Annotated in this window: 59 protein-coding genes and 1 pseudogene; 28 read left to right on the top strand and 32 right to left on the bottom strand. The window is 64.8% G+C overall.

What is annotated here, in order from left to right; genetic code table 11:
• Positions 1 to 103: 103 nt before the first annotated feature.
• Positions 104 to 406 (bottom strand): hypothetical protein, encoded by a 303-nt coding sequence (locus tag FJ434_RS27430; protein WP_140508526.1) that lies wholly within the window; start codon positions 404 to 406, stop codon positions 104 to 106.
• Positions 407 to 584: 178 nt separating this feature from the next.
• Here FJ434_RS27430 and FJ434_RS27435 point away from each other — a divergent pair, with 178 nt between their 5' ends.
• Positions 585 to 947: a hypothetical protein gene (locus tag FJ434_RS27435; RefSeq protein WP_140750589.1), complete on the top strand. Its 363-nt coding sequence runs from the start codon at positions 585 to 587 to the stop codon at positions 945 to 947.
• A gap of 105 nt (positions 948 to 1,052) precedes the next feature.
• Here FJ434_RS27435 and FJ434_RS27440 read toward each other — a convergent pair whose 3' ends face one another.
• The 3 genes from FJ434_RS27440 to FJ434_RS27450 all read right to left on the bottom strand — a co-directional run bounded on the left by FJ434_RS27440 (position 1,053) and on the right by FJ434_RS27450 (position 4,731).
• Positions 1,053 to 2,069 carry an ABC transporter permease gene (locus FJ434_RS27440; RefSeq protein ID WP_140718462.1) on the bottom strand — a complete coding sequence of 339 codons (1,017 nt, stop codon included), beginning with the start codon at positions 2,067 to 2,069 and terminating at the stop codon, positions 1,053 to 1,055.
• Positions 2,066 to 3,667, bottom strand: a complete 1,602-nt coding sequence (locus FJ434_RS27445; RefSeq protein ID WP_140750591.1) for a sugar ABC transporter ATP-binding protein — start codon at positions 3,665 to 3,667, stop codon at positions 2,066 to 2,068. The genes FJ434_RS27440 and FJ434_RS27445 overlap by 4 nt, the downstream gene beginning before the upstream one ends.
• Positions 3,668 to 3,783: 116 nt before the next feature.
• Positions 3,784 to 4,731, bottom strand: a complete 948-nt coding sequence (locus FJ434_RS27450) for a substrate-binding domain-containing protein (protein WP_140508520.1) — start codon at positions 4,729 to 4,731, stop codon at positions 3,784 to 3,786.
• Between the two features lie 509 nt (positions 4,732 to 5,240).
• Here FJ434_RS27450 and FJ434_RS30650 point away from each other — a divergent pair.
• Positions 5,241 to 5,693, top strand: coding sequence for a hypothetical protein (locus FJ434_RS30650; RefSeq protein ID WP_348640988.1), 453 nt, complete (start codon positions 5,241 to 5,243; stop codon positions 5,691 to 5,693).
• Complete coding sequence (locus FJ434_RS27460) at positions 5,690 to 6,388, top strand: RibD family protein (RefSeq protein WP_140750594.1); 699 nt, start codon at positions 5,690 to 5,692, stop codon at positions 6,386 to 6,388. Before FJ434_RS30650 ends, FJ434_RS27460 begins: the two co-directional genes overlap by 4 nt.
• 18 nt (positions 6,389 to 6,406) lie before the next feature.
• Here FJ434_RS27460 and FJ434_RS27465 read toward each other — a convergent pair whose 3' ends face one another.
• On the bottom strand, positions 6,407 to 7,291 hold the full coding sequence (locus FJ434_RS27465) for an SDR family oxidoreductase (protein WP_140750603.1): 885 nt from the start codon (positions 7,289 to 7,291) through the stop codon (positions 6,407 to 6,409).
• Between the two features lie 90 nt (positions 7,292 to 7,381).
• On the opposite strand from FJ434_RS27465, the gene FJ434_RS27470 reads away from it, so the two are divergent.
• Positions 7,382 to 8,227 carry a helix-turn-helix transcriptional regulator gene (locus tag FJ434_RS27470; protein ID WP_181166023.1) on the top strand — a complete coding sequence of 282 codons (846 nt, stop codon included), beginning with the start codon at positions 7,382 to 7,384 and terminating at the stop codon, positions 8,225 to 8,227.
• 113 nt (positions 8,228 to 8,340) lie between these two features.
• Here the strand turns inward: FJ434_RS27470 and FJ434_RS27475 are convergent, their stop codons facing one another.
• The gene (locus tag FJ434_RS27475; protein WP_140508514.1) at positions 8,341 to 8,637 is read right to left on the bottom strand and encodes a DUF1236 domain-containing protein; all 297 of its coding nucleotides are present in this window, start codon (positions 8,635 to 8,637) and stop codon (positions 8,341 to 8,343) included.
• A gap of 895 nt (positions 8,638 to 9,532) precedes the next feature.
• On the opposite strand from FJ434_RS27475, the gene FJ434_RS27480 reads away from it, so the two are divergent.
• Complete coding sequence (locus tag FJ434_RS27480; RefSeq protein ID WP_140508513.1) at positions 9,533 to 9,760, top strand: polymerase; 228 nt, start codon at positions 9,533 to 9,535, stop codon at positions 9,758 to 9,760.
• A gap of 113 nt (positions 9,761 to 9,873) precedes the next feature.
• Positions 9,874 to 10,095: a hypothetical protein gene (locus tag FJ434_RS27485; protein WP_027146292.1), complete on the top strand. Its 222-nt coding sequence runs from the start codon at positions 9,874 to 9,876 to the stop codon at positions 10,093 to 10,095.
• A 91-nt stretch (positions 10,096 to 10,186) separates the two neighbouring features.
• On the opposite strand, the gene FJ434_RS30550 is transcribed toward FJ434_RS27485, so the two are convergent.
• The 3 genes and pseudogenes from FJ434_RS30550 to FJ434_RS27495 form a co-directional block, all read right to left on the bottom strand.
• Complete coding sequence (locus FJ434_RS30550) at positions 10,187 to 10,558, bottom strand: diguanylate cyclase (RefSeq protein WP_281406458.1); 372 nt, start codon at positions 10,556 to 10,558, stop codon at positions 10,187 to 10,189.
• A 105-nt stretch (positions 10,559 to 10,663) separates the two neighbouring features.
• Positions 10,664 to 11,004: pseudogene (locus FJ434_RS30655) on the bottom strand (PAS-domain containing protein); the annotation flags it as partial.
• 15 nt (positions 11,005 to 11,019) lie between these two features.
• Positions 11,020 to 11,925 (bottom strand): LysR family transcriptional regulator, encoded by a 906-nt coding sequence (locus tag FJ434_RS27495; protein WP_140508511.1) that lies wholly within the window; start codon positions 11,923 to 11,925, stop codon positions 11,020 to 11,022.
• A gap of 93 nt (positions 11,926 to 12,018) precedes the next feature.
• Between FJ434_RS27495 and FJ434_RS27500 the strand changes: the two genes are divergently transcribed.
• The 5 genes from FJ434_RS27500 to FJ434_RS27520 all read left to right on the top strand — a co-directional run bounded on the left by FJ434_RS27500 (position 12,019) and on the right by FJ434_RS27520 (position 16,386).
• Positions 12,019 to 12,900, top strand: a complete 882-nt coding sequence (locus tag FJ434_RS27500; RefSeq protein WP_140508510.1) for an aldo/keto reductase family oxidoreductase — start codon at positions 12,019 to 12,021, stop codon at positions 12,898 to 12,900.
• Between the two features lie 262 nt (positions 12,901 to 13,162).
• On the top strand, positions 13,163 to 13,915 hold the full coding sequence (locus FJ434_RS27505) for a pseudouridine synthase (protein WP_140750788.1): 753 nt from the start codon (positions 13,163 to 13,165) through the stop codon (positions 13,913 to 13,915).
• Positions 13,916 to 14,062: 147 nt separating this feature from the next.
• Complete coding sequence (locus FJ434_RS27510) at positions 14,063 to 14,809, top strand: SDR family oxidoreductase (RefSeq protein ID WP_140750607.1); 747 nt, start codon at positions 14,063 to 14,065, stop codon at positions 14,807 to 14,809.
• 40 nt (positions 14,810 to 14,849) lie between these two features.
• Positions 14,850 to 15,908: an RNA polymerase subunit sigma-70 gene (locus tag FJ434_RS27515; RefSeq protein ID WP_140750609.1), complete on the top strand. Its 1,059-nt coding sequence runs from the start codon at positions 14,850 to 14,852 to the stop codon at positions 15,906 to 15,908.
• Between the two features lie 76 nt (positions 15,909 to 15,984).
• Complete coding sequence (locus FJ434_RS27520; RefSeq protein WP_140508505.1) at positions 15,985 to 16,386, top strand: VOC family protein; 402 nt, start codon at positions 15,985 to 15,987, stop codon at positions 16,384 to 16,386.
• A gap of 285 nt (positions 16,387 to 16,671) precedes the next feature.
• Here FJ434_RS27520 and FJ434_RS27525 read toward each other — a convergent pair whose 3' ends face one another.
• Positions 16,672 to 17,253: a histidine phosphatase family protein gene (locus FJ434_RS27525; RefSeq protein WP_140750611.1), complete on the bottom strand. Its 582-nt coding sequence runs from the start codon at positions 17,251 to 17,253 to the stop codon at positions 16,672 to 16,674.
• Between the two features lie 260 nt (positions 17,254 to 17,513).
• Here FJ434_RS27525 and FJ434_RS27530 point away from each other — a divergent pair, with 260 nt between their 5' ends.
• Positions 17,514 to 17,963, top strand: coding sequence for a universal stress protein (locus FJ434_RS27530; RefSeq protein ID WP_027146284.1), 450 nt, complete (start codon positions 17,514 to 17,516; stop codon positions 17,961 to 17,963).
• 37 nt (positions 17,964 to 18,000) lie between these two features.
• Here the strand turns inward: FJ434_RS27530 and FJ434_RS27535 are convergent, their stop codons facing one another.
• Positions 18,001 to 18,900, bottom strand: a complete 900-nt coding sequence (locus tag FJ434_RS27535; RefSeq protein ID WP_140750613.1) for an AraC family transcriptional regulator — start codon at positions 18,898 to 18,900, stop codon at positions 18,001 to 18,003.
• On the opposite strand from FJ434_RS27535, the gene FJ434_RS29945 reads away from it, so the two are divergent.
• Both FJ434_RS29945 and FJ434_RS27540 read left to right on the top strand, forming a co-directional pair.
• Positions 18,899 to 19,039: a hypothetical protein gene (locus FJ434_RS29945; protein ID WP_181166024.1), complete on the top strand. Its 141-nt coding sequence runs from the start codon at positions 18,899 to 18,901 to the stop codon at positions 19,037 to 19,039. The genes FJ434_RS27535 and FJ434_RS29945 overlap by 2 nt on opposite strands.
• A gap of 76 nt (positions 19,040 to 19,115) precedes the next feature.
• Positions 19,116 to 19,685: a DUF308 domain-containing protein gene (locus FJ434_RS27540; protein ID WP_140750615.1), complete on the top strand. Its 570-nt coding sequence runs from the start codon at positions 19,116 to 19,118 to the stop codon at positions 19,683 to 19,685.
• A 55-nt stretch (positions 19,686 to 19,740) separates the two neighbouring features.
• On the opposite strand, the gene FJ434_RS27545 is transcribed toward FJ434_RS27540, so the two are convergent.
• Positions 19,741 to 20,493: a sulfite exporter TauE/SafE family protein gene (locus FJ434_RS27545; protein ID WP_140750617.1), complete on the bottom strand. Its 753-nt coding sequence runs from the start codon at positions 20,491 to 20,493 to the stop codon at positions 19,741 to 19,743.
• A 28-nt stretch (positions 20,494 to 20,521) separates the two neighbouring features.
• Entirely contained in the window at positions 20,522 to 20,725 is a 204-nt protein-coding gene (locus FJ434_RS27550; RefSeq protein ID WP_140750619.1) for a hypothetical protein, read from the bottom strand.
• A gap of 124 nt (positions 20,726 to 20,849) precedes the next feature.
• On the opposite strand from FJ434_RS27550, the gene FJ434_RS27555 reads away from it, so the two are divergent.
• Positions 20,850 to 21,722 carry a LysR substrate-binding domain-containing protein gene (locus tag FJ434_RS27555; protein ID WP_140750621.1) on the top strand — a complete coding sequence of 291 codons (873 nt, stop codon included), beginning with the start codon at positions 20,850 to 20,852 and terminating at the stop codon, positions 21,720 to 21,722.
• 21 nt (positions 21,723 to 21,743) lie between these two features.
• On the opposite strand, the gene FJ434_RS27560 is transcribed toward FJ434_RS27555, so the two are convergent.
• The 5 genes from FJ434_RS27560 to FJ434_RS27580 all read right to left on the bottom strand — a co-directional run bounded on the left by FJ434_RS27560 (position 21,744) and on the right by FJ434_RS27580 (position 25,415).
• Entirely contained in the window at positions 21,744 to 22,442 is a 699-nt protein-coding gene (locus FJ434_RS27560; protein ID WP_140750623.1) for an RES family NAD+ phosphorylase, read from the bottom strand.
• Positions 22,436 to 22,846: an MbcA/ParS/Xre antitoxin family protein gene (locus FJ434_RS27565; protein ID WP_140750625.1), complete on the bottom strand. Its 411-nt coding sequence runs from the start codon at positions 22,844 to 22,846 to the stop codon at positions 22,436 to 22,438. Before FJ434_RS27565 ends, FJ434_RS27560 begins: the two co-directional genes overlap by 7 nt.
• A gap of 117 nt (positions 22,847 to 22,963) precedes the next feature.
• Entirely contained in the window at positions 22,964 to 24,397 is a 1,434-nt protein-coding gene (locus tag FJ434_RS27570) for an aldehyde dehydrogenase family protein (protein ID WP_140750627.1), read from the bottom strand.
• Positions 24,398 to 24,543: 146 nt separating this feature from the next.
• Positions 24,544 to 24,927, bottom strand: coding sequence for an ACT domain-containing protein (locus tag FJ434_RS27575; RefSeq protein ID WP_140750629.1), 384 nt, complete (start codon positions 24,925 to 24,927; stop codon positions 24,544 to 24,546).
• A gap of 2 nt (positions 24,928 to 24,929) precedes the next feature.
• Positions 24,930 to 25,415: a GNAT family N-acetyltransferase gene (locus FJ434_RS27580; protein ID WP_140718445.1), complete on the bottom strand. Its 486-nt coding sequence runs from the start codon at positions 25,413 to 25,415 to the stop codon at positions 24,930 to 24,932.
• 345 nt (positions 25,416 to 25,760) lie between these two features.
• Between FJ434_RS27580 and FJ434_RS27585 the strand changes: the two genes are divergently transcribed.
• Positions 25,761 to 26,138 carry an ester cyclase gene (locus FJ434_RS27585; RefSeq protein WP_181166025.1) on the top strand — a complete coding sequence of 126 codons (378 nt, stop codon included), beginning with the start codon at positions 25,761 to 25,763 and terminating at the stop codon, positions 26,136 to 26,138.
• A gap of 151 nt (positions 26,139 to 26,289) precedes the next feature.
• Positions 26,290 to 27,351, top strand: coding sequence for a YeiH family protein (locus tag FJ434_RS27590; RefSeq protein ID WP_140750633.1), 1,062 nt, complete (start codon positions 26,290 to 26,292; stop codon positions 27,349 to 27,351).
• A gap of 94 nt (positions 27,352 to 27,445) precedes the next feature.
• Here FJ434_RS27590 and FJ434_RS27595 read toward each other — a convergent pair whose 3' ends face one another.
• The 3 genes from FJ434_RS27595 to FJ434_RS27605 all read right to left on the bottom strand — a co-directional run bounded on the left by FJ434_RS27595 (position 27,446) and on the right by FJ434_RS27605 (position 30,159).
• Complete coding sequence (locus tag FJ434_RS27595) at positions 27,446 to 27,943, bottom strand: GAF domain-containing protein (protein WP_140750635.1); 498 nt, start codon at positions 27,941 to 27,943, stop codon at positions 27,446 to 27,448.
• A gap of 226 nt (positions 27,944 to 28,169) precedes the next feature.
• A complete protein-coding gene (gene groL, locus FJ434_RS27600) occupies positions 28,170 to 29,786 on the bottom strand; it encodes a chaperonin GroEL (RefSeq protein ID WP_140750637.1) in 1,617 nt (538 codons plus the stop codon).
• A 58-nt stretch (positions 29,787 to 29,844) separates the two neighbouring features.
• Positions 29,845 to 30,159: a co-chaperone GroES gene (locus FJ434_RS27605; protein WP_140750639.1), complete on the bottom strand. Its 315-nt coding sequence runs from the start codon at positions 30,157 to 30,159 to the stop codon at positions 29,845 to 29,847.
• 246 nt (positions 30,160 to 30,405) lie between these two features.
• Here FJ434_RS27605 and FJ434_RS27610 point away from each other — a divergent pair, with 246 nt between their 5' ends.
• Both FJ434_RS27610 and FJ434_RS27615 read left to right on the top strand, forming a co-directional pair.
• Complete coding sequence (locus tag FJ434_RS27610) at positions 30,406 to 30,660, top strand: hypothetical protein (RefSeq protein ID WP_140718438.1); 255 nt, start codon at positions 30,406 to 30,408, stop codon at positions 30,658 to 30,660.
• The gene (locus FJ434_RS27615) at positions 30,657 to 30,923 is read left to right on the top strand and encodes a DUF1488 domain-containing protein (RefSeq protein WP_140750641.1); all 267 of its coding nucleotides are present in this window, start codon (positions 30,657 to 30,659) and stop codon (positions 30,921 to 30,923) included. The genes FJ434_RS27610 and FJ434_RS27615 overlap by 4 nt, the downstream gene beginning before the upstream one ends.
• Here the strand turns inward: FJ434_RS27615 and FJ434_RS27620 are convergent, their stop codons facing one another.
• The 3 genes from FJ434_RS27620 to FJ434_RS30410 form a co-directional block, all read right to left on the bottom strand.
• The gene (locus FJ434_RS27620; RefSeq protein ID WP_140750643.1) at positions 30,924 to 31,142 is read right to left on the bottom strand and encodes a DUF6500 family protein; all 219 of its coding nucleotides are present in this window, start codon (positions 31,140 to 31,142) and stop codon (positions 30,924 to 30,926) included.
• Between the two features lie 73 nt (positions 31,143 to 31,215).
• Positions 31,216 to 31,407 carry a hypothetical protein gene (locus FJ434_RS27625; protein ID WP_140718435.1) on the bottom strand — a complete coding sequence of 64 codons (192 nt, stop codon included), beginning with the start codon at positions 31,405 to 31,407 and terminating at the stop codon, positions 31,216 to 31,218.
• Between the two features lie 4 nt (positions 31,408 to 31,411).
• Positions 31,412 to 31,912, bottom strand: a complete 501-nt coding sequence (locus FJ434_RS30410) for a hypothetical protein (protein ID WP_246676096.1) — start codon at positions 31,910 to 31,912, stop codon at positions 31,412 to 31,414.
• A 62-nt stretch (positions 31,913 to 31,974) separates the two neighbouring features.
• Between FJ434_RS30410 and FJ434_RS27635 the strand changes: the two genes are divergently transcribed.
• The 5 genes from FJ434_RS27635 to FJ434_RS27655 all read left to right on the top strand — a co-directional run bounded on the left by FJ434_RS27635 (position 31,975) and on the right by FJ434_RS27655 (position 38,504).
• On the top strand, positions 31,975 to 33,030 hold the full coding sequence (locus FJ434_RS27635) for a LacI family DNA-binding transcriptional regulator (protein WP_140750645.1): 1,056 nt from the start codon (positions 31,975 to 31,977) through the stop codon (positions 33,028 to 33,030).
• A gap of 62 nt (positions 33,031 to 33,092) precedes the next feature.
• Positions 33,093 to 34,340 (top strand): sugar ABC transporter substrate-binding protein, encoded by a 1,248-nt coding sequence (locus FJ434_RS27640; RefSeq protein WP_140718433.1) that lies wholly within the window; start codon positions 33,093 to 33,095, stop codon positions 34,338 to 34,340.
• Positions 34,341 to 34,715: 375 nt separating this feature from the next.
• Complete coding sequence (locus FJ434_RS27645) at positions 34,716 to 35,642, top strand: sugar ABC transporter permease (protein WP_140718432.1); 927 nt, start codon at positions 34,716 to 34,718, stop codon at positions 35,640 to 35,642.
• Entirely contained in the window at positions 35,642 to 36,499 is an 858-nt protein-coding gene (locus FJ434_RS27650; protein ID WP_140508458.1) for a carbohydrate ABC transporter permease, read from the top strand. The genes FJ434_RS27645 and FJ434_RS27650 overlap by 1 nt, the downstream gene beginning before the upstream one ends.
• Positions 36,500 to 36,521: 22 nt before the next feature.
• On the top strand, positions 36,522 to 38,504 hold the full coding sequence (locus FJ434_RS27655; RefSeq protein ID WP_140750647.1) for a glycoside hydrolase family 127 protein: 1,983 nt from the start codon (positions 36,522 to 36,524) through the stop codon (positions 38,502 to 38,504).
• Positions 38,505 to 38,679: 175 nt separating this feature from the next.
• Here FJ434_RS27655 and FJ434_RS27660 read toward each other — a convergent pair whose 3' ends face one another.
• The 7 genes from FJ434_RS27660 to FJ434_RS27690 form a co-directional block, all read right to left on the bottom strand.
• Positions 38,680 to 39,072: a DUF1801 domain-containing protein gene (locus FJ434_RS27660; protein ID WP_140750649.1), complete on the bottom strand. Its 393-nt coding sequence runs from the start codon at positions 39,070 to 39,072 to the stop codon at positions 38,680 to 38,682.
• A 32-nt stretch (positions 39,073 to 39,104) separates the two neighbouring features.
• Entirely contained in the window at positions 39,105 to 39,548 is a 444-nt protein-coding gene (locus FJ434_RS27665; RefSeq protein ID WP_140508452.1) for a DUF1801 domain-containing protein, read from the bottom strand.
• 12 nt (positions 39,549 to 39,560) lie between these two features.
• Complete coding sequence (locus tag FJ434_RS27670; RefSeq protein ID WP_140750651.1) at positions 39,561 to 39,782, bottom strand: hypothetical protein; 222 nt, start codon at positions 39,780 to 39,782, stop codon at positions 39,561 to 39,563.
• Between the two features lie 39 nt (positions 39,783 to 39,821).
• Positions 39,822 to 40,214 (bottom strand): VOC family protein, encoded by a 393-nt coding sequence (locus FJ434_RS27675; protein ID WP_140718426.1) that lies wholly within the window; start codon positions 40,212 to 40,214, stop codon positions 39,822 to 39,824.
• Positions 40,215 to 40,292: 78 nt separating this feature from the next.
• The gene (locus FJ434_RS27680; protein ID WP_140750653.1) at positions 40,293 to 40,724 is read right to left on the bottom strand and encodes an SRPBCC domain-containing protein; all 432 of its coding nucleotides are present in this window, start codon (positions 40,722 to 40,724) and stop codon (positions 40,293 to 40,295) included.
• Positions 40,721 to 41,044, bottom strand: a complete 324-nt coding sequence (locus tag FJ434_RS27685) for a metalloregulator ArsR/SmtB family transcription factor (RefSeq protein WP_140750655.1) — start codon at positions 41,042 to 41,044, stop codon at positions 40,721 to 40,723. Before FJ434_RS27685 ends, FJ434_RS27680 begins: the two co-directional genes overlap by 4 nt.
• A gap of 378 nt (positions 41,045 to 41,422) precedes the next feature.
• On the bottom strand, positions 41,423 to 42,151 hold the full coding sequence (locus FJ434_RS27690) for a gamma-glutamylcyclotransferase (RefSeq protein ID WP_140750657.1): 729 nt from the start codon (positions 42,149 to 42,151) through the stop codon (positions 41,423 to 41,425).
• 150 nt (positions 42,152 to 42,301) lie between these two features.
• Between FJ434_RS27690 and FJ434_RS27695 the strand changes: the two genes are divergently transcribed.
• Positions 42,302 to 42,994: a DUF2270 domain-containing protein gene (locus FJ434_RS27695; protein ID WP_140718565.1), complete on the top strand. Its 693-nt coding sequence runs from the start codon at positions 42,302 to 42,304 to the stop codon at positions 42,992 to 42,994.
• 99 nt (positions 42,995 to 43,093) lie between these two features.
• Complete coding sequence (locus FJ434_RS27700) at positions 43,094 to 45,421, top strand: cation:proton antiporter (protein WP_246678330.1); 2,328 nt, start codon at positions 43,094 to 43,096, stop codon at positions 45,419 to 45,421.
• Positions 45,422 to 45,433: 12 nt separating this feature from the next.
• Here the strand turns inward: FJ434_RS27700 and FJ434_RS29950 are convergent, their stop codons facing one another.
• Positions 45,434 to 45,577, bottom strand: a complete 144-nt coding sequence (locus FJ434_RS29950; RefSeq protein ID WP_181166026.1) for a hypothetical protein — start codon at positions 45,575 to 45,577, stop codon at positions 45,434 to 45,436.
• Positions 45,578 to 45,854: 277 nt separating this feature from the next.
• On the opposite strand from FJ434_RS29950, the gene FJ434_RS27705 reads away from it, so the two are divergent.
• Together FJ434_RS27705 and FJ434_RS27710 are read left to right on the top strand one after the other, a co-directional pair.
• Complete coding sequence (locus tag FJ434_RS27705) at positions 45,855 to 46,235, top strand: DOPA 4,5-dioxygenase family protein (RefSeq protein ID WP_140750794.1); 381 nt, start codon at positions 45,855 to 45,857, stop codon at positions 46,233 to 46,235.
• A 76-nt stretch (positions 46,236 to 46,311) separates the two neighbouring features.
• The coding region (locus tag FJ434_RS27710) for an ornithine cyclodeaminase family protein (protein ID WP_140796822.1) at positions 46,312 to 47,151 on the top strand (840 nt) is incomplete at its 3' end.

The raw sequence follows: 47,151 nt of genomic DNA on the forward strand, positions 1-47,151 counted from the left end.
CGATCGACCATCCGAATCATCCCTCTTCATTCCTTACGCACGGAATCACCAACCCGGTTCCGTGCAAAGGCCTCACAGGGGGAGAAGGAAGAATCAGCGCCTCTCAAGCCCGCCTCGAGCCTGCCAGCGGCGCTTCGCGATCGCTCAGCATCCGCGCTTCCGAGCGCACGCGCTGGCGCTCGTCGATGAACGCGGCCTGGATCGAGACCGCGGCGCCCGGCAGCCCGTCGGCGCGGCAGGCCGAGCAGACGATGCGACCCGACAGCGCGGCCAGCGGCGTGTTCCCGTTCACCCCGAAGCGCTTCAACTGATCGGGTCGCCACCACCTGTTGCGGCCGCAATCGGCGCATTCGACCGACAGCGAGGCGACCTGCGCGATCACTGCTTCCCTGCCCGGCAACGCCATCGTTCCTCCGTCCTTTTGTTCGTGATTTGTTCACATATTCCCGTGTTTTGAAGCAGGAGTCGAGTCGCAGTTTTCAAACTCCTCCAAAAGTCTCTCTTCTATGTCTATTTGAGTTATGCTTATATACCTTGCAAATATGAGTCGGCGCGGATTGCACGCGCCAGATCCGGGAGCAAGAATGGATGCCGCCGATTTCGCCCGCGCCTGCGGTTACACCGGCGACAGTCCCGCTTTGCTCGAAGCCTTCGAGGCGATCCGCCGCAACGGCATCGCGCAGGCCCGCCTGGATCATTTCAGGCGCAAGGCCGTCATCGAGGAATTGAAACAAACGGAGCTTCTGTTCCTGGCCGCGATCGGCCCGGCGCTATCGGCGCACGAAGCCGTCGAGGATGCGATCCGGTTCATCGCTGGCTGGCGAAACATGCCGCGCTGGCGCCAGGAAAGGCGCCTGCCCGATCTCGCCAGGGCAAGGCAGCAGCTTCTCATAGCCCGTTTCTTCCGCCGCTACGGCCATGGTTTGTGGGCAAGGCAGGCGGCGTGAGGCTCGACAGCGCCGTTTGCGGGTTTCAGGCGAGGACGTTTTGCAAGCAACGCGGCAGCCGGTGATCCCTTCTCCCACAACAAGGGGAGAAGGAAAAAACTCCCCTCACCGCCTCACCCGTGATTTCAGCCACCGGTCGAACGCCACCGCCAGGATCAGGATGAGCCCGATGACGATGCTTTGCGTGTAGGAAGAGACGTTGTTGAACTGCAGCCCGTTCTGCAGCACGCCGATCAGCGCCGCGCCCACCACCGTGCCACCGACCGAGCCGATGCCGCCGAACAGCGAGGTGCCGCCGATGACGACGGCGGAGATCACCGTCAGCTCGTAGCCGATGCCGGCGACCGCTTCGGAAGAATTCAGCCTCGCCGACAGCACGAAGGCGGCGAGCCCGGCGAAGAAGCCGACGATGACATAGACAGAGACCAGGATGCGGTCGACGCGCAGGCCCGACAGTCGTGCCGCTTCGGCATTGCCGCCGACGGCGTAGACGGCACGGCCATAGCGGGTGTAGCGCAGCACGATGTGGCACAGGATGGCGGCGACGGCGAAGATCAGCGCCGGCACCGGCACCGGGCCGATCAGGCCGGTGCCGAACCAGCGCATCGAGGCGTCGAAGCCGGAGATCGGACCGCCATTGGAAATGGTCAGCGTCAGCCCGCGGAACACCGTCAGCCCGCCCAGCGTGACGACGAAGGGCGGCACTTTCAGCCTTGTGATGGCGACCCCCTGCACGCCGCCAGCGAGCGCACCGACCACGACGGCGGCCAGCAGCGCCGCGAACCAGCCATAGCCCTGCGTGCCTGACGTCGACAGCGACAGCGTGTTGGCGGTGCCGCCCTTGGCCACGACGGCCGCCACCATGCCGCAGAAGGCGAGCAGCGAGCCGACCGACAGATCGATGCCGGCGGTGAGGATGACGAAGGTCATGCCGAGCGCGATCAACCCGGTGATCGATATCTGCCTGGTGATGTTAAACAGGTTGATCGGGTCCATGAAGCTCGGCTTCAGCACGGTGAAGACGACGACCAGCGCCGCCAGGAACAGCAGCGGCCCGAAGCTCATCAAAAGCCGGGCGATCGTCACGCCGCCACGCTGGTTCTGTTCCTCGGCGATGCTCATCGTGCCTGCCCTTCCGCATCCTGTGCCGGCGCGTCCTGTCGCGGCGTATCCTGCCTGTCGAGCGCCATCAATTCCATCAGCTTTTCCTCGTTTGCCTCGACGCCCGGCATCTGCCCGGTGATGCGCCCCTTGCGCATGGTGACGATGCGGTCCGACACCGCCAGCACTTCGGGCAGTTCGGACGAGATCATCATCACCGCGATGCCGCGCGCCGCCAGTTGCACCAGGATCTGGTGCACTTCCGCCTTGGCGCCGACATCGACGCCGCGCGTCGGCTCGTCGACGATCAGCACTTTCGGGTCGCGCGCCAGCCAGCGCGCCAGGATCACCTTCTGCTGGTTGCCGCCCGACAGGCCTTCGATCGCCTGTTCGGCCGACGCCATGCGAATCGACAGCATCTTCCTGAACCCCGACAGCGCGTCGCGCTCGCGCCGCTCGGCCATGAAGCCGAAGCCGTTGCTGAAACGCCCAAGCGAGGCGACCGAGAAATTCGGCAGGATACCAAGCGCGGCAAAGATCGCCTGGTGCTTGCGGTCCTCCGGCACCAGGCCGATGCCGAGCGCGATGGCGTCGGCCGGCGAAGCAGGCGCGATTTCCCTGCCGTCGAGCGTGATCGTTCCCGCAGCGATCCGGTCGGCGCCGAAAATGGCGCGCGCCAGCTCGGTGCGGCCTGAGCCGACGAGACCGGCGACGCCGAGGATCTCGCCGGCCTTGAGGTCTATGTCGACGCCGTCGAGCACGATGGCATGCGGCGCCTCGGGGTCGCGCACGGTGCGCAAGCCGCGCACGGAAAGCACGACATCGCCAGCCACCGCGCGTTGCGCCGGCCGCGCGTAAAGCTCGGAGGCGGCGCGCCCGACCATCTTCTCGATGATGGCGGGCAGCTTGATCGGCCCGCCCTGACGGTCGAGATGCCCCGCCAGCCTGCCGTCGCGCAGCACGGTCATGCGATCGCAGATGGCGGATGCCTCTTCCAGCCGGTGGGTGACGAACATGATCGCGACATGGTCCTTGCGCAGCCGGTCCATGATCGACAGCAGGCGCTGCACCTCTGTCTCGGTCAGCGCCGAAGTCGGCTCGTCCATGATGATCAGGCGGCTTTTCAAAGACAATGCACGGGCGATCTCGACCAGCTGCTGTTCGGCCACCGACAGCGCCGACACCGGCGTCATCGGGTCGATGGAGAGACCGACGCGGGCAATGATGGCGCGGGAATCCTGCTCCATCTTGCGCCAGCTCACCAGTCCGAGCGGGCCGGTCGGCGCGCGGCCAATGAAAATGTTCTCCGCCACCGTCAGCGTCGGGATCAGGCTGAGCTCCTGGTAGATGGTGACGATGCCGTGCCGCTTGGCATCCTGCGGGCTCGCCGGCTGGTAGTCGGCGCCGTCGAAGGTGATGCAGCCGCCGGAAGGCGGCATGACACCGGACAGGATTTTCAAGAGCGTCGATTTTCCCGCGCCGTTCTCCCCAAGCAGGCCGAGGATTTCGCCACGGCGGACATCGAGCGAGACATCGCTCAGCGCGGTGACGCCGGCGAAATGCTTGGTGACGCCCTCGACGGCAAGCAGGACCGGGGATGCGGCCTCAACTAAAGGCAAAGACTTCTCCTTGTTGCCACCCCTAGATTAGCCAGGTTGCGCTTGAACGCCCCCCTCTGTCCTGCCGGACAGAGGGGGGCGCTGTCCCGCCGGCTTATCAATCGAAGCTGACTGCCCTACTTCGTCTCGTTCAGCCTCTCCGCCTTGTCGAGATTGTCCTTGCCGATGACGATGGGCGTCAGCAGCACCAGCTTCTCCTTCGGCTCGGTCTTGTCCTTGGCGTAGGCGACCGCGATCTGCACGGCGGTGCGCGACTGCTTGCCGGGGAACTGTTCGACCGTGCCGGCGAGCTTGCCGTCGCGGACGGCGACCAGCGCTTCCGGCAGCGCATCGAAGCCGTAGATCTTGACGTCGCTGAAGTTGCGCGCGGCACACGCTTCGAGCGCGCCCAGCGCCATATCGTCATTGGCGCAGATGATGGCGTCCGGCTTGCCGTTGGCGGCAAGGCCGGCTTCCGTCACCGTCAGCGCCTCGGCGCGGGCGAAGTTGGCGGTTTGCTCATAGATGATCTGGTACTTGTCCTTCAGCGGATCGAGCACATTGTGCACGCCCTTGTTGCGGTCGATCGCGGGACCCGCGCCCGGCTGGCCCTGCAGGTGGAACAGCTTGGCGCCATTGGGGAATGCCGCAACCACGGCCTGGGCTTCCGCCTCGCCGCCCTTGACGTTGTCGGCGCCGACATGGGCAAGGATGCCCTGGACACCGTCGACGCGGCGGTCGATCGTCACCACGGGAACCCCGGCCTTGACCGCTTCCTCGATGGCTGGCGCCAGCGCGTTGACGTCGAGCGGCGAGATGACGATCGCGTTGACCTTCTGCACCAGGGCCGCCTCGATGTCGGCGGTCTGCTTGGTGGCCGAGTTCTGGCCGTCGCTCTCGGTCAGGTTGACGCCTTGCGCCTGCGCTTCGGCCTTGATCTCGTTCAGCATGTGCACGAAGAACGGAAAGCCGAGACTGGGCACCGAGCCGAGAATGGTCAGTTTGTCCGCGGCGAAAGCCGAGCGTGCGGCCAGCATCATGGCGCCCGCGGCCACGGACGTCATCAGGAATTCGCGTCTGTTCATGGGTTCCTCCTCCACAGAAGCGCACGTCCCTAAAAACCGGGACCGGTTTCAGGAAGGATCACGCGCCGGTTAAAGTGTTGGAGCATCCTCCTTGCGCCAAGAACGCATGCCGCTCCAGCTGACCGCCTAAATTCCTCCGATCGGCGTCAACAAGAGAATGCTAACCCAGGGTCAACCGTTTGTGCAACATCGATATAACAGAGCCGGACAGCGACTTGTCGGAATTGTCCGAAACTTTGGACTCTTCGGTCCGAAGGCCTTCTACGTCAGGAACGCCAAGGAGCGGCTCCAGAGCTGCGCGGCCGCCGTTGCATCGTAGTCGGGCAGTGCCGGGTCGGAAAAATAATGTCCCGCGTTTGGATAGCGGAAAACCTGCACATCCGCTCGCGCTGCCTCCGCATTTTCCTGCCAGGCGCGAATGTCCGGCTCCGGGAAAGTGGATCGGTGTCCGCGACATGCAGTTGGATCGGCAAGCCGGGTCGTGTGTTGGCAGGCACGGTCGCCAACCCATGCAACAGCAGAACACCCGCTGCCAGCGGCCGCGACGCCCAGAATTCCGCCACCACGCCGGCGCCCATCGAGATGCCCGCCAGCACCGCATCGCCCGGCGTCGAGGCAAGAGCCTCTCGCGCCTTCAGGCATATGGCATCCCAACCGATCCGCGCCTTGATCGCGAACCCTTCGTCGAGATCGTCCGTCGCCGCACCCTGATAAAGGTCTGGCAGTGCGACCGCATGGCCGCAGGCGCGAAGGCGTTCCGCAAGATGACGCTCGATCGGGCGAAGGCCAAGAACCGAGTGAAACAGGATCATGTTCGCCATGCGCCGGCCCATAGTCACGTAGATCCAGTCATTTTACCTGCCGGGGCTTGCAGCCTCAAGGCACACCGCATCGGCTTCCATTTTCCCGGTACGGCACTACCTTTGGGGCGGCCAAGCCGACGAAATGGAGACAGCATATGAAGCCGCGCATCATCTGCCATATGCTTGCCTCGCTCGATGGCAGCCTTCATCCGAGCCGCTACACCGAAAGCCCCGACGGCAGCCGGGCGGAGTGGTCGGGCCTCTATGAGCAGATCCACAACGACCTCGAAGGTGATGCCTGGATCGTCGGCCGCGTCACCATGGCCGAGATGAGCAAGGCCGCCGCGCATCCGCCCGCGCATGTGGGCAAGGTCGAGCGGCCGCATCATTTCGCGCGGCGCGACGCGGGCAGCTTTGCCGTGGCGCTCGATGCCTCGGGCAAGCTGCACTTCGCCAAACCCGACATCGGCGGCGACCATGTCGTGGTGCTGCTCGGGCATGATATCGAGGACAGCCATCTGGCCGAGCTCGCCGGCGACGGCGTGTCATATATCGTGTCGCGAACGCCCGGCATCGATCTCGCCGCCATGCTGGACGTGCTTGCCCGTGAGCTCGGCATTCGCCGCCTGCTGCTCGAAGGCGGCGCCGGCATCAACGGCTCCTTCCTGGCGGCGGGGCTGGTCGATGAGCTCAGCCTACTGATTGCCCCCGCGCTCGACGCGCGGGCGGCAAACCAGGGCTTTGTCGAGTTCGGTGAAAGCGGCCTTGCCGGCAAGATGCGGTTGTCGCTCACGGATTGCAAAGCCCTCGCGCATGGGCTCGTCCATTTGCGCTACGCCGTCACCCCTGGCTAAGGCCGCCTCTTACGCGCGTCAGTATCGCATGGCGTCGAGGTCGGCGATCAGCGTCGGCCCGGTCGGATGCCAGCCGAGCCGCGCCTGGGTCAGCGCGCTGGAGGCCGGCAGGTCCATGGGGGCGAACATCGCTATCCAGCCGAAATGCTCCGCCGCCTTTTCAGGCGCGATCGAAACGGCCGGCAGGTTCAGCCCCCGGCCAAGCGCCTCGGCGATCGCGCGGACCTCGACGCCTTCCTCGCCGACCGCGTGATAACGCGCACCCGGCTGCCGCTTTTCCACTGCAAGACGGTAGAGGCGCGCCGCGTCGACGAGATGGCCCGCCGCAAAGCGATTGCAGCCTTCACCGACATAGGCCGAGACGCCTTTCTGGCGCGCGATTTCGATGAGCGGCGAGATCAGCCCCTGCTTGACCGTGTTATGGACCTGCGGCAGCCGCATCACAGACACGTTGATGCCCGCCTCCAGCAGAGCATTCCCGGCGAGTTCGGAGGCGACGCGCGGATTGGGATGGCTGGGGTTGAAGACGTCCTCGACCGCCAACTGGCCATGGCCGGGGGCGCCCATGCCGGTGCCCGACGTGATCACCAGCGGCCGGTCGGAGCCGGCGAGTGCCTGGCCGAGTGCCGCGATGACGCGCCTATCCTTTTCGCAATTCTCGGCGAACCTCGAAAAATCATGGTCGAAGGCCGTGTGGATCACCGCTTCCGCCTTCGCCGCGCCGTCGCGCAGGCCCTCGGGATCCTCGAGGGTTCCGCGATACACCTCCACGCCCGCGGCGGCCAACGCCTCGGCGCCGGCATCCGAACGAGTGACGCCGATTACCTGATGGCCAGCCTGAAGAAGTTCGGGGACAATCGCCGAACCGATGAAGCCGGTGGCGCCGGTAAGAAAGATACGCATGCAAAATCTCCCGCACAGTTGCCCGCGCAGTATCGCTGGTCTATTATTCCATTAAAGTAGTGACCTTATCATGGTATAATGACTAACAGGATGCCCAACAATTCCGCCGGTTCGCTCGCAGCTTTTCTGAAGGACCGGCGCACCCGGCTGGATCCCTCGTCGTTCGGCTTCTCGGGACGCAGGCGCACGCCGGGACTGCGCCGGGAAGAGGTCGCCCAGCGCGCCAACATCAGCCCGACCTGGTACACATGGCTTGAACAGGGCCGCGGCGGCGCGCCTTCGGCCGACGTGCTGAACCGGATCGCCAAGGGACTGCTGCTGACCGAGGCCGAGCGCGAACATCTTTTCATGCTGGGGCTGGGGCGTCCGCCCGAGGTCCGCTACATCGGCGCCGACGGCGTCAGCCCCAGGCTGCAGCGCCTTATCGACACGCTCGAGGCAAGCCCGGCCTTGATCAAGACGGCGACCTGGGATGTCGTCGCCTGGAACCGCGCCGCGCAAATCGTGATGACCGACTACAGCACCTTGCCCCCGGGTCAGCGCAACATCCTGCGTTTCATGTTCCTGAGCCCCACTATCCGCGCCAAGCAGCACGATTGGGAGAACCTCGCCCGCTTCGTGGTCGGCGCGTTCCGGGCCGACGCGGCACGCGCCGGCGCGGTGTCCGAGGTCGCCCAGCTCGTGGACGAGCTTTGCAGCGCCAGTCCCGAGTTTGCCGCCCTGTGGCGGGAACACGACGTGCTCAGCCATGGCGACGGGACAAAGCGCCTGAAGCATCCCGAGCTCGGCGACATCGAGCTCGAATATTCGGCCTTCGCGGTCGACGGCCGGCCGGATCTGAGCCTGACCGTCTACAACCCGGTGGACGGCAAGGTCGCCGACCGAATTCGCGCGCTGGCCCGGCGCCGCGAACTGCAGGAGGCGGACCCATCGTAATGATGCAGGATTGGCAGGCGCGAGATCGGCAACGACCCGCGCCAATTCTGATTGCTCGGGCAACGCATTTTGCGTAGCCGGCCCGCCACCAGCCGGGCGGCGGGCCGGCGCGGCTACTCGATGATCTTGACGATCTTGCGGGTGCCCGGATCCACGACCACCGTCCGGTTGTCAATCACGGTGTAGCGATATTTGACGTTGGGAACTTCGTGGAGTTCAACGGTATCTGGCAAAGCCGTGCCGACATTGAGTTCCACGCCGGGAACCTTGACCGAAGCCAGCGGCTGCTTCTTCACATATTCCTTGATCACAGTTTCCTGCTCGGGCTGGATGACGACGTCCTCGGCGGCGGCCGCGCCGACACCTGCGAGCAACAGAACCGCGGCTACGGCGGCAAGATTCTTTTTCATCAGTTCCTCCATATGAAATCCACGCAGCTACAACATTGTCACCGCGCTGCCGATCGAACTTCAGGCGGGATTGAATGTTCCAGGATTGGGCTTCGGTCCGGCCTGCCCCAGACTTAGGTCCCATCTCAAAACGCAATGGTCCTGCCGGAGCCGCCGCCGGGAACGACCATCTTTCGCGCTCGTTGTTCGCTGCAAGGTCACCGGCAGGTAGCGGGCGAAAGTTGGACTGCGACCGCGCGTGTTTTTTTCGAATTGGCGCAGCTAACGTCCCTTCCTGCGCCAACAGGGTTCGCCCGCTGCTTCCATGCGGTGGGCGAACCCTGAATTCCCTGGTTCGGGCCGAGATGTGAGGAGATCCTGATGTTCAGCGACAAGGAAACCCGACTTATGGAGGCGGCGCTGTTGATGGCGGTCCCGTTATCGGCCCTGATCGCCGTCCTGCTCGTCAGCTTTACCGTGAGCTGGTAGCGGCCCTTGTCGTTTTTCACTGGCAATCGTGGCGCCGAGCTGAGGCGATGGGACAGCGGATGCGTCCATACAATCCCTGTCTAACGGATCTCGGCGTGCTTCCGTCACCCCGCGGATCGGGCTTAACCGTTGCCGAGGAATCAACGCTCGCCGCTGCCCGCGGAAATCGCGGTCTGTTCATGATGCTTCAGGAGAGGCAGCCCGGCCTGCCTTGGCGGAGGGCTCGGTACGTTGCGAGCAGGCCGGGCCATGCTCCGGCTGCCATCATTGGTGGAGGCTCGGCCGGTGCGCAGGCAGGTTGTGCCTTTATCGTTCGACCCGCAACTCGGACTGAAGTCCGAAGTATCAGGCGCATTGGTCCCACACGTTGAACATAGTCCGCTGGTGCTCGTTGCCCATTGCAGGTGCGTGATTTGGAGGAGAGATAATGCAGCTTGGTGAGATCATCGCCAATACCTTGGCCATCCTCTTGCTGGTTTGTTTTCTCGCCAGCACGTTCTTCCTTTTCGGAAAGCCATTGTGGCCGGAGCAGCATGCCCGCATGGTCATCATCCCGGCGGTCGACAGGATGACGACAGCCTCGACTGCGCCCAATGGCACACCTGTCCTGCCGGACACTTTCGACACCAGCCTTGCCCATCCAAGGCCGTCCTGAAGGCCGTCAAGGGCGCGCGCGGCAGCGAATGCAGCTGCGCGCGAACAGCCGGAACCAAAACGACCGGCAACGGTTTCCCACCTGAAGGGACCGTAACCACGGAAACAGCAGTAATGGAACTTCTGACCTTGGAACTGGCCAGGGCAAGGCAGCGACTTAACCGAGCGGAACTCGCCCTCGAACGTGCAAACGCGATGCTGGACGAGGACTGTGGCGTTGGTATCAATCTGAGGCTTTGTGACAGGATACGATCGGCGCAACAACGCGTCGGCGAGGCGAAGGCTCGTCTTGTGAAGCTCGATCCCGCCAGCGCAGATTCAGTTCACAGCGGTTGAAGGTGCCTGGCCTGATCCTCATTCAGGCAATCGCCAGCTCAGCCTCGATCCAAACTCTACCGGCAACCCGGCCCCCAGGATTTGGGAAGGCTCAAGTCTTGCGCCGCGAACCGGTCGAGCGTTGGCCGCTGAGGTGCGGACGCCAGCCATGCACCCGGTCCCGCCCCGCGGCCTTGGCGCCGTAGAGCGCCTCGTCGGCGCGGCTCAGAAGATCGGCGATCTCGATGGCGGCGGCGGCCTCGAAGGTGCTGACACCGATGCTGACGGTGACGATGCCTTTTTCGCTGCCGGCATGCCCGATAGCGAGGCCGCGCACCTTGCTCCTGAGGTTTTCGGCGATGACGAAGGCCCCATGCGCGTCGGTCTCGGGCAGGATGAGCCCGAACTCCTCGCCGCCATAGGGGGCGGCGGCGTCTGCCGGCCGGCGGGCTGCCGCCTCGATGCAGTGGCTGACGACGCGCACGCACTCGCCTGCCGGATGGCCGTAATGGTCGTTGAACCGCTTGAACAGTCAACGTCGATGATGAGCAGGCTGAGCGGCATTGCGTTGCGGCTGGCGCGGGCGAATTGGCGCGCCAGCGCTTCGTCGAAGGCGCGCCGCGTCAACAGTTCGGTCAGGCCGTCGCGGTGCGCCAGGAGGTTCAGCTTCTCATTGGCGGCCATCAGTTCGGCCTCGACCTGCTTGGCCTCGGCGATGTCGGAAAACATGCTGAGGCTTCCGCCATCGCCGGTCGGCCGGGTGCGCACATCGAGCCAGCGCCCGTCGGCAAGCCGGACCTGACGGTGACTGACAAGTTTCTGCGAGGCCATGATGCCGGCGATCCACTCCTCGAGAGCGTCCGGCGGCGTGACGCCTTCGCCGCGCGCCGCCGAAGCGCGCAAGATGTCGCGGTAGTCGGCACCCGGCACGATATCGGTCCGGGATCACCCCCACCGCATCCCACCGACAAAATCGATGAAAGCCCGCAGCGGCGCTGGCGTCAGGCGGCGGCCGGGATAGTAGAGGAACGGGCCTGAAAATTCCTGCCACCAGGGCTCCAGCACCGGCTCCAGCCGGCCGTCGTCGAAATAGGGGCGCAGCCAGTCCTCGAACAGCGAGACGATGCCGCCGCCGGCGACCGCCACCTCGAGCGCAAGCGCCATTGCCGTACCGGTGCTGACCAGCAGCGGGCCGGTTGGGTCGACGCTCACCACCTCACCGTCGCGTTCGAACTCCCAGGGCGGCGTGAAGCCGCTGGCGAAGCGACCGCGCAGGCAGGCATGATCGAGCAGGTCGCGTGGATGGCCGGGCCGGCCGTGCCGGTCGAGATAGGCCGTAGCGGCGGCGGTGGCGAAGCGCTGCCGGCGCGGGCCGATCGGCACGGCGATCATGTCCTGCTCCAGCCGCTCGCCATAGCGGATGCCGGCGTCGCAACCGCTCGCCAGTATGTCGACGAAACTGTCCTCGGCGGTCACTTCCAGCCGGATGTCGGGATAGGCGGCGAGGAAAGGCGGCAAAAGGCGCGGCAGCACCAGTTTCGCCGCGACGACCGGCACGTTGAGCCGCAGCGTGCCGGTCGGGCGGCCGCGAAAACCGTTGACCACGTCGAGCGCCGCATCGACTTCGCCGAGCGCGGGGCCGAGCCGCTCGAGCAGGCGCGCGCCGGCTTCGGTCGGCGCCACGCTGCGCGTGGTGCGGTTGAGGAGCCGCACGCCGAGCGCGCTCTCCAGCCGCCGCACCGTCTCGCTGAGGCTGGAGGCACTGACGCTGCCAACCCGGGCTGCCTCGCGGAAGCCGCCGGCGCGCGCCACCGCCATGAACGCCTGGAGGTCGCCCAGATCCGCCGCCATTGTTCGCCTTTCCGCACAGGCCGTGCTGATTGCACCATATTATCGTTCAGGTGCGCGTTGTCTATATCTGGCTGACCCAAAGGAGATGACACCATGACCGACATCAGCAAGGCCGGAACTTTCAAACTCGGCGACCGCACCGTGAAGCGCCTCGGCTACGGCGCCATGCAACTGGCCGGACCGGGCGTCTTCGGCCCGCCAAAGGACCGCGACGCCGCACTCGCCGTTCTGCGCGAGGCCATTGCCAGCGGCGTCGACCACATCGACACCAGCGATTTCTACGGCCCGCACGTCACCAACCAGATCATCCGCGAGGCGCTGCACCCCTACCCCGCCAACCTCACCATCGTGACCAAGATCAGTGCCAAGCGCGGGGCGGATGCATCGTGGATCCCCGCAATGTCACCGCAGGAGCTGACGCAGGCCGTACACGACAATCTGCGCAATCTCGGGCTGGATGTGCTCGAGGTCGTCAACCTGCGCTCCATGCATGGGATACACGGACCCGCCGAAGGATCGCTCGAGCCGCAGCTCGACACGCTCGCGGAACTGCAGCGCCAGGGCCTTGTGCGCCATATCGGCCTGAGCAATGTCACGCGCAAACAGATCGCGCAGGGGCGCGGCATGGTCGACATCGTCTGCGTGCAGAACCAATACAACATCGCGCATCGCCAGGATGACGCGCTGATCGACGAGCTTGCCGCCGACGGCATCGCCTATGTGCCGTTCTTCCCGCTCGGCGGTTTCACGCCGCTGCAGTCGAGCACGCTTGCCAACGTCGCGCAAAAACTTGGCGCGACACCCATGCAGGTGGCGCTCGCCTGGCTGTTGCAGCGCTCCCCCAACATCCTGCTCATCCCGGGCACCTCGTCGGTCGGGCATCTCAGGGAGAATCTGGCGGCGGCCGAGCTGAAGCTGCCGGTCGATGTGATCCAGGTCTTGAACGGCATCGCGGCCGAGAAGGCAGCCGCCTGAGGCGGTCGCGGCAGAGAGAGCCGACATTCGAGCTTCCGATCTACCCCCTCGTGGGGGTGAGGAGTGGTCCGCGAAGCGGACGGGAAGCCAATTGCTTGGCTTTCCGAACGACGAACGCCCGGAGCGATAGCGTAGGGTCGGGTCCGGCAGGACAGAGGGGCGCGCCGTGGAGCGCGGCGGTGCCGAAACCCACCTCGCCCGGCTTGCGAAGCCGGCGCCGCCCGTGCCATCAGTCGGCCTGAGCGACACCGGCATTACGGCCATGACACCAAGGCACACACACCACACCGGCAGGCCGGCGAGCGCTGGCGTCAGCCTGAACCGCGCGCTGTCAAAACTCGGCCTGTGTTCGCGCACGCAGGCGCAGGTGCTGATCGCGGCGGGCCGCGTGCGTGTCGGCGGCAAGGTGGTGCGTGACGCGGCGTTGCGCGTCGACATGAGCCGCGACCGCATCGTCGTCGATGGCGAAGCGGTCGTTGCCGAGCGCAAGGTCTATCTGATGCTCAACAAGCCGCGCGGGCTCGTCACCACCCGCGATGATCCGCTCGAGCGCGACACCGTCTATGCCTGTCTCGAAGGGCTCGATTTGCCTTATGTCTCGCCGGTCGGCCGCCTCGACAAGGCGAGCGAAGGCCTGCTGTTGATGACCAACGACACACGCTTCGCCAACCGGCTGATGGACCCGGCCTCGCATCTGCCCAGGACCTATCACGTGCAGGTCGCCACGGTGCCGGATGAAACGACGCTGGACGAGCTGCGCACTGGCGTCACCGTCGACGGCGAGACCCTGACCGCCAACGCGATCAAGCTTTTGCGCAGCGGCGGCCGAACCGCCTGGCTGGAAATCGTGCTCGACGAAGGCAAGAACCGCCACATCCGGCGTCTGCTTGCCGCCCACGGCATCGAGGTCAAGCGCCTCATCCGCATCGCCATCGGCGGCCTGCCGCTCGGCAACCTCGCCAAGGGCACGGCGCGGCATTTGACGGCGGAGGAACTGGCGTTGCTGGCGGAGTGAGCGTTCCTTTGCGTTGCTGGCCTTTTCGGCGGGTGACGGCCGGACAATGCCTCAAAAAATTCTCGTCACCACCGATGATTTCCACCCGCCTCCGCTGTCCTGATCATTAGGCGCCGGAATCCTCCGGGCCGGAAAGCGAGGTGATCCATGGGATCGTTGAAAGGTCAAAATGTCGTCGTGGTCGGAGGCAGCCGGGGCGTCGGCCGCTCCATCGTGGAAGCCGCGCTGAGCGAGGGAGCAACCGTGCTCGCCGTCGCCCGGGGCGCGGACGCTTTGAAGGAACTTTCCTGGGAGGCGTCGGGCGTAAGGACGCTGGCCGCGGACGCCACGCGGGAGGCCGCGCCAGAGGCAGTGTTCGCGGCGCTCGAACCGGACGTGCTGGTGATCTGCGCCGGTGCCTTCGCCCCGTCGGCACCGATTCAGGACCAGAGCTGGGACGAGTTCTCGGCCAATTGGGAAATGGACGTCAAGGCGTCCTTCCTGTTCTGCCGGGCGGCGCTGCGCGGCGGGCTGAAGCCCGGCAGCCGCGTGGTGCTGATCTCCAGCGGCGCTGCATTCAGCGGCGGCCCGCCGAATTCCGGTGGCTACTCCGGCGCCAAGCGCATGCAGTTGTTCCTCGCCGCCCATAGCCAAAAGGAAGCCGACCGGCTTGGCCTTGGCCTGCGCTTCATGGCGCTGGCGCCGATGCGCATCATGGCCGGCACCGGCGTCGGCCAGCGCGGCATATCGAGCGTTTCGGCCTATCTCGGCATCAGCCCGGCGGATTTCCTGGCCAGCATGACCGATATGCAGACGCCCGCCGATGTCGCCAGTGCCGTGGTCGCGCTCGCTGCCGGCAAGATGCAGGGCACCGGCTTCACGGTGAGCGGCAGCGGCCTTGCGGCGGCGGCGTGAGGCGCGCAGGATGGCCCGAAATCATCATGGCGAGCTCGAAATGACAGACGCCCCTGCCGGGCCATCCGGCCGGCCGGTCCTCGACCGGCCCGCCTTCGAGCGCCTGACCATCGCCCACCGCCGCGAACTCAAGCTGCACTGCTACCGCATGATGGGCTCGCTCCACGAGGCCGACGACCTCGTCCAGGACACTTTCCTGAAAGCATGGCGCGGCCGCTCGCAATTCGACGGCCACGGCTCGCCGCGTGGCTGGCTCTACGCCATTGCCACCAACAGCTGCCTCAACGCGATCAAGGCAAGGTCGTCGACGCGCCGCATTCTCGAAGAGCCGGCACGGCCGCCGACCGAAGGCCGCGCCGCTGCTGGCCCAGCCGCCGAACTAACCTGGCTGGAGCCCTATCCCGACGCCGAGCTGCCGGATCTCGCCGACGGCGAACCGGGCCCCGAAGCGCGTTACGAAACCCGCGAGGCCGTCCGGCTTGCCTTCGTCGCGGCGATCCAGCTTCTGCCGCCCAGGCAGCGCGCCGCGCTCCTGCTTTGCGACGTGCTCGGCTGGTCGGCGCTGGAGGCGGCGCAATTGCTGGGCGGCTCTACGGCGTCGATCAACAGCGCCCTGCAGCGGGCGCGCGCCACACTCGGCGAACGCTTTCCCAAGGGGCGGCCACTGCAGCGCGCGCGGCCGAGCGCCGACGAGGACCTGCTGCTCGAACGCTATATCAGGACCTGGGATGCCGCCAATCTCGACGGCTTCATCGAACTCCTGCGCGAGGATGCCACCTACCACATGCCGCCCTGGCACGACTGGTACCAGGGCCGCCAGGCGATCCACGGTTTCTTCGACACCGTGTGGAACAATTTCGCCGGTTACCGCGCGGTGGCGACAAGGGCCAATGGCCAGCCCGCTGTGGCGATCTATGCGCAGCGCCATCAGGATGCCGCGTGGCGCGCGCAATCGCTGCACGTCATCGAGCCGGCCGACGGCCAGATCGCCGCGCTGACGGTCTATGTCCGCCCGCTCGGACCCGATTTGTTCGCAGCCTTCGGCCTGCCGCCGGTCTGGTCCGAGCCGCAAGCGCGGCCATCGCAACCCATCTCCTGACAGAAAGCTGGCAGGAGACCTGGTCTATGGATCGGTCGGGAGCCGGTCGCGGCTTCGAGATCAAGGAGCCAATGCGATGAATTTCGTCTCTGTCCGCATCATCACATCAGATGTCCAGCGCCTCGTGCGCTTCTACGGCGAGATCACCGGCATGCCGGTGACGGTATACACGGAAGACTTCGCCGAACTGGCGACACCGGCCTGCACGCTGGCGATCGGCAGCACGCGCACTTTGATGCTGTTCGGCGGCGACATCGCCCGTCCCGCCGACAACCACACGGCCATCCTCGAATTCCGCGTCGGCGACGTCGATGCCGAATTCGCCCGGCTGTCGGACCTTATCAAGAACACGATCGTGCAGCAGCCCACCACCATGCCCTGGGGCAACCGCTCGCTGCTGTTCCGCGACCCCGACGGCAATCTGGTGAATTTCTTCCAGCCCGTCACCGCCGAGGCGATCAGGAAGTTCGAGAGGTAGAGAGCAGCCCAGCATCCGGAATTAGCCGAGGCTCTCCGCGTTCGTCATACCAGTGCGAAGCAGCCGCGAAGCGGCGTCGCGGAGACCCTGGTATCCATGCCGTGACAGCAATCGGGGGATGCAGCGGAACAGGATCGGCACCGTGGAGACGCCTTGAGTTCGCGGCATGGATCCCTTGGGCTGCGGAGCAGCTCCAGGGGTCTGCGCCGCGTCGCTACGCTCCTTGCTCCGCCCTGGATGACGAAGTGACGGGCGCTTCCGCGCTGAGCAGGCACCGCTGCACCCCTATTTCAGGTTCCACTTGCGCACAACCGGCTCGCCGAGGTCATGCTCGTAGCCGAGCACGCTGATGCTGGCCGTGTCGAGCACGAACAGCGCGCCGCCTTCCGGCGGCAGGCCGAGCCAGCGGGCGGCGAGCACGCGCAGGAAATGCGCGCTGGAAAAGATCAGTATGTCGGCGTTGGCCCTGCGCAGGCGCTCGATGATCCTGTCGGCACGGGCGCCGACATCGGCCGCCATCTCGCCTTGCGGGCAGCCATCGCGAAACACGTTCCAGCCCGGCCGCTCGGCCAGGATTTCTTTCGTCGTGCGCCCTTCATAGGCGCCGTAATCCCACTCCTGCAGGTCGTCCACCTTGACGCTTGTCGCGCCAAAGCCGGCAAGCACGCTGGTGTTGTAGGCGCGTTGCGAAGGGCTTGACCAAACCGCGGAAAACGACAAGCCTTTGAGCCGCTCCGCGACGCCGCGCGCGGCCGCCTCGCCGGCCGGCGTCAGCGGCATGTCGGTGCGCCCGGTATGCTGTCCCGAAAGGCTCCATGCCGTCTCGCCATGCCGGACCAGATGGATCTGCGGAAACGCGTTGCTCATGGGATGCCCTTCGATGTCGGCGGCACCTTAGAGGACGGTTTCGCAAAGGGGAATCCGGCCGGCGAAATTGTGCCATGCCTCTTCTCGACAGATTGGCGCTGAGGGGCGGCGCCGAGGCCGACGGTCGGCCGCTCCGACAACAAGCACCGATATTGGGCCACATCTCTGGCCCTGATCCCCGCCGCATTGGCTCAATGAATGAGCGCGGGGGCATAACTACCTCTGTTGGATAGTCATCAGGCATCACAGGTCGGATCATCATGTACAAACATCTGCTCATCGCCACCGACGGCTCGGAACTGGCCGACAAGGGCGTTGCCCATGGCCTCACGCTGGCCAAGGGCATCGGCGCCGCCGTCACCTTCATCACCGTTTCGGAACAATTCCCGATCTTCGCCTGGGGCGGCGCCATGGCCGGCTACGTCGCCGGCGATGAGCTGGCCGTCTACCAGGAAGAAGCGCGCCGCTACGGCAAGGAAGTGCTCGACAAGTGCAAGGCATCGGCCGACGCCGCCGGCGTGTCCGCCAAGCTGGTCCATGTCGAGGACAACCGACCCGCCGAAGCGATCCTGGACCTGTCCAAGGCGCAAGGTTGCGACCTGATCGTCATGGCCTCGCATGGCCGCCGCGGGCTGGGCAGGCTGCTTCTGGGCAGCCAGACGGCGGAAGTGCTGTCCTACACCGAGATCCCGGTGCTCGTGGTGCGGTAGCGGCCGCAACTCGGTATCTTCAAAATGGCGCCCTCGGTCAGCGCTGCTTGGCGGGTTCATTCGCCAGGGCATATTCAACCCGTGGCGGATGCCCGAAAAGCTGTTTGTAGGCGCGACTGAAGGCGGCCTCGGACTCGTAGCCGATGCGCAAGCCGATCTCGCCCACGCGCGCGTCTCGCCTGGCCAGCAGGTCCCGGGCCAGGCCTAGGCGCCATTCATTCTGATAGCGCAGCGGCGAGCGCCCGACGAGCGCGGCGAAGCGCTCGCAGAAGCTCGAACGCGACATGCCCGCCTTGTCGGCCAGTTCATTGATGCTCCACCGCTGCAGCGGCCTTTCGTGGATGGCTTTCAGTGATCGGGCGATGCGTGCATCCGAAAGCCCGCCGAGCCAGCCCGTGGCATGTCCTTCATGGACCCAACTGCGCAAGGTGCGGATGACCATGAGGTCGATGATGCGGGAAATCATCAAGGCCGCGCCGGGCTGGGCGTCGCTGGTTTCGATCATCAGGAACGGCAGCATTCCGTCTATCCATCCTGCCCCCTGGGCACGTCCGATATGGATGGATTGCGGCAAGGCAAAGATCATCCCCCGAAGACTATCCGGATCGAACCAGAAGCGGCAGGTGACGATCGCCACCTGCGCACGCGACGCCACCAGCCGCGACCCACCGGGACCGCGAGGCAGGAGCACGAGGTCGCCGGCCTCGATGACGACAGGGGCCTGATCCTCGCTCTCCATGTGCAGCGCGCCGGCTGTCACCACGACGATATGGGCTTGCCCTTCGTCGAGATCGAGTTGTTCCGCCTTTGCCAGCGAACGCGAAAAAACCTGGTCCCCGGTAAGCCTGATCTGCGCCAGCACATGCGACAGGAGATCGCCGGTAACGTGGGATGCTCCATCCGGAAGAATGGACAAATTTTCAGGCGATTCCGTCATGGATGCGGTCAGCCGGTTCCCCTACATTCCTAACGACGATAGCGCATTTCGTGCTGATTATGCGCTGTTTTTACCTTGGATTAAAGCCGTTCCCGCAAGCAAAGCCGCGAGCATGAGCTGTTCCAATCATCCAACCTGAGGACATGATCCCAGTCGATCAAGCGGGTCAACTCGCCGCCCTCGGGCCATTCCAACCAGCAAGACAGGACGTTCCAATGAGCACTCAAACACTCCAGGCACCCGACGCCGCATCGCAATGGCTGAAGTCATATTATTTCCTGCGGGCAGGCTTTTCGGTGGCCTGGGTAGCGGCCGCCTTTACCCTTGGCAAAAGCGCGCCGCCGGTCGCGGCGGTACTGCTGGTCGCCTACCCCGCATGGGACGCGATCGCCAATAGTCTGGATGCGCAGCGCAGCGGTGGACTGAAGGCCAATTCCAGCCAGGCGCTCAACGCGGCGGTCAGCACGATCACGGCCATCGCGGTCTTCATCGCTCTTGGACAGGGCCCGCACGCGGTCCTGGCGGTGTTCGGGGCGTGGGCCGTTCTCTCCGGCTTGTTCCAGCTTGCGACCGGTGTGCGCCGTTGGCGAGCCGGCGCGCAATGGGCGATGGTGCTGAGCGGTGCGCAGTCGGCGCTTGCCGGCGGCTTCTTCATCAAACAGGCAATCGGCACCGCGACGCCGGGCATCACCGATATCGCGCCCTATGCCGCGTTCGGCGCCTTCTATTTTCTCGTCTCGGCGATATGGCTGAGCGTCATGCAGGCACGCAAGCCCACCGCTTGATCCCGTGCTGGGCCTGGCCGAAACACTCGCAAGACCGTTTGCGGCCCGGCCCTTTTTAGCCCCGCAGCACAGCCTCCAGCGCGAGATAGGCACCCAGCACCAGCAAGCCGGCGAAGAACACCGTGCGAAAGGTCCCGACGCTCATCCTCTGGCGCAGCGCCTGGCCGATGAACATGCCGGCCAGCGCCGGCGCCAGGGCCAGGACCGACCCCGCCAGTTGCGCCGTCGGCGATACCAGTGCGCCGGTCGTGAATAGTCCGAAGCCAAGGGCCAAGGTCGATACGGTGAAGGACAGGCCGAGCGCCTGGATGAGGTCCTCTTTCTCCAGCCGCAACGATTGCAGATAAGGCACCGCGGGAATGACGAAGACGCCGGTGGCGCCGGTGACCAGTCCGGTCGCCACACCGACCAGCGGCGATATCCAAGCCTCATGGCGCGGCGGCGTGGTGAAGCCGGCCTTGGCCAGGCCGACCAGTGCATAGAGCACCAGCGCGGCGCCAAGCCCGGCCGAGGCCATCATCGTGTGCGCGCCGGTCAGCAGGCCGGCGCCGGTCACGGTGCCGATGACGACGCCGGCCATCATCATCCACAGGCGTTTGCACAAGCCGCCGAAGGACGGACCGGTGAACAACTGCCAGAGATTGGTGACCAGCGACGGGATCAACAGCAGAGCGGCGGCCTGCGCCGGCGGCATGGTCACCGCCAGCAGGCCCATCGCCACGGTCGGCAACCCCATGCCGACAACGCCCTTGACGAAGCCGGCAGCGAGGAAGACGGCGCCGATGAAGGCTATGGCCCCGCTCAGCATGGATGGACTTTGGGCACGCCGGGTTCCTTCAGTCGTGCAGCAACATGTCCGTCGCCTCGGCTTCCGGTTTTGCCGTTACGGCGTCGCGGCTGACGGAAGCCGCCGTCACCGCGCATCCCCGCACGCCAGACTGCATTTGCGCAGTGGCAAGCGAGGCCACCGCGAGCGCCAGCACGATCGCCGCGCTTTCAAGAATCCCGAGGCCTTGCCGGCCTGATGTTTTTTCACGCATCACACATCTCCACCGCAAATGATTTGACTGAGATGCACGCCGCCCACAATGTGGAAGTTGCGCTGCCAGCCTTCGGCCAGCACGAAGGCTGAAACGACGCGATACGATTTGCAGGAGCGAAAAAATGCGCTTCGACCTCACCGATCTCCGGCTGTTCCTGCTGGTGGCCGAACGCGGCAGCATCACGCGTGGCGCCGAACTCGCCGGCCTCGCCCTCGCCTCGGCAAGCGCGCGCATCAAGGGCATGGAGGAAAGCCTGGGCGCGCCGCTTCTGGAGCGGCTGCGCCGCGGCGTGGTGCCGACGGCGGCCGGACAGGCGCTGCTCCACCATGCGCGCGCGGTGCAGAACCAGATCGAGGCCATGGCCGGCGAGCTCTGCGCTTATGCCACTGGCCTGCGCGCCCGCGTGCGGCTGATGGCCAATACGGCGGCGACCAGTGAACTGCTGCGCGACACACTGCCGGCCTTCCTGGCCGCGCACCCCCGGATCGACGTCGACCTCGACGAACGCCCCAGCCATGAGATCGCCGAGGCGGTGGCGAACGGTGCGGCCGATCTCGGCATCGCCGCGACCTGGGCCGGTCTTTCGCATCTCGAGCAGAAGCCGTTTTTCGTCGACCGGCTCGTGGTGATCATCGCGCGGACCCAGCCCAGCCTCGAAAGCCGTACCGCCGCCCTTGCCGACATTCTCGGTGAAGCCTTCGTCGGCTTGAGCGCCGGCCATCCCTTGCAGGAGCACATAGCCCGCCAGGCCGCCAGGCTCGGCGGCCACCTGCACTTCCGCATCCGCGTGCCAGGCCTCGACAATGTCTGCCGGCTGGTCTCGCAAGGCGCCGGCATCGCCATCGTGCCCGAAAGTGCCGCGCGCCGCGCCGCCCGCACGCTGCGCAGCCTGCGGCTCACCGATGACTGGGCCACGCGCCAGCTCAATCTGTGCGCCCGCAGCTTCGAAGCGCTGACGCCGCAGGCGAAGCTGCTGGCGGCGGCGCTGGTGTGAGGTCAAGCCGCACCGGCCTGGTCATACCACTTCCAACACCTTGCCCGTGTCGTGCTGGCGCACGAAATCGACGCGGGCGCCGTCCCAGTGATAACTGTAGTGGCGGCCCTGGACCGGGACACCGACGACGTCGGGCCAGAAGATGCCGATGCACTCTCCTTCCGCCATGCGCACGCTGTTCCACACCAGCCCATCGCTGCCGGCGGCCCGCAACGCCCGCCCTTCCGCCTGCGACGCGGCGTAGTCGTCCGGGTCGAGCACGCCGGGCACGGCGTTGACGTCGTCGAGGTCGCGGTCGACGCTGCCGATCAGCACGCGGAAATCGGCCGTCCAGCCGGGCGCCTCATTGGTGGCGCGCATGAATTTCTGGTGATGGTGGATGGTTTCGGCCAGCGCCACGTCCTCGCTGTCGCCGGCATAATAGATACCGTAGCTGCCGTCCGAGAAGCGGCCGGGCCGTAAGGTCGAGCAATGCACGAAAGGCGCCATGACGAAACTGGCGCCGGGACCCGAAACACGCCTTGCGGCCGGCACCTTGCCGAGATCGCCGAGCTCGAGCCGGATGCGCGGATTGGTCTTCTCCTCGACGGCGGCCAGCGCCTCCCAGTCGCGCGGGTCTGCGATGTCCTCGAACAAGTCGATCGGCGGATGGATGGAGCGGATGATGCGATAGGTCTGGGGCCAGTGGACGCGGCGCCGGACCGCAAGCCCACTCACCATGCACCACGCTCCGCGTCGAGCCATTCGCGCATCGCCGCGAGATCGGCGATGTCGCCGCGCAGCATCAGGTCGAGCGCGGATTGCCCGCCGAAGGCGGCATTGGGCTTGCGGATCCAGGCATAGCCGCGTGCCGGCTCGGTGAAGAGATAGCGCAGCCCCTTATGGATGCCCATCAGATGGGCCATGCGGGTGCGCAGGTCGCGGTCGATCCGGCCGATGCCGCCTTCCTTCCACCGTGCCCAGGTTCGCGCCGAGATGCCGCCAAGCAGGACACAGGCCTCGAAGTCGGTGAGATTCCAGGCCTTGAACAGATTGACCGTGGTCCGCGCCAAGGCGCCCGCCTCTTCATCCGAAATTGCGCTGCCAACCGTGGCCGGTGTGGTGACGATGGACTGAAGCTGCATGTTTAGACCTCGCTAATGGCATATATATAGCACGTATCTGCCAATTGGCAAGGATAAGCCATCAGGACTTCGGTTCCTCGCCCCATGAAATAGGGCGAGGAAATCTGGCGCCCGCGCCTATTCCGCCGCCTCATACCCCGCAATGCCCTTGATCTCGAGGAAATCCTCCAGCCCGTATTCGGCGTATTCGCGGCCATTGCCCGACTGCTTGTAGCCGCCGAAGGGCAGGCCGGCATCCCATTGGGGATAGTTGATGTAGACGTTGCCCGAGCGCATGCGCGCGGCCACGTCACGGGCCTTCTGCAGGTCCTTGGCCTGGATGTAGGAGGCAAGGCCATAGACGGTGTCGTTGGCCTGTTCGACTGCCTGTTCGACCGTGTCGTAGGGCAGGATCGACAGCACCGGCCCAAAAACCTCTTCGCGCGCGATGCGCATGTCGTGGGTGACGTCGGCGAAAACGGTCGGCCTGACATAGTAGCCGCGGTTGAGTTCGGCAGGGCGTCCGGGGCCGCCGGCGACCAGTGTCGCACCCTCGTCGATGCCGCTCTGGATCAGGTCCTGGATCTTGTCGAACTGGACCTGGCTGACGACAGGGCCGAGCTTGGTGTTGGCGCCATCGGCCGGGCCGACGGTGAACTTTTCAGCCGCCACCCTGGCATATCCGGCGGCCTCGTCGTGGCGGTCGCGCGGCACGAACATGCGCGTCGGCGCGTTGCAGGACTGGCCACTGTTGCTGAAGCAGCCGGCGACGCCCTTGCTGACGGCGGTGGCGAGATCGACATCCGGGAACAGGATGTTGGCCGACTTGCCGCCAAGCTCCTGATGCACGCGCTTGACGGTGTCCGCGGCTGCCTTGGCCACCAATATGCCGGCTCGGGTCGAACCGGTGAACGACATCATGTCGATGTCGGGATGGCTGGACAGCGCCTGGCCGACGCCAGGGCCATCGCCGTTGACGAGGTTGAACACGCCCTTCGGCACGCCGGCCTCGTCGATGATCTCGGCGAAGATGATGGCGTTGAGCGGCGCGATTTCCGACGGCTTCAGCACCATGGTGCAGCCGGCGGCGAGTGCCGGACCGACCTTGCAGGTGATCTGGTTCAGCGGCCAGTTCCAGGGCGTGATCAGGCCGACGACGCCGATCGGCTCCTTGACCACCAGATGGTTGCCCTTGACGTGGCGGAACTGGAAATTCTTCAGCGTCTCGGCCATCTTGGTCAGATGCGCCAGGCCGATGCCGACCTGGCTGTCGAGCGCCATCTGGCGCGGCGCGCCCATCTCGCGCGACACGGCCAGCGCCAGGCCCTTGCTGCGCTTCTTGTAGACGTCGATGACGCGGCTGAGGATGTCGAGGCGCTCCTCGACCGAGGTGAAGCCATAAGTGTCGAAGGCGCGCTTGGCAGCGGCCACCGCCTTGTCGACATCGGCCTTGGAGCCGAGCGAGATCTGCGCGAAGACATCCTCATTCGACGGATCGACGACGTCGAGCGTGTTAGGCACGACGGGATCGACCCATGCGCCATCGATATAGAACTGCAGATTGTGTGACATGGGTTTCTCCTGGAGTGTGCCGCATGGCCGGGCGGGCCGTCATATCGGGCGCGAAATAACAATGCGCAAACGGCGCTGTCAAACGCAACCCCCGAAGCGGTTGAGCCTGCGCGCCAATCGTTGATCAACGGCCGGCGATGAGCGGACTATAGCAGCGTATGCCCGGCTTCGCGCAGAAAGCCTTTCGCCGCGGGCTCGTCCGCCGCTTTCACCAGCAGGTGGTCGCCATCGAATGTCGATACCAGGAAGATGCCCAAACCGTTTTCCGACAGCGGCTTTATGACCGACAGCACAATGCCGGTTTCGTCGAACGCAAAGGGGCCCTGCAATTTGAAGGCGACCCAGTCGAGATCATGCTTGACGGCATCCGGCACGCGATCCTGGAGGCAGGTGATCGAGAGCTCGTCATCGGTTCTGGTGATGCTGACGAAGCCCGGTCGGTCCGTCCAGGCGGGAATGCCGTCACCGGCTTGAAGCCGCGAAATCGCATAGAGGCCAGTGAGTTGCTTAAGCTTGATCCTGGCAGTCATCCTCACGCTCCGATTGGCGGGCATCCAACTGGCCGCTTGCTCATATAGACCGTCGTTCCGTTCATAAACGGCTCCTCCCGATCGATCGTATAGCCAAGCTTGCGATAGAGCGACACATTGGCTTCGAAGGCACCGTTGGTTAACAGGCGGAGCTCCGGGCGTCCCGCCTCGCGTGCCTTGGTTTCCGCACGCTCCAGCAGCAGCCGGCCGATGCCCCTGCCCTGCGCCTCCGGCGCGACGCAGACATTCTCGATCCACAGGTGATCGTCGGCCAGCATGGTCTCGACCATGCCGACAATGCGGTCCTCCGCGACGGCGAGCTCGAACTGGTGTTCGGCAATCGCCTTGTCGTAATCGGCACGCATCGGCAGCGGCTCGCGGCCGATCACCGGCACCCATCTGGCATAGGCGGCGCGCACGATGTCGCGGATCGTGGCGGCATCGGCAGGCTCGGCTGGACGAAACCGGATGGAAGAATTGGCAATCATCACAAGGCTCCAGGCATGAAAAAGCCCGCCGGCGTTTTTCGCGGGCGGGCTGTGGGAAACGAAGCGGATCTATAAAGCCGGTCTTCCTCGTCGCGCAATCAGCGTGCCCTTCCGCACGGTGCAGGGGCGGCGTCGCTTGGTGTCGGCGGGAGCGAGAACGAACATGGCGGCAAGCTGGAGCAGCAACCGTGATGCGTCAAGGCACCGTCTGGCCCGGTCGTTGGGCCAGCCGCCGCCAGGCGTCGCCGGCCTTCCCGGGTCGATGCCTTCGCGGGTAAAGCGCTGGATTGTATCCGTGACCGTTCTATCTTCCCGATCGGGCGTTCTAGCAATGGAGCCATCGCCGTGAGCGAAACCGATCTCTATCGAGGCTATATCGACTGTCTCAACAACCAGGATTGGCAAAGGCTGCATCGCTTCGTCCATGACGAGGTGCATTACAATGGCGACCGGGTTGGACTGTCAGGCTACCGCGACATGCTGGAGCGGGATTTTCGCGAAATTCCGGACCTCTTTTTCGACGTCCAGCTGTTGATCTCCGACCCGCCATTCATAGCCAGCCGCCTCCAGTTCAACTGCACGCCCAGGGGAACTTTCCTCGGCCTGCCCATCAACGGCAGGAAAGTCTCCTTCAGCGAGAACGTCTTCTATGAATTCCTGAACGACAGGATCAGGAACGTCTGGTCGGTAGTCGACAAGGTGGCGATCGAAGCGCAACTGTAGTCTCGGCCTCTTCGCTGCTCGATCCGGGTGCGGCAGCCTTTCGACACAAGCAAAATCGTTCGGAAAACTCGATCATTCTAACGAAAATAATTCGTTGGAATGATTGGTCATGAAATGGCATTTCTCCGTTGTACTCGCCTGGAGAATTGCATTGCCTTCCCTGACCCGCGTCGCGAACGATATTCCGAAAAGCACGATCTCCGTCGATCTGGCGCAGGGCCGCAAGCGCCTCGATTCCCTTTGGAACGGCATCATCCCCGGCATCGTGCTGGTGGCGATGATCACCGCCGTCGCCTTCTCGGCCCGCAATGTCTCCGGCTTCGCCTTGTTCAGCCCGATGATCCTGGCCGTCGTCGCCGGCATGGTCTATTCAAACGTGCTCGGCACACCGGCGCACGCCAAGGCCGGCATTGCCTTCTCGCAAAAACGCCTTTTGCGCTTCGCCATCGTGCTGCTCGGTTTCCAGCTGACGCTCGGCCAGGTCGCCTCGATCGGCGCCGGCGGCGTCGGGATCGTGGCGCTGACCCTTGGCGCCACCTTCGTCTTCACCATCACGCTCGGCCGGCTGATCGGCGTCGACGCCAGGCTGGCGCAGCTGATCGCCGCCGGCACCTCGATCTGCGGCGCCTCGGCGATCGTCGCCACCAACATCGTCACCGACGCGCGCGACGAGGACGTCACCTACGCCGTCGCCTCGATCACCTTGTTCGGCACCGTCGCCATGCTCGGCTTTCCCCTGCTGGCGCCGCTGCTCGGTCTCGACCAGCATGCTTTCGGCCTGTGGGCGGGCGCCTCGATCCATGAGGTGGCGCAGGTCATCGGCGCCGGCTTCCAGAACGGCACCCAGTCCGGCGAGATCGCCACCGTGGCCAAGCTGACGCGCGTCGCCATGCTGGCGCCGATGGTCATCGCGCTCGGCCTGATGGCACGCCGCGGGAGCCGCGACCAGTCGGCGGCGCGACCGCCCATGCCATGGTTCGTCGCCGCCTTCGTCGCCGTCGTGGCGCTGAACAGCCTTGTCGCGATAGCAGCCGAAGTGAAGCAGGCAATAGTGCTCGCCACCACCATCATGCTGACCATGGGGCTGGCCGCCATGGGCCTGCAGGCCGACATTTCGCAGTTGCGCTCGCGCGGCCTGCGCCCGCTGGCGCTCGCCTTCTGCGCCTTCCTGTTCATCGGCTGCTTCAGCCTGATGCTGGTGAAATTGGTTTGAGACTCCGGTCCCCACGCGTGAGGGCACACGGACATACGGCATCTATTAAAACAATGACTTAGGGACCTTAGCTGAATCTGTTTGTGAGCCGGATTCAATCCGCAAACGAACTCGCCGCGACATAGATCGCCGCCAGCGCCTCGATGCCGGCCTGGTCGGCACTGTCGAAACGGCCGGGCGTCGGGCTGTCGAGATCGAGCACGCCGAAGACGCCCTCGTCGTCTTCCAGGAGCACCACCAGCTCGGAGCGCGAGGCGGCGTCGCAGGCGATGTGGCCGGGGAAATCATGCACGTCCTTGATCAGCATCGAGGTGCCGAGCTCGACCGCCGTTCCGCATACGCCCTTGCCCACCGCGATGCGCACGCAGGCCGGCTTGCCCTGGAAGGGGCCGAGCACCAGTTCTTCGTCCGATGCCAGGAAGTAGAAGCCGGCCCAGTTGAGGTCGGGCACCATCTGGAAGATCAGCGCCGAGGTGTTGGCGGCGTTGGCGATCGAGTCGTGCTCCCCCTCGAGCAGCGCCTTCAATTGCTTGGCGAGGTCACGATAGAACGCGGCCTTGTCTGAGGTATCGATGGCCTGGGCCGCAAACATGACTTGTCTCCGAACTGAGGATCGCGGTTCCGTTCGATCGGTTGCCAAATCGGGCAAAGCCCAAATCGGCCAAAGCTTTGCACCAACGGCCCACGGAAATAGTCTAGCGTGAATCCCAACCCCGGCGAAAGCCTCAAGATGAGGATAGCCGCCGCCGTCCTAGCTCAACAGGTCGGGCCTGAAAAGGTGGCCTCCATGAACCACCTTTCGCAGTCCGGGCTGGATCTTAGTAGCCGCCGCCGCCCGCCGGTGCCGCGTCCTTCGGCGGGACGTCGGTGATCATCGCTTCGGCGGTGATCAACAAGGCCGCGATCGAGCCGGCGTCCTGCAATGCCGTGCGCACCACCTTCGCCGGGTCGACGATCCCGGCCTTGATCATATCGACATAAACCTCGTTCTGGGCGTCGAAGCCCTGATCGTGATCCTTGCTGTCGGCGAGCTTGCCGACAACGATCGAGCCCTCAACACCGGAATTCTCGGCGATCTGGCGGATCGGCGCCTCAAGCGCGCGAAGCACGATGGAGATGCCGGCGGTGACATCGGCATTAGCGCCATTCAGGCCTGATAGCGCCGACCGGGCGCGAAGCAGGGCGACGCCGCCGCCTGGCACGATGCCTTCTTCCACGGCCGCGCGCGTGGCGTTCAGCGCGTCGTCGATACGGTCTTTCTTTTCCTTCACTTCCGATTCGGTGGCGCCGCCGACGCGGATGACGGCAACGCCCCCTGACAGCTTTGCCAGCCGCTCCTGCAGCTTTTCCTTGTCGTAGTCCGAGGTCGTCTCCTCGATCTGGCCCTTGATCTGGGCGACGCGCGCCTGGATGGTCGCCTTGGTGCCGGCGCCGTCGATGATCGTGGTGGTGTCCTTGTCGATCAGCACGCGCTTGGCGCGGCCGAGCATCTCTATGGTGACGTTTTCAAGCTTGATGCCGAGATCCTCGGAAATCATCTGGCCCGATGTGAGCACCGCGATGTCTTCCAGCATCGCCTTGCGACGGTCGCCGAAGCCCGGCGCCTTGACGGCCGCGACCTTGAGGCCGCCGCGCAGCTTGTTCACGACCAGGGTGGCGAGGGCCTCGCCTTCGACATCCTCGGAAATGATCAGCAGCGGCCTGCCGCCCTGCACCACCGCTTCGAGGATGGGCAGCATCGCCTGCAGATTGCCGAGTTTTTTCTCATGAATGAGGATATAGGGGTCCTCAAGCTCGGCGCGCATCTTGTCGGCATTGGTGACGAAGTAGGGGCTGAGATAGCCGCGGTCGAACTGCATGCCTTCGACGACGTCGAGTTCGGTGTCGGCGGTCTTGGCTTCCTCGACGGTGATGACGCCGTCATTGCCGACCTTGTTCATCGCCTTGGCGATCATTTCGCCGACGCTGGCGTCGCCATTGGCGGCAATGGTGCCGACCTGCGCGATCTCGGCCGACGACTTGACCTTCTTGGCCTTCGCCTTGATTTCCCCGACGACGGCGGCGACGGCCTGGTCGATGCCGCGTTTCAAATCCATCGGGTTCATGCCGGCGGCGACCAGCTTGGCGCCTTCGCGCAGGATCGAAGCGGCCAGCAGCGTGGCTGTCGTGGTGCCGTCACCGGCGAGGTCGTTGGTCTTCGAGGCCACTTCGCGCACCATCTGCGCGCCCATGTTCTCGAACTTGTCGGCAAGCTCGATTTCCTTGGCGACGGTGACGCCGTCCTTGGTGATGCGCGGGGCGCCGTAAGCCTTGTCGATGATGACGTTGCGGCCCTTGGGGCCCAGCGTCACCTTCACCGCATCGGTGAGAATTTCGACGCCGCGCAGCATGCGGTCACGCGCATCGGTGGAGAATTTGATTTCCTTGGCGGACATGATTTTTTCCGTTCGAGTTTGAGGGGCCAGTCGCCGCGCCGAACGCGCGGCGCTCCAGTCAGGCGGCCTTCTTGGCTTCGGCAGCCTTTTCGATGACGCCCATAATGTCGGCTTCCTTCATGATCAGCAGGTCTTCGCCGTCGATCTTGACCTCGGTCCCCGACCATTTGCCGAACAGGATCAAGTCGCCGGTCTTGACGTCGAGCGGAACGAGCGCGCCCTTTTCGTCGCGCGCCCCCGGGCCGACGGCAATGACTTCGCCTTCCTGCGGCTTTTCCTTGGCATTGTCGGGAATGATGATGCCGCCCCCGGATTTTGTATCGCCTTCGGCGCGCCGGATGACGACGCGGTCGTGGAGTGGACGGAACTTCATGAGAACTTCTTTCTGGGGCCGGCATAGGCGGCCGCGCCCTCTCTATAGGCGATTTGGCACTCGATAGATAGGAGTGCCAAAATTTATCGTGGGACGGAATTAGATATTGGAAGTATTATTTTCGCACCCGGTTTCCTGATATCCGAAATCAGCCAAATATTTCAAAAAGTTGAATTTTGCCGGTCGAGCGCCTATTTATCCGACAAGTTCGTTTTCACGATTTCATGCGCAAAGGAGATTTCTTCGATGGCCGACGGCAATCAGACGATCATGGAAAAAGCTGAAGCCCGCTTTGTCGACAAGCAGAAGAAGAACGCGGAGCGCAACAAGGCAACCGCCGAATACATGTCCGAGGCGAAAGCCAGGGCGATCAAGACGGCAAGGCTGAGGGAGTTGCGGCTGGCCAAGGAAGAAGCCGACCGCGTGGCGGAAGCGCTGAATCCGACGCCTAAGACGAAACGGGTGGCCAAGAAGGCCGCCGCAACGGGGGTCAAGACATGAGCCTGACCTTTCCCAATCGCAGCCGCAGCTATGATGTGGCCGGCCAACGCATTCGTTTCGTCGGCCATGACGGCATGCTCCAGATTTCCTTCTCGGTGGCAGCCGACGCCATGAGCAGGATACAGCCGGACACCGCCGCCGACGAGGCCGGCTATCTTGCCGCCTTCGACAGGTCGAGTTCCACTATCCACGACGTCGCCGCCAAGGCCTACGGCCGCACCCACAAGAGCCTGTATGCGCTGACGGCCGCCGATTTCAGCTGATCAGCCGAGGTCCGCGACCATCGTGCGTATCTTCGCAGCCTTTTCAAAATGGTCGAGGCGGTGGGTTCTGATCCACCATTGGGCGACTTCCATCAGCAACTCGGGGTCGTCGTTCCTGTTGGCGAAGAACGCATAGAACGACACGCCGACGCTGGGCCCTTTTTCGGAAATCCTGCGGTCACAGACCTCCAGTATCTTCTGCTTCAGGCTGGGTCTCACGAGAATCCTCTGATTTGCGGTGCGGCGGGATCTTGCCCGCGCCAAGTACCGCCCTGGGCAAACATTGGACAGGTCAGGATTTACGTTCGGCCCTCTCCCGGCGCTTGACGTCGCGGATATTCATCTGATCGACCAGCGCGTTGGCATCCTGCGGGCTCATGCCGACCATCACCCTTTGCCTGACCACCGCGGGCTGGCCGGTAAAGACATCGATGATGGCCCAGCTTTGGGGCAAGTCCATGCGCAGTGCATAACGGTCGGCCATGCGGCTAGCCTCGCGCGAAGAGAAATGCGGCGCCGAGGATAGCGACCGTCCAGACGACGACCGACAGTTGCAACGCCTTGGCGCCGTACGAGGCCAGGGCCTGCCGCAATCGCGCCGCAAGACCTGCCGTCCGGACCGGCACAGGAATGACGGCAACCGGTGCCTTGGCGCCAAGTTTTCCAAAGACGGGCAAGAGCGGCACGAAACTGACCTCGAATGTCGCGGGATGGGCTCCCGGCAAAGGGATGCCCAGTCCTCCATAGCACCCTTTTCGCGAACTCCTTGCATACCAAATCGGCGCCACCTGCCGATCGGTCCGGGAGATGTCGGATCCTTTCAGCTGGCGCACGCGGCCAACAGTGACCCCCGCTCCGATTGGCGGCACCCGTCGCGAAATCCGGTCTCGCGAGCGACTGCAACTTTTCCCCTTGATCAGTCCTTCGATCTGGCCTAGCCTTGAGTTGAGAAAAGGTTTTTCCAGATGTTCCCGATCGGGCTCGGCCATTGGCCGGACCTTGTTTTGGCCGGTAAGAGAAAACCTTTTCCCAACTAAGGATTCTTGCCGCGATGGCATCGGACGACCCGCCAGTCCCGGTCTTTCCCAAGCCCGTCACCTTGCGTGACGTGGCCGCGCAGGCCGGCGTCAGCGTCGCCACCGCCTCGAAAGCGCTCAACGATCAGGGGCGCATGACGGCTGAGACCCGCGAGCGCATCCGTGAGACGGCGCGCAGCCTGGGTTTCCGTCCCAACGGCCTGGCGCAGAGCCTCCTCAGACGCCGCTCCTTCACCGTCGGCCTGCTCACCAACGATACCTATGGCCGTTTCTCGCTGCCGCTGATGTCGGGCATATCGGACGCGCTGGTCGATGCCGGCGTTTCGGTGTTCCTGTGCAATGTCGAGGAGGATCCGCGCCTCGGCCAGCTCCATGTCGAGGCCATGCTCGACAAGCGCGTCGACGGCATCATCGCCACCGGCAAACGCATCGACCGCCATTTGCCGGTCGACCTCTCCAATCTGCGCGTGCCGGTGATCTACGCCTTCACCCAGCCCGATCCCGACGCCGTCGCCTTCGTCTCCGACGACGGCGACGGCGCGCGGCTGGCGATCGAGCATTTCTGCCGGCTCGGCCGCAAGCGCATCGCCCATGTCAGCGGGCCGGCGAGCTTTGCCGTGGTGCACGAACGGGCGCAGGCTTACCGCGCCGTGCTGACGGAAAACGGCCTGCCGGTGATCGAGCCGCTGCTCGGCTCCTGGTCGGAAGCCTGGGGACATGATGCCGTGGCAAAACTGTTCGACACCAAAGGCGAAAAACCGGACGCCGTCTTCTGTGGCAACGATCAGATCGCGCGCGGCGTCATCGATGCGTTGCGCGAACGAGGCCTCGGCGTGCCTAATGATATCGGCGTCATCGGCTTCGACAATTGGGAGATCGTGGCGGAGGCGACCCGCCCGCCGCTGACCTCGGTCGACATGAACCTGGCAGCACTCGGCCGCGAGGCCGGGCTGACCCTGCTTTCCCTGGTCGGCGGCAAACCCGCCACGCCAGGTATCAGAAAACTGCCGTGCCGGCTGGTGGTGCGGCAGTCCTGCGGCCGCCTGCCGGATGGTGAGAAAGACGGCTGAAGAACGAAGCGCCGCAATCGGCGGCAAGCCGCGCATCGCGGCCAAATGTGGAGGAGGAGAACATGAGGACTTTGATTGCCAAACTGGGCCTTACGGCCGCCGTTCTGGGCTGCGGCCTGCAATTTGCCGCCGCCGATACCGCCAACATCTGGGTACGCGCCGACGGCTCGAACTTCATGCCAAGGATCGTCGACGCCTTCAACAAGGCGAACAAGGACCAGGTCAAGCTCGACATCATCCCCAATGCCGAGATCATCCCGAAATATGGCGCGGCGGCCGCCGGCGGTACGGCGCCCGACGCGCTGTCGCTCGACCTGATCTACACGCCCTCCTTCGCCGCCGCCGGCCAGCTGGAGGACATCACCGACTGGGCGAAGTCCCTGCCCTATTTTTCCAGCCTGTCGCCGGCGCATGTGAAGACCGGCACTTACAAGGACCATATTTACGGCTTGCCCTTCTCGGCCGACGCCTCGGTGCTGATCTGGAACAAGAAGCTGTTCAAGCAGGCAGGCCTCGACCCCGAGAAAGGTCCCGCCAACTGGGCCGAGATCGAAGCCGACGCCGAGAAGGTCAATGCGCTTGGCGGCAACATCAAGGGCTTTTACTTCTCCGGCAATTGCGGCGGCTGCAACATCTTCACCTTCACGCCGCTGATCTGGGCCTCGGGCGGCGACATCCTGTCGGAGGACGGCTCGAAGGCGACGCTGGACAGCCCACAGCTGCGCGGCGCCATCGATCTCTACCGCTCCATGGTCAAGAAGGACCTGGTGCCGGCGGGCGCGCAGACCGACACCGGCGCCAATTTCTTTGCCGCCTTCGCCGCCGGCAATATCGGCATCTCGCCGTCCGGCGCCTTCGCCATCGGCGCGCTCAACACGCAATATCCCAATGTCGACTACGGCGTCACCTTCCTGCCGGGTAAGGATGGCAACTGGTCGTCCTTTGCCGGCGGCGACAATTTCGTCGTCACCAAGGGCACCAAGAAACTAGCCGTGGTGAAAGAGTTCCTGGACTTCGCCTATTCGCTCGAAGGCCAGACGATCCTCGCCAAATATGGCAGCCTGCCGGTGCGCGGCGACATCGCCAAGGACGCGCTGAAGGATCTCGATCCGCGCTACCAGATCGCCGCCGAGGCGATGGCCAAGGGCAAGACGCCCTATTCGGTGGTCTTCAACGACCTGATCAACTCCGCCAACGGCCCGTGGACGCAGATGATCAACGAGGTCTTCTTCGGCGACGACGTCGACGGCGCGATCGCCAACGCCCAGGAGACCATGCAGTCGATCATCGACCAGGCGCCGCAGAAGTAAGCGGACGCCTGCCGGCCGCCCGCCTGTCTCCCTGGGCGGGCGGCCGGAAATTGTTCCATCCAAATAGCAGGCTATCGCGTTGAAAGAATTCATGTCCATCACGAGTTCGGGGCGTATCAAGCTTCGCTCCCCCTTCTCCCCTTGTGGGGTGAGAAGCGGTCCGCGCAGCGGGCGAAAAGCCAACTGCTTGGCTTTTCGAGCTTTCAACGCCCTGAGCCTGCGAAGGGCCGGGGGGTGGCCGATCCACCCTGCCGGGTCCCCGCTGCTTCGCAGCGTCCCGGCGTTCGCTGGCCTTTCATCGTGGCACTGGCACGATGAATTCGCCTTCGGCGAACCGGCCGCTCACCTCACAAGGGGAGAAGGAAAGGGCAACCCATGACCGCCATCGCCACAACCACCGCCCCGCCTCGCGCCCGAAAACTCGTCGGTGCCGGGCGCCGGCAATGGATCGGCCTGCTTTATGTCGCGCCGGCGGTGGCGCTGGTCATGCTGTTCTTCGTCATCCCGCTCGGCATGACGGCCTGGATGTCGCTGCACAACTGGCCGCTGATGGGCGAGCACTCCTTCATCGGCCTCGGCAATTACTGGGCGATCCTGCGCGACACCAGGTTCTGGAACGCGCTGAGATTCACCGGCTACTACACGCTGGTCGTCACCATCGCGATCTTCGCCGTCGCCTTTCCGCTGGCGATCTTCATCGAGCGGCCGCGCCCGTTCACCAACCTCTACCGCACCATGTTCTTCATGCCGGCGGTGGTCGGCTTTGCCTCGGCGAGCCTGCTCTGGTCATGGCTCCTCAACGTCGATTCCGGCCTGTTCAGCCCGGCCGCCTACGACCTCGGCCTGATCGACAGAAAATTCAACCTGCTCGCCACCTTCCAGCCGGCCTTCTGGTCGATCATCGCCATGGTGGTGTGGAAGGTCGCCGGCTTCACCATGATCATCCTGATGACCGGCCTGCAATCGATCCCGCAGGACCTGCAGGAGGCAGCCGTTATCGACGGCGCCGGACCGTTCGCACGGTTCCGAGCGATCACCCTGCCGCTGATGCGCCGCACGCTGGCGCTAGCTCTGATCCTGTCGGTGGCCGGTTCGATCCTTGCCTTCGACCAGTTCTACATCATCCTGCGCGGCGGTCCGCGCAACCAGACGCTGACGGCGGTGTACTGGATCTTCAACCAGTCCTTCGTCTCGTTTAAGCTCGGCTATGGCGCCGCACTTTCCATGGTGCTGCTGGTCATCCTTGTGGCGCTCAGCCTCGTCCAGCTCTGGTTGCTGCGCAAGCCCGAGGGGCTCGACTGATGGCGCAGGCGATGTCAGGCAGAGGCAAGCTCGCCGCGCGCTTGGCCAGGCACTCCACCGGCATCGTCGCCTCGGTGCTGTTTGTGGCGCCGATCGTGTGGACGGTGCTGTCGGCCTTCAAGCCGGCGCAGGAGGCCCGCCTGCCGCCGCTGCCGCCCTGGCCGACGTCCGGCTTCTCGCTCGAGAACTATCAAACACTGAACAGTTTCGGCGATGGCCTGTGGGCCTCGGCGCAGAACAGCATCTATGTCTCGGTGATGACGGTCATATTGTCGGTCATCGTCAGCGTGCTCGCCGGCTACGGTTTTTCGCGGTTTCGGTTTCCCCTGAAGGATCTGTTCTTCGTCCTCATCCTGTCGACGATCATGATCCCGTTCCAGTCGATCCTGACGCCGATCTTCCTGGTGCTGACCAAGCTTGGCCTGCACAATACGCTGACCGGGCTGGTCGGCGTCTATGTGACGCTGCAGCTGCCGTTCTCGATCTTCATGATGCGCAACGCCTTCGACGCGGTGCCGCGCGAGATCGAGGAGGCCGCGCGCATGGATGGCGCCGGCAACGCCACCATGCTCATAAAGGTGATGCTGCCGCTGGTCTGGCCGGGCGTCGTGACCATCGCGCTGTTTGCCTTCCTCGGCGCCTGGAACGAGTTCCTCGCCGCCCTGGTGCTGATGACCGACCAATCCAAATTCACGCTGCCCGTGATGATGACCGCGCTTCAATCGGGCCGCTTCGGCGCCATCGACTGGGGCGCCGTGCAGGCGGGCGTCACCGTGATGATGGTGCCGTGCCTGATCCTGTTCCTCGCTTTGCAGCGCTTCTACATCCGCGGCCTGATGGCCGGAGCCGTCAAATAACAGACCGAATTGGAGTGAGTTCATGACCGCATCGCAAACCGCTAAAATGGCTAAGACGGGCAAGCCGAAGCTCGCCTTCCGCCCGCTGCCGGTGCCGCAGGTCGATGTGCGCGGCTTCTGGGGCGACCGCGCCGAGGCGGTCGCGACACGCACCGCCGACATCCTCTACGACCGCTGCGTGGAGGCGCGCATGCTGGAGCAGATCGACCCCGACCGCCCCTCGCCCGGAATTGTCATCCCCTTCCACTCGCCGTCTCCCGACGAGGCCGCCTCCCCCGGCTTCACCGGTTCGACGGTGACCACGCAGATGTTCTGGGATTCCGATCTCGGCAAGACGATCGAGACCGCGGCCTATTCGCTCTACCGGCGCAAGAACCCCGAACTGGAGAGGAAGATCGACGCCGTCATCGACATGTACGGCAGGCTGCAGCAGGAGGACGGCTATCTCTCCAGTTGGTATCAGCGCATCCAGCCCGGCAAGCGCTGGACCAATCTGCGCGATTGCCACGAGCTCTATTGTGCCGGCCACCTGATCGAGGGTGCGGTCGCCTACTACCAGGCGACGGGCAAGCGCAAGCTGCTCGACATCATGTGCCGCTACGCCGACCACATCGCTTCGGTGCTCGGGCCCGAGCCCGGCAAGAAGAAGGGCTACTGCGGCCATGAAGAGATCGAGCTGGCGCTGGTCAAGCTGGCGCGGGTGACGGGCGAACAAAAGTACATGGTGCTGGCCAAATACTTCATCGACCAGCGCGGCCAGCAACCGCATTATTTCGACGAGGAGGCGCGCGCCCGAGGCGCCGACCCGAAGGCCTATCACTTCAAGACCTACGAATACAGCCAGTCGCACATCCCGGTGCGCGAGCAGGACAAGGTCGTCGGCCATGCGGTGCGGGCCATGTATCTCTATTCGGGCATGGCCGACATCGCCACCGAATATGGCGACGACACGCTGCGGGTGGCGCTCGACCGCCTGTGGGACGACCTCACCACCAAGAACCTCTACATCACCGGCGGGCTCGGTCCGTCGGCGCACAATGAGGGGTTCACCAGCGACTACGACCTGCCCAACGAAACCGCTTATGCCGAGACCTGCGCCTCGGTCGGGCTGGTGTTCTGGGCGAGCCGCATGCTCGGCATGGGGCCGAACGCCCGCTACGCCGACATGATGGAACGCGCGCTCTACAATGGTTCCATCTCCGGCCTGTCGCTCGACGGCTCGCTGTTCTTCTACGAGAACCCGCTGGAAAGCCGGGGCAAGCACAACAGATGGAAATGGCACCGCTGCCCCTGCTGCCCACCCAATGTCGGGCGCATGGTGGCCTCCATCGGCAGCTATTTCTACAGCCTGGCCGACGACGCCCTTGCGGTTCACCTCTACGGGGACTCCACCGCCCGCTTCGACATATCGGGCGTGCCGGTCACGCTGGCGCAAGCGAGCCGCTACCCCTGGGATGGCGCGGTCGAGATCACGGTCGAGCCGCAGGCGCCGGTGGCGTTCACGCTGTATTTGAGGGTGCCGGGCTGGAGTCCCAGTGCCAAGCTGGAAATCAACGGTGAAGCGGTCGACCTCGAGGAACTGACCAGCGACGGCTACGCCGCCATCCGGCGCAACTGGACAAAGGGCGACCGTGTCCGGCTCGATCTCGAAATGCCGATCGAGCGGCTCTACGCCAATCCCGAGGTTCGGCAGGATGCCGGCCGCGTCGCGCTGTCGCGCGGGCCGCTGATCTACTGCGTCGAGGCGACGGACAATGACACCAGCCTGCATCGCCTGACCCTGCCGCGTACGGCCGGCATAGAGGCGCATGACGAGCCGGACCTGCTCGGCGGTGTGGTGACGCTTTCAGCCACGGCGCAAGCCGATGCCGGCGACGGCTGGCGGGACGGGCTCTATCGCTCCGAACCGCCGGCTAAGGTCGAGACGCGCCTGACCGCCATCCCCTATTTCGCCTGGGACAACCGCGAGCCCGGCGGGATGCTGGTCTGGCTGCGGGACGGCTGACGCAGAGGCCTTGGCCGCTCGAACAGGAACATGCCGAAGCCGATGCGCCGGACGATGAAAGAGAACGACCGGGCGCCGGCGTTGCGGCCAGCCCATCTCGCCCCGTTTACGGGGAGAGATGTCCGGCAGGACAGTGAGGGGCAGCGCCGACGGCGGCCTTTGTCGACAGACGCAGTTACCTTCGCGCCTTCGATTTGTTCAACGCCACGGCGGCGTGCACGAGCGCCTTAAAGGCCTCCTCGTCGACCTCTTCGCCTTTCTGGAAATCGATGGCGCGGCGCGTATTGCCTTCGAGGCTGGAGTTGAACAGGCGTGCTGGATCGGGCAGCGCAGCCCCTTTGGCGAAGGTCAGCTTGACGACGGCCTTGTAGGTCTCGCCCGTGCAGATCATGCCGGAATCCTCCCACACCGGCACGCCGCGCCATTTCCACGTCTCGACCACGTCGGGATCGGCTTGATGGATCAGCGCGCGGAGCCGCCCCAGCATCTCGCCGCGCCAGTCGCCGAGTTCCCTGATCCTGCCGTCGATCAGCTCGGAGGGGGATTTGCTGTCCTCGGTGGTCGTCATGCCGTTTCTCCTTCGAATGCTAGATAGCGCACTCACATACGCTCGCCAGGCAATTGGCTGGCCTGCTTCACCCAGGCGCTGAACTGCGCCTCGTCGAAGGCCTCGTCCTCGTGGATGTGGAAATAGCGCGTATCGCTGCTCTTGGATTCGCCCGGCGGCACCGGGTCCAGCGACTGGCCGCGAAAGAAAGCCACCTTGATGTACTTGGTGAAGCAATGGATGTTGAGGAACCAGCCCTCGCCTTCGACGCCGTAGAAGGGCGAGTTCCATTTGACCGCCTTGTGGACACCGGGCACGGCACGCTCGATGAGCGCGTCGAGGCGTTGGCCGACCTCGCGCTTCCAGCCCGGCATGGCCGCGATATAGGCCTGTACCGGCGCGTCGCCGTAGCCTTTGGCGATCTGCGGGTTGCCGCCGGAAAGCAGCTTCGGCTCGGCCTTGGCGGGCCTGGTCGATTTCTGCTCGATCTTGGCCATGCCGCTCTCTTCCTATCCGTTGGCCCGCTGCACGCTGCGTCCCCTGGAAACATAGGGCAGCACGAACATATAGAGGCCGCTGAACAGCATAAGGAAGAGCGGCGGCAGTGGCGAATAAACCACCCAGGCCGGCGGCTGTCCAAACGCCATGGTGACGAAATTGGCGACGACGGTCGCCGTGAAGATGATCGACAGCCAGCGATGCGCCTGCCTGATCCATTTGCTCCAGTCCAATGCTGCCTCCTCTTGCGCTATGCGTTGAAACCCGGCGCCTTACCAGCGCGCCAGCTCCGTGATCTGGATGAGATTGCCGCAGCCATCATTCACCTGGGCGATGGTCGAGCCGGTCACCGCGGTCGGCGCCATGGCGAAGGCACCGCCATTCGCCTTGATGCGTTCATGATCGCCCTTGATGTCGTCGGTGAACAGCATCAGTGCCGGCTGTCCCTGCTTGAAGATCGCCTGCTGGTAGGCCTTGGCCGCCGGGTTGTCGTTCAGCGCCAGCTGCAATTCGGTCCCATCGGGCTCTTCGGCCGAGACGACCGTCAGCCAGCGGAACGGCCCGTTGCTGAAATCCGCTTTTTTGGTGAAGCCCAGCACATCGGTATAGAAGGCAAGCGCCTTTTCCTGATCGTCGACATAGATGCTGGTCAGTTTGAGTTTCATCGCTTTTTCTCCATGGGTTTTGCTGGCGGAGAACCGCCCTTTAACAGTGCTGTGTGACTTTCGGCCTGGCCGGAGACCTCAGTCCGTCCGCGCCAGAAGCTCTTCCAGCTTCTCCAGGAATTGCGGCCACCCCACCCTGGCGCCGCCATAGGCCCGTCTCTGGTCGGGCCGGAAACCGGCCTGCTCCATGCGCAGATGGGTTCCCGTTGACGTCGGGGTGAGCGTGAAAGTCACCACGCTCCTGAGATCGAAGGCCGGATCCTGGTGCGCCAGGTTCCAGGTGTAGGACAGCGTCTTGTGCGGCTCGACGGCAAGCACCTCGCAGTCCAGCACGCCGCCCCAGTCGGCGCTGATGTTGAAGCGATGGCCCACGACCGGATTGAAATCGTTCTTCATCAGCCACTCCTCGATCAGATGCGGTTGCGTCAGCGCGCGCCAGAGTTTTTCGGGTGGATGGGAGATTTCCCGCTCGACGACGACAGTGCGGGTCTCCTGGGCACTATCGTTCACTGGTCCATCCTCTTGAGCAAATCCTCGAGGTCGTCGAACCGGCTTTCCCAGAACCCCGCCATATGGCGTGTCCAGTCCATCAGCGGCGCCAGCGCGGCGAGCTGCGCGCTGTAATGCGTCTGGCGGCCTTCATGGCGGTCGCGCACCAGCCCGGCCTGCTTCAGCACGCCGAGATGCTTCGACACCGCCGGCTGCGAGACGCCGGACTGGATTGTCAGAGCGCCCACAGTCTGCTCCCCCTGGCGGCATAATCGTTCGAAGATGGCGCGCCGCGTCGGGTCGGCAAGTGTCCTGAACAGCGCATCGTGAGCATCGGTCATGTGCAATCAATAACCCGTTGGCTATTGGTTTACGTATAACCGACGGGATATATATGTCAAGCCGGAACATGGAGCGACAGGAATATCGGTGAGATGGACGGCAACATAGTTCCTTCGGCGCTGGACGCGATCGCCTTCACCCCTGGACGCGATCACCTTCACCCGTTGACAGCGGCTTCGTCCCAACCGAAGGAACAGACTGTTCATCTTGGCCGAATCAGCTATTATAGGTGAGGGCCTGCCGCAACGTAGTTTGCTCAATCCATGGCCCCTTCCGCTCAGGCGACCGCCGATACCCCGCCCCCCCCCGCCCTTCGGCGGTCGTCAGCTATTTCCTGTTCACGCAGGCGCATTCGCGCGGCGCCGGCTTCCGGTTTTTCAGCGGACGTGGCTCCGCCCGATCTCCCGCGCCACCAGTTCCTGCAATTGCCACAGATTGCGATCGCGGATGCCGCAGGCGTCGAGGTGGCGGATCGTCTCGAACAGATATTGCGCGCCCGAGCCCCAGTGGCCGACGGCTCTGGCCAGCGTCGCCGCGATCTCAGGCTTGTCGAGCTTGCCGGCGTAGCGCGGATTGGCGGGATCGACGACGAAGCCGAGCGCCTGGCCCATCCCGCCTTCGGTGCTGACCCGCAGCCAGCGCGGCACGTTGACGGCGGGCAGGATGGTCATTTCGCGGCGCAGCAGCGCTTCCAGATTGTCGGCTACCGGTTCGGCGATCTCGAACACCATGCCCTGGCACTGGCCGCCACGGTCGAGCGCCATCATCAGGCCAGGCTGATCGAGCGTGCCGCGAAAGCGCTGCACGGTGAAGCAGAACGACCGGTGCCAGCCGCGCGCCACCGCCCGTTCGCCACCCCGCACCTCCCCTGCCGGCTTCCACAGCAGCGAGCCATAGGCGAACAGCTTCAGCGGTCCGGGCGGCGCGCTGGCCAGGACCTCATCGCGAAACCGCGCATAATCCTGGTCAGTCATATAGACCATGCCCGGCGTCGGCCCGGCATCCTCGACCGCGCGCAAGGTGCGCGCCACCAGCGCCTCGGTCAGCGCCATCGGCGGTTTGCGGAGCGCGGATTTGCGCGGTGCGACGGAAATCGGCTTGTTCATTTTCGTGCCTCGGCCATGGCCGCTATGTTGCTCAGCGGAGACAGATACTCAAGAGGCTGCCCGGGCGACCACCCGTCCCATTGGGCGCCGGCGGGGATCGTCATGGAACGACATCGCTCCCGGAACGTTTGATCAAGTTGGGAGGAAGTCATGAACGATGCGCCGGCAACGTCCGTCGGCAGGCCGCTTTTGCCAGGCGAACTGGTCACCGTGATGTCCCATTTCCATCGCGCCGAGATCGCCCGCATGGCCGGCTGGCGCGACCGCCTGGACCGCACCAGCAATTGGGCGATCACGGTTGTCGCGGCGATGCTGTCGGTGTCGCTGTCGACGGCCAGCGCCCATCATGGCGTGCTGCTGTTCGCCATGCTGCTGGTGCTGCTTTTGCTGTGGATCGAGGCGCGCCGCTACCGCTTCTTCGATGTCTACCGCGCCCGCGTGCGCCAGTTCGAGCGCCATTATTTCGCGCAGATCTTCTCGCCGCAGCCCGATTTTGCTTCCGACTGGCTGCTGATCCTCGGCGAGAGCCTGCGCACGCCGAAATTCCTGGTCTCGCAGCGTGTGGCGCTGGCGCGCCGTTTGCGCCGCAACTACCTGCACATGATGCTGATCCTGCTGCTTGCCTGGATCCTCAAACTGTCGACGCCGAGCCTGATCAACCAAGGCGCGCCGGTCGGCTTTGCCGGCACATTGCGCGAGGCCGTCGGCGCGGCGGCGCTCGGTCCAGTTCCAGGCGCGGCCATCGTCGCCGTGGTTGCCTTCCTTTATGCCGGCCTGGTGGCGGCCGCCTTCCTGACGCCGGGCGATGACGGCGAGCTCTCCTTCGGCGACGTCCACGTCTGAGCTCGATATCTGACGCAATAACTCGCGACGGATGGCTGCAACGCAAAGGTCAGCCGCGCGTTGTTATGGTCAGTCCGCGGCGGCGTCTTGAAGGGACCCATGATCCACCTAACGGCAACGAGATCGCACGGCGCCGCGGTCGCCTTTTCGCTGGCCATTCTCCTTCTGGCACCGGCAAGCCACGCGCTGGCCGCTCAGCCGGCCGGTCACGCCTCTGGCATGGGCGGCTCGGCCGAAGGGCTGTTCGTCGCCGAGATCGTCCTCCTGCTTCTGGTCGGCCGTGGCCTTGGCGAGATCTTCCAGCGTTATCGCCAGCCGGCGATCATGGGCCAGCTGATTGGCGGCATCCTGCTCGGGCCGTCGCTGTTCGGCTGGCTCTGGCCCGACGCCCAGCACCTGATCTTTTCCACCGACCCCGCGCAGAAAAGCATGATCGATGCCGTCTCGCAGCTCGGCATCCTGCTGCTCCTCCTGCTGACCGGCATGGAGACGGATCTGCGCCTCGTGCGGCGGGTGGGCGCGGCCTGTTTTTCGATCTCGATCACCGGCGTCGTCGTGCCCTTTGCCTGCGGCTTCGCGCTGGCGCAGGTGCTGCCGGATTCCCTCCTGCCCGAGCCGACCGAGCGCATCGTCGCCGGCCTGTTCCTCGGCACGGCGCTGTCGATCTCCTCGGTCAAGATCGTCGCCATGGTGGTGCGTGAAATGAATTTCATGCGCCGCAACCTCGGCCAGATCATCGTCTCCTCGGCGATCATCGAGGACACGTTCGGCTGGCTGATCATCGCCGTCACCTTCGGCATCGCCACCAATGGCAGCCTGCAAGTGGTGCCGCTCATCACGACGGTGGCCGAAGTGGCGCTGTTCATGGTGTTTTCCTTCACCATCGGCCGCCGCGTGGTGTTCACCCTGATCCGCTGGAGCAACGATAGTTTCCGCAGCGAATACGCCGTCATATCGGTCATCCTCATCATCATGGGCGTGATGGCGCTGATCACCAATCTGATCGGCGTGCACACCGTGCTCGGCGCCTTCGTCGCCGGCATACTGGTCGGGGAATCGCCGATCCTGTCCAACCACATAGAGAGCCAGTTGCGCGGCGTCATCACGGCGCTGTTCATGCCGGTGTTCTTCGGCATGGCCGGCCTGTCCGCCGACCTCACCGTGCTTGCCGACCCGACGCTGGCGCTGCTGACGCTGGCGCTGGTGCTGATCGCCAGCATCGGCAAATTCTCGGGCGCCTTCCTCGGCGGCCGGCTGTCCGGCATGTCGCTGAAGGAGGCCACCGCCATCGGCAGCGCCATGAACGCGCGCGGCTCGACCGAGGTCATCGTCGCCTCGATCGGCCTGTCGATGAACATCCTCTCTCACAATCTGTTCACGATGATCGTCACCATGGCCGTCATCACCACGCTGGCGATGCCGCCGATGCTGCGCTGGGCGCTCGGCCGGCTGCCGGTCGGCGATGCGGAAAAGCAGCGCGTCGACCGCGAACTGCTCGACGAGCGCGGCTTCGTCTCCAAGCTGGAGCGGTTGCTGCTGCTCGTCGACGACAGCCCGGTCGGCAAGTTCGCCGCCTATCTCGGCGGTCTGGTCGGCGGCGGCAGCGGCATGCCGACCACGCTGCTCCACCTCGAGGGCGGGCAACTGCCCGGCCCTGCCCGCGACAAAGGTCCCGAGCGGGCCTCGCAGCAGGTCAAGAAGGGGGCGGCCAGGAGTGCCAGGGCTGTCCGCAAGGCCGAGGATACACCCGTCGACAAGGTCCACCTCACGGCCCGTACCGAGCTTCAGGCCACCGCCGAAACGATCGCCGCCGAAGCGCGCAAGGGCTACGGCCTTCTGCTGGTCGGGCTGGACGACGCGATGACCGACAAAGGCACCTTCAGCGGTACTCTGAAGGATATCACCAGCGGCTTCGACGGCCCGCTCTGCCTGGTGCTGAATGGCGCCAAATCCAGCGGCAAGATGCCGTTGCTGCGCGCCGGCGCGACCATCCTGGTTCCCGTCAACGGCACCGAAGTCGCGCGGCGCGCGGCCGATTTCGCGCTAGCCTTGGCGCGGCCGCACCGGGCCCGCGTGAAAGCCCTCTATGTCTCGCAGGCCCGCAAGGGCAGCCCGCCAAGCTCGGTTTCGCACCGCCGCGAGGAGGCCGTGCTCAAGGATGTCGCCGATCTCGCCGACCGCTACGGCGTTGCCGTCGAAACCGCGATCAGGACGCGTGCCACGCCCGACAGGGCCATCGCCAGGGAGGCGGGCAAGGGCGCCGCCATGGTGGTGATGGGCGTAACGCAGCGGCCAGGCGACGAGCTGTTCTTCGGCGACACGGCGACCGCCGTGCTGGCCGCCGTCGCCTGCCCGGTCGTGCTTCTGGCCAGCGACCGCGTCAGGCGAGCCGAAGCCGAGGAGGCGGCAACCGAGACCGGCGCCTGATGCTCTACGGTGCTACAGGCCGAGGAACTGCCGCCCGATCACATAGCCCAGCGCCGCCGCGACGAGCGGGAACAGCGCCGGCGCGACCTTGCCGAAGAAGGAGACGCTGGTGTCCCTGGGCGGCACATAGCGTCCATTGCCGAGATTCTTGGTCATTGCGTACCCCACGCCATCATATAATTAGCAGATGCTTATTGACGCATGGCCGAATTAACGGGTTGCAAAGAAATTCGATCGAATAGCCGACCATTGGGCGGCGCCCACAGCCTGTTTGTCGCTGATCTCTGCGCACGCCGCCCCGGCTACAGACAAGATACCCGCGCTTCGGCTAAAGTTCCGCCGGACGCGACAACAGGGGGAGAACCGAGATGAGCAAAGCCAGTTCAACGCCGGCCGGGCAGCCGAGCCCCTCAATCCAAGACAACTCGCCGAGATCGCCAGCTACCACGCCCACATCTACTATGACGGGCAGGCCGAGCGGCAGCACGCCGAATGGCTGCGCCAGCGCATCGCGGAACGTTTCCGCGTGCGCCTGGGCAATTGGCACGACGGACCAGTCGGCCCGCACGGGCAGGCCATGTACCAGGTCTCCTTCGCCCCCGGGATTTTCGCGACGCTGGTTCCCTGGCTGATGCTGAACCACCAGGGCCTCAGCATCCTCATCCACCCCAACACCACCAACCCCAAGCGCGACCATCTGGTCGACCCGATCTGGATCGGGCGGGCGCTGGCAGTGCACGGGGAGGTTCTGGGCGAGGAGCATGAGGCGGAAGAGGCGCTGGAGGTGAATACGGAGCCGACGCTGGGGGCGTGAGGGCGCCCGCGATGAGGGAGCCGTTTGACGCTCTCGCGGGTATGATGATCCATCGGGGAATGACAGGACGAAACCCTTGGCCGCCGAAACCTTGCCCTATCTGTCATCCCAGCTGCTCGACCGCCTGTCGATCTCGACAGTCGACATGGTCGACGAGATCGAACGCCAGATCGTCGGCCAGCGGCGCGGCGAAGTCTGGTGCGCCCCGAAAGCGGTGGTGCTGCCGGGCGACGACCGCTACATCATGGCGACGCTGGGCGTTGCCTCCACGCCGCCCGTGCTGGCGACGAAATCGCTGGTCGTCAACCCGCGCAACGCCGGGCGCGGACTGCCGACGCTCAATTCGCTGATCACGCTGCTCGACGCCGAGACCGGCCTGCCGCTTGCCCTGGTCGACGGCAATTGGGTGACGGAGAAACGCACCGCCGCCTTGAGCGCCGTCGCCGCCAGGCGCATGGCGCGCGGCGACGCGTCATCCCTGGCCTTCATCGGCTGCGGGGTGCAAGCGCGCGGCCACCTTGAAGCCTTCGCCGACCTCTTCCCCTTGCGCGAAATCCGCGCCTACGGCCGCGGCGCCGCCAACCGCGACGCGCTCTGCCAAATGGCGCAATCGCGCGGGCTGCAAGCAATCCCCTGCGACACCGCAAGGGAAGCGGTCGAAGGCGCCGACATGGTGGTGACGACGGTGACCCTGGTGCCCAAACCCGCGCCCTTCCTCGACGCCAACTGGCTGAAGCCGGGCAGCTTCACCGTGATGACCGACCAGGCCCTGCCCTGGCTGCGAGAGACCATGCCCCGCTTCGACCGCATCATCATCGACGATTTGGAGCAAGAGAGAAACATGGCCAAGCCGATGGTCGATCCGACGCTGGTTGCCGGAGATTTGACGGGGTTGGTGTGCGGGGATTTTGTGGGG

The sequence above is a fragment of the Mesorhizobium sp. B2-5-13 genome, assembly GCF_006440535.1.
In the GTDB taxonomy this organism is placed as follows: Bacteria; Pseudomonadota; Alphaproteobacteria; order Rhizobiales; family Rhizobiaceae; genus Mesorhizobium; species Mesorhizobium salmacidum.

What these genes read in the sequence shown, in the direction of transcription:
- FJ434_RS27430 (WP_140508526.1), bottom strand. Translation starts at nt 406, where the DNA reads ATGGCGTTGCCGGGCAGGGAAGCAGTGATCGCGCAGGTCGCCTCGCTG.
- FJ434_RS27435 (WP_140750589.1), top strand. Translation starts at nt 585, where the DNA reads ATGGATGCCGCCGATTTCGCCCGCGCCTGCGGTTACACCGGCGACAGT.
- FJ434_RS27440 (WP_140718462.1), bottom strand. Translation starts at nt 2,069, where the DNA reads ATGAGCATCGCCGAGGAACAGAACCAGCGTGGCGGCGTGACGATCGCC.
- FJ434_RS27450 (WP_140508520.1), bottom strand. Translation starts at nt 4,731, where the DNA reads ATGAACAGACGCGAATTCCTGATGACGTCCGTGGCCGCGGGCGCCATG.
- FJ434_RS30650 (WP_348640988.1), top strand. Translation starts at nt 5,241, where the DNA reads ATGCAACAGCAGAACACCCGCTGCCAGCGGCCGCGACGCCCAGAATTC.
- FJ434_RS27460 (WP_140750594.1), top strand. Translation starts at nt 5,690, where the DNA reads ATGAAGCCGCGCATCATCTGCCATATGCTTGCCTCGCTCGATGGCAGC.
- FJ434_RS27465 (WP_140750603.1), bottom strand. Translation starts at nt 7,291, where the DNA reads ATGCGTATCTTTCTTACCGGCGCCACCGGCTTCATCGGTTCGGCGATT.
- FJ434_RS27470 (WP_181166023.1), top strand. Translation starts at nt 7,382, where the DNA reads ATGCCCAACAATTCCGCCGGTTCGCTCGCAGCTTTTCTGAAGGACCGG.
- FJ434_RS27475 (WP_140508514.1), bottom strand. Translation starts at nt 8,637, where the DNA reads ATGAAAAAGAATCTTGCCGCCGTAGCCGCGGTTCTGTTGCTCGCAGGT.
- FJ434_RS27480 (WP_140508513.1), top strand. Translation starts at nt 9,533, where the DNA reads ATGCAGCTTGGTGAGATCATCGCCAATACCTTGGCCATCCTCTTGCTG.
- FJ434_RS27485 (WP_027146292.1), top strand. Translation starts at nt 9,874, where the DNA reads ATGGAACTTCTGACCTTGGAACTGGCCAGGGCAAGGCAGCGACTTAAC.
- FJ434_RS27495 (WP_140508511.1), bottom strand. Translation starts at nt 11,925, where the DNA reads ATGGCGGCGGATCTGGGCGACCTCCAGGCGTTCATGGCGGTGGCGCGC.
- FJ434_RS27500 (WP_140508510.1), top strand. Translation starts at nt 12,019, where the DNA reads ATGACCGACATCAGCAAGGCCGGAACTTTCAAACTCGGCGACCGCACC.
- FJ434_RS27505 (WP_140750788.1), top strand. Translation starts at nt 13,163, where the DNA reads ATGACACCAAGGCACACACACCACACCGGCAGGCCGGCGAGCGCTGGC.
- FJ434_RS27510 (WP_140750607.1), top strand. Translation starts at nt 14,063, where the DNA reads ATGGGATCGTTGAAAGGTCAAAATGTCGTCGTGGTCGGAGGCAGCCGG.
- FJ434_RS27515 (WP_140750609.1), top strand. Translation starts at nt 14,850, where the DNA reads ATGACAGACGCCCCTGCCGGGCCATCCGGCCGGCCGGTCCTCGACCGG.
- FJ434_RS27520 (WP_140508505.1), top strand. Translation starts at nt 15,985, where the DNA reads ATGAATTTCGTCTCTGTCCGCATCATCACATCAGATGTCCAGCGCCTC.
- FJ434_RS27525 (WP_140750611.1), bottom strand. Translation starts at nt 17,253, where the DNA reads ATGAGCAACGCGTTTCCGCAGATCCATCTGGTCCGGCATGGCGAGACG.
- FJ434_RS27530 (WP_027146284.1), top strand. Translation starts at nt 17,514, where the DNA reads ATGTACAAACATCTGCTCATCGCCACCGACGGCTCGGAACTGGCCGAC.
- FJ434_RS29945 (WP_181166024.1), top strand. Translation starts at nt 18,899, where the DNA reads ATGGATGCGGTCAGCCGGTTCCCCTACATTCCTAACGACGATAGCGCA.
- FJ434_RS27535 (WP_140750613.1), bottom strand. Translation starts at nt 18,900, where the DNA reads ATGACGGAATCGCCTGAAAATTTGTCCATTCTTCCGGATGGAGCATCC.
- FJ434_RS27540 (WP_140750615.1), top strand. Translation starts at nt 19,116, where the DNA reads ATGAGCACTCAAACACTCCAGGCACCCGACGCCGCATCGCAATGGCTG.
- FJ434_RS27545 (WP_140750617.1), bottom strand. Translation starts at nt 20,493, where the DNA reads ATGCTGAGCGGGGCCATAGCCTTCATCGGCGCCGTCTTCCTCGCTGCC.
- FJ434_RS27550 (WP_140750619.1), bottom strand. Translation starts at nt 20,725, where the DNA reads ATGCGTGAAAAAACATCAGGCCGGCAAGGCCTCGGGATTCTTGAAAGC.
- FJ434_RS27555 (WP_140750621.1), top strand. Translation starts at nt 20,850, where the DNA reads ATGCGCTTCGACCTCACCGATCTCCGGCTGTTCCTGCTGGTGGCCGAA.
- FJ434_RS27560 (WP_140750623.1), bottom strand. Translation starts at nt 22,442, where the DNA reads ATGGTGAGTGGGCTTGCGGTCCGGCGCCGCGTCCACTGGCCCCAGACC.
- FJ434_RS27565 (WP_140750625.1), bottom strand. Translation starts at nt 22,846, where the DNA reads ATGCAGCTTCAGTCCATCGTCACCACACCGGCCACGGTTGGCAGCGCA.
- FJ434_RS27570 (WP_140750627.1), bottom strand. Translation starts at nt 24,397, where the DNA reads ATGTCACACAATCTGCAGTTCTATATCGATGGCGCATGGGTCGATCCC.
- FJ434_RS27575 (WP_140750629.1), bottom strand. Translation starts at nt 24,927, where the DNA reads ATGACTGCCAGGATCAAGCTTAAGCAACTCACTGGCCTCTATGCGATT.
- FJ434_RS27580 (WP_140718445.1), bottom strand. Translation starts at nt 25,415, where the DNA reads ATGATTGCCAATTCTTCCATCCGGTTTCGTCCAGCCGAGCCTGCCGAT.
- FJ434_RS27595 (WP_140750635.1), bottom strand. Translation starts at nt 27,943, where the DNA reads ATGTTTGCGGCCCAGGCCATCGATACCTCAGACAAGGCCGCGTTCTAT.
- groL (WP_140750637.1), bottom strand. Translation starts at nt 29,786, where the DNA reads ATGTCCGCCAAGGAAATCAAATTCTCCACCGATGCGCGTGACCGCATG.
- FJ434_RS27605 (WP_140750639.1), bottom strand. Translation starts at nt 30,159, where the DNA reads ATGAAGTTCCGTCCACTCCACGACCGCGTCGTCATCCGGCGCGCCGAA.
- FJ434_RS27610 (WP_140718438.1), top strand. Translation starts at nt 30,406, where the DNA reads ATGGCCGACGGCAATCAGACGATCATGGAAAAAGCTGAAGCCCGCTTT.
- FJ434_RS27615 (WP_140750641.1), top strand. Translation starts at nt 30,657, where the DNA reads ATGAGCCTGACCTTTCCCAATCGCAGCCGCAGCTATGATGTGGCCGGC.
- FJ434_RS27625 (WP_140718435.1), bottom strand. Translation starts at nt 31,407, where the DNA reads ATGGCCGACCGTTATGCACTGCGCATGGACTTGCCCCAAAGCTGGGCC.
- FJ434_RS30410 (WP_246676096.1), bottom strand. Translation starts at nt 31,912, where the DNA reads ATGGCCGAGCCCGATCGGGAACATCTGGAAAAACCTTTTCTCAACTCA.
- FJ434_RS27635 (WP_140750645.1), top strand. Translation starts at nt 31,975, where the DNA reads ATGGCATCGGACGACCCGCCAGTCCCGGTCTTTCCCAAGCCCGTCACC.
- FJ434_RS27640 (WP_140718433.1), top strand. Translation starts at nt 33,093, where the DNA reads ATGAGGACTTTGATTGCCAAACTGGGCCTTACGGCCGCCGTTCTGGGC.
- FJ434_RS27645 (WP_140718432.1), top strand. Translation starts at nt 34,716, where the DNA reads ATGACCGCCATCGCCACAACCACCGCCCCGCCTCGCGCCCGAAAACTC.
- FJ434_RS27650 (WP_140508458.1), top strand. Translation starts at nt 35,642, where the DNA reads ATGGCGCAGGCGATGTCAGGCAGAGGCAAGCTCGCCGCGCGCTTGGCC.
- FJ434_RS27655 (WP_140750647.1), top strand. Translation starts at nt 36,522, where the DNA reads ATGACCGCATCGCAAACCGCTAAAATGGCTAAGACGGGCAAGCCGAAG.
- FJ434_RS27660 (WP_140750649.1), bottom strand. Translation starts at nt 39,072, where the DNA reads ATGACGACCACCGAGGACAGCAAATCCCCCTCCGAGCTGATCGACGGC.
- FJ434_RS27665 (WP_140508452.1), bottom strand. Translation starts at nt 39,548, where the DNA reads ATGGCCAAGATCGAGCAGAAATCGACCAGGCCCGCCAAGGCCGAGCCG.
- FJ434_RS27675 (WP_140718426.1), bottom strand. Translation starts at nt 40,214, where the DNA reads ATGAAACTCAAACTGACCAGCATCTATGTCGACGATCAGGAAAAGGCG.
- FJ434_RS27685 (WP_140750655.1), bottom strand. Translation starts at nt 41,044, where the DNA reads ATGACCGATGCTCACGATGCGCTGTTCAGGACACTTGCCGACCCGACG.
- FJ434_RS27690 (WP_140750657.1), bottom strand. Translation starts at nt 42,151, where the DNA reads ATGAACAAGCCGATTTCCGTCGCACCGCGCAAATCCGCGCTCCGCAAA.
- FJ434_RS27695 (WP_140718565.1), top strand. Translation starts at nt 42,302, where the DNA reads ATGAACGATGCGCCGGCAACGTCCGTCGGCAGGCCGCTTTTGCCAGGC.
- FJ434_RS27700 (WP_246678330.1), top strand. Translation starts at nt 43,094, where the DNA reads ATGATCCACCTAACGGCAACGAGATCGCACGGCGCCGCGGTCGCCTTT.
- FJ434_RS29950 (WP_181166026.1), bottom strand. Translation starts at nt 45,577, where the DNA reads ATGACCAAGAATCTCGGCAATGGACGCTATGTGCCGCCCAGGGACACC.